General features: G+C 56.2%; 46 protein-coding genes, 3 tRNA genes and 1 pseudogene. 20 read left to right on the forward strand and 30 right to left on the reverse strand.

Translation table 11 applies throughout. The annotated features are described in order from the left end of the window. Positions 1 to 67: 67 nt before the first annotated feature. From AC2FIB_RS21405 to AC2FIB_RS21430, 6 genes are all read right to left on the reverse strand, one after another. Positions 68 to 142 (reverse strand) — tRNA-Phe (locus tag AC2FIB_RS21405). Positions 143 to 221: 79 nt separating this feature from the next. Next, positions 222 to 404, reverse strand: coding sequence for a DNA gyrase inhibitor YacG (locus tag AC2FIB_RS21410; protein WP_496735269.1), 183 nt, complete (start codon positions 402 to 404; stop codon positions 222 to 224). Further along, positions 401 to 1,423, reverse strand: a complete 1,023-nt coding sequence (locus tag AC2FIB_RS21415; RefSeq protein WP_496735267.1) for a ribonuclease E/G — start codon at positions 1,421 to 1,423, stop codon at positions 401 to 403. Before AC2FIB_RS21415 ends, AC2FIB_RS21410 begins: the two co-directional genes overlap by 4 nt. Then, positions 1,420 to 1,998, reverse strand: coding sequence for a Maf family protein (locus AC2FIB_RS21420; RefSeq protein ID WP_496735266.1), 579 nt, complete (start codon positions 1,996 to 1,998; stop codon positions 1,420 to 1,422). The genes AC2FIB_RS21415 and AC2FIB_RS21420 overlap by 4 nt, the downstream gene beginning before the upstream one ends. A gap of 11 nt (positions 1,999 to 2,009) precedes the next feature. After that, on the reverse strand, positions 2,010 to 2,228 hold the full coding sequence (gene infA / locus AC2FIB_RS21425; RefSeq protein ID WP_005978431.1) for a translation initiation factor IF-1: 219 nt from the start codon (positions 2,226 to 2,228) through the stop codon (positions 2,010 to 2,012). 91 nt (positions 2,229 to 2,319) lie between these two features. After that, the gene (locus AC2FIB_RS21430) at positions 2,320 to 3,195 is read right to left on the reverse strand and encodes a carbon-nitrogen hydrolase family protein (RefSeq protein ID WP_496842692.1); all 876 of its coding nucleotides are present in this window, start codon (positions 3,193 to 3,195) and stop codon (positions 2,320 to 2,322) included. Positions 3,196 to 3,638: 443 nt separating this feature from the next. On the opposite strand from AC2FIB_RS21430, the gene AC2FIB_RS21435 reads away from it, so the two are divergent. Further along, entirely contained in the window at positions 3,639 to 4,052 is a 414-nt protein-coding gene (locus tag AC2FIB_RS21435; RefSeq protein WP_496735263.1) for a CHAP domain-containing protein, read from the forward strand. Positions 4,053 to 4,190: 138 nt separating this feature from the next. Here the strand turns inward: AC2FIB_RS21435 and AC2FIB_RS21440 are convergent, their stop codons facing one another. The 10 genes from AC2FIB_RS21440 to AC2FIB_RS21485 all read right to left on the reverse strand — a co-directional run bounded on the left by AC2FIB_RS21440 (position 4,191) and on the right by AC2FIB_RS21485 (position 10,883). After that, the gene (locus AC2FIB_RS21440; RefSeq protein ID WP_496735262.1) at positions 4,191 to 4,784 is read right to left on the reverse strand and encodes a GNAT family N-acetyltransferase; all 594 of its coding nucleotides are present in this window, start codon (positions 4,782 to 4,784) and stop codon (positions 4,191 to 4,193) included. Beyond that, positions 4,777 to 5,175, reverse strand: a complete 399-nt coding sequence (locus AC2FIB_RS21445) for a ketosteroid isomerase-related protein (RefSeq protein WP_496735260.1) — start codon at positions 5,173 to 5,175, stop codon at positions 4,777 to 4,779. Before AC2FIB_RS21445 ends, AC2FIB_RS21440 begins: the two co-directional genes overlap by 8 nt. A gap of 2 nt (positions 5,176 to 5,177) precedes the next feature. Further along, positions 5,178 to 5,630 (reverse strand): arsenate-mycothiol transferase ArsC, encoded by a 453-nt coding sequence (locus AC2FIB_RS21450; RefSeq protein WP_058275393.1) that lies wholly within the window; start codon positions 5,628 to 5,630, stop codon positions 5,178 to 5,180. Positions 5,631 to 5,633: 3 nt separating this feature from the next. Further along, positions 5,634 to 6,113, reverse strand: coding sequence for a UPF0262 family protein (locus AC2FIB_RS21455; RefSeq protein WP_108862096.1), 480 nt, complete (start codon positions 6,111 to 6,113; stop codon positions 5,634 to 5,636). A 68-nt stretch (positions 6,114 to 6,181) separates the two neighbouring features. Then, a complete protein-coding gene (locus tag AC2FIB_RS21460; protein ID WP_496735258.1) occupies positions 6,182 to 6,982 on the reverse strand; it encodes a hypothetical protein in 801 nt (266 codons plus the stop codon). Between the two features lie 124 nt (positions 6,983 to 7,106). Continuing rightward, positions 7,107 to 8,408, reverse strand: a complete 1,302-nt coding sequence (gene hisD / locus AC2FIB_RS21465) for a histidinol dehydrogenase (RefSeq protein ID WP_496842693.1) — start codon at positions 8,406 to 8,408, stop codon at positions 7,107 to 7,109. Positions 8,409 to 8,468: 60 nt separating this feature from the next. Next, positions 8,469 to 8,936 carry a GNAT family N-acetyltransferase gene (locus AC2FIB_RS21470; RefSeq protein ID WP_496842694.1) on the reverse strand — a complete coding sequence of 156 codons (468 nt, stop codon included), beginning with the start codon at positions 8,934 to 8,936 and terminating at the stop codon, positions 8,469 to 8,471. Positions 8,937 to 8,979: 43 nt separating this feature from the next. Next, entirely contained in the window at positions 8,980 to 9,456 is a 477-nt protein-coding gene (locus AC2FIB_RS21475) for a DUF2948 family protein (RefSeq protein ID WP_496735253.1), read from the reverse strand. After that, entirely contained in the window at positions 9,453 to 10,721 is a 1,269-nt protein-coding gene (murA, locus tag AC2FIB_RS21480; protein ID WP_496735251.1) for a UDP-N-acetylglucosamine 1-carboxyvinyltransferase, read from the reverse strand. Before murA ends, AC2FIB_RS21475 begins: the two co-directional genes overlap by 4 nt. A gap of 6 nt (positions 10,722 to 10,727) precedes the next feature. Continuing rightward, positions 10,728 to 10,883, reverse strand: coding sequence for a hypothetical protein (locus AC2FIB_RS21485; protein ID WP_496725483.1), 156 nt, complete (start codon positions 10,881 to 10,883; stop codon positions 10,728 to 10,730). Positions 10,884 to 10,966: 83 nt separating this feature from the next. Here AC2FIB_RS21485 and AC2FIB_RS21490 point away from each other — a divergent pair. The 4 genes from AC2FIB_RS21490 to AC2FIB_RS21505 all read left to right on the forward strand — a co-directional run bounded on the left by AC2FIB_RS21490 (position 10,967) and on the right by AC2FIB_RS21505 (position 14,132). Then, positions 10,967 to 11,041, forward strand: a tRNA-Thr gene (locus tag AC2FIB_RS21490). 79 nt (positions 11,042 to 11,120) lie between these two features. Next, the gene (locus AC2FIB_RS21495; RefSeq protein ID WP_496842695.1) at positions 11,121 to 12,752 is read left to right on the forward strand and encodes a hypothetical protein; all 1,632 of its coding nucleotides are present in this window, start codon (positions 11,121 to 11,123) and stop codon (positions 12,750 to 12,752) included. Between the two features lie 447 nt (positions 12,753 to 13,199). Next, positions 13,200 to 13,337, forward strand: coding sequence for a recombinase family protein (locus tag AC2FIB_RS21500; protein ID WP_496842696.1), 138 nt, complete (start codon positions 13,200 to 13,202; stop codon positions 13,335 to 13,337). Positions 13,338 to 13,406: 69 nt separating this feature from the next. Further along, complete coding sequence (locus tag AC2FIB_RS21505; RefSeq protein ID WP_496842697.1) at positions 13,407 to 14,132, forward strand: DUF4145 domain-containing protein; 726 nt, start codon at positions 13,407 to 13,409, stop codon at positions 14,130 to 14,132. Positions 14,133 to 14,270: 138 nt separating this feature from the next. Here the strand turns inward: AC2FIB_RS21505 and AC2FIB_RS21510 are convergent, their stop codons facing one another. The 3 genes from AC2FIB_RS21510 to AC2FIB_RS21520 form a co-directional block, all read right to left on the reverse strand. Further along, complete coding sequence (locus AC2FIB_RS21510) at positions 14,271 to 14,840, reverse strand: hypothetical protein (RefSeq protein WP_496842698.1); 570 nt, start codon at positions 14,838 to 14,840, stop codon at positions 14,271 to 14,273. Between the two features lie 178 nt (positions 14,841 to 15,018). Further along, on the reverse strand, positions 15,019 to 15,522 hold the full coding sequence (locus tag AC2FIB_RS21515) for a hypothetical protein (RefSeq protein ID WP_496842699.1): 504 nt from the start codon (positions 15,520 to 15,522) through the stop codon (positions 15,019 to 15,021). 385 nt (positions 15,523 to 15,907) lie between these two features. Beyond that, positions 15,908 to 16,858 carry a GlxA family transcriptional regulator gene (locus AC2FIB_RS21520; RefSeq protein ID WP_496696420.1) on the reverse strand — a complete coding sequence of 317 codons (951 nt, stop codon included), beginning with the start codon at positions 16,856 to 16,858 and terminating at the stop codon, positions 15,908 to 15,910. Positions 16,859 to 16,995: 137 nt separating this feature from the next. Here AC2FIB_RS21520 and AC2FIB_RS21525 point away from each other — a divergent pair, with 137 nt between their 5' ends. The 4 genes from AC2FIB_RS21525 to AC2FIB_RS21540 are packed head-to-tail and all read left to right on the forward strand — an operon-like array spanning position 16,996 to position 21,468. Continuing rightward, positions 16,996 to 17,706, forward strand: coding sequence for a GntR family transcriptional regulator (locus AC2FIB_RS21525; protein ID WP_496842700.1), 711 nt, complete (start codon positions 16,996 to 16,998; stop codon positions 17,704 to 17,706). A 7-nt stretch (positions 17,707 to 17,713) separates the two neighbouring features. Further along, a complete protein-coding gene (locus AC2FIB_RS21530; RefSeq protein ID WP_496735248.1) occupies positions 17,714 to 18,631 on the forward strand; it encodes a dihydrodipicolinate synthase family protein in 918 nt (305 codons plus the stop codon). Positions 18,632 to 18,634: 3 nt separating this feature from the next. Further along, the gene (locus AC2FIB_RS21535; RefSeq protein WP_496842701.1) at positions 18,635 to 20,131 is read left to right on the forward strand and encodes an aldehyde dehydrogenase; all 1,497 of its coding nucleotides are present in this window, start codon (positions 18,635 to 18,637) and stop codon (positions 20,129 to 20,131) included. Continuing rightward, entirely contained in the window at positions 20,128 to 21,468 is a 1,341-nt protein-coding gene (locus AC2FIB_RS21540) for an NAD(P)/FAD-dependent oxidoreductase (protein WP_496735244.1), read from the forward strand. The genes AC2FIB_RS21535 and AC2FIB_RS21540 overlap by 4 nt, the downstream gene beginning before the upstream one ends. A gap of 4 nt (positions 21,469 to 21,472) precedes the next feature. Here AC2FIB_RS21540 and AC2FIB_RS21545 read toward each other — a convergent pair whose 3' ends face one another. From AC2FIB_RS21545 to AC2FIB_RS21565, 5 genes are all read right to left on the reverse strand, one after another. After that, entirely contained in the window at positions 21,473 to 22,207 is a 735-nt protein-coding gene (locus AC2FIB_RS21545; protein WP_496842702.1) for an SDR family NAD(P)-dependent oxidoreductase, read from the reverse strand. Next, positions 22,204 to 22,935, reverse strand: coding sequence for an SDR family NAD(P)-dependent oxidoreductase (locus AC2FIB_RS21550; protein WP_496735240.1), 732 nt, complete (start codon positions 22,933 to 22,935; stop codon positions 22,204 to 22,206). The genes AC2FIB_RS21545 and AC2FIB_RS21550 overlap by 4 nt, the downstream gene beginning before the upstream one ends. 11 nt (positions 22,936 to 22,946) lie before the next feature. Beyond that, complete coding sequence (locus tag AC2FIB_RS21555; RefSeq protein WP_496735238.1) at positions 22,947 to 24,050, reverse strand: mandelate racemase/muconate lactonizing enzyme family protein; 1,104 nt, start codon at positions 24,048 to 24,050, stop codon at positions 22,947 to 22,949. Between the two features lie 76 nt (positions 24,051 to 24,126). Then, positions 24,127 to 25,674: a trimethylamine methyltransferase family protein gene (locus tag AC2FIB_RS21560; protein WP_496735237.1), complete on the reverse strand. Its 1,548-nt coding sequence runs from the start codon at positions 25,672 to 25,674 to the stop codon at positions 24,127 to 24,129. A gap of 156 nt (positions 25,675 to 25,830) precedes the next feature. After that, positions 25,831 to 27,657, reverse strand: coding sequence for a BCCT family transporter (locus tag AC2FIB_RS21565; protein ID WP_496735235.1), 1,827 nt, complete (start codon positions 27,655 to 27,657; stop codon positions 25,831 to 25,833). A gap of 556 nt (positions 27,658 to 28,213) precedes the next feature. Between AC2FIB_RS21565 and AC2FIB_RS21570 the strand changes: the two genes are divergently transcribed. The 10 genes and pseudogenes from AC2FIB_RS21570 (at position 28,214) to rpe (ending at position 39,062) form a co-directional block, all read left to right on the forward strand. After that, positions 28,214 to 29,119, forward strand: a complete 906-nt coding sequence (locus tag AC2FIB_RS21570; protein ID WP_496735234.1) for a LysR substrate-binding domain-containing protein — start codon at positions 28,214 to 28,216, stop codon at positions 29,117 to 29,119. A 99-nt stretch (positions 29,120 to 29,218) separates the two neighbouring features. Beyond that, positions 29,219 to 30,373 carry an aromatic ring-hydroxylating oxygenase subunit alpha gene (locus AC2FIB_RS21575; protein ID WP_496842703.1) on the forward strand — a complete coding sequence of 385 codons (1,155 nt, stop codon included), beginning with the start codon at positions 29,219 to 29,221 and terminating at the stop codon, positions 30,371 to 30,373. 59 nt (positions 30,374 to 30,432) lie between these two features. Then, positions 30,433 to 30,672, forward strand: coding sequence for a hypothetical protein (locus tag AC2FIB_RS21580; protein ID WP_496735232.1), 240 nt, complete (start codon positions 30,433 to 30,435; stop codon positions 30,670 to 30,672). Between the two features lie 110 nt (positions 30,673 to 30,782). Beyond that, the gene (locus tag AC2FIB_RS21585; protein ID WP_496842704.1) at positions 30,783 to 33,203 is read left to right on the forward strand and encodes a GcvT family protein; all 2,421 of its coding nucleotides are present in this window, start codon (positions 30,783 to 30,785) and stop codon (positions 33,201 to 33,203) included. Positions 33,204 to 33,306: 103 nt separating this feature from the next. Beyond that, complete coding sequence (locus AC2FIB_RS21590) at positions 33,307 to 34,776, forward strand: flavin-containing monooxygenase (protein ID WP_496735229.1); 1,470 nt, start codon at positions 33,307 to 33,309, stop codon at positions 34,774 to 34,776. A gap of 4 nt (positions 34,777 to 34,780) precedes the next feature. Further along, positions 34,781 to 35,755 (forward strand): alpha/beta fold hydrolase, encoded by a 975-nt coding sequence (locus tag AC2FIB_RS21595; RefSeq protein WP_496735228.1) that lies wholly within the window; start codon positions 34,781 to 34,783, stop codon positions 35,753 to 35,755. Positions 35,756 to 35,836: 81 nt separating this feature from the next. Next, positions 35,837 to 35,913 (forward strand) — tRNA-Met (locus tag AC2FIB_RS21600). 815 nt (positions 35,914 to 36,728) lie between these two features. Next, on the forward strand, positions 36,729 to 37,562 hold the full coding sequence (locus AC2FIB_RS21605) for a hypothetical protein (RefSeq protein ID WP_496735226.1): 834 nt from the start codon (positions 36,729 to 36,731) through the stop codon (positions 37,560 to 37,562). Between the two features lie 148 nt (positions 37,563 to 37,710). Continuing rightward, a pseudogene (locus AC2FIB_RS21610) lies at positions 37,711 to 38,188 on the forward strand (integrase core domain-containing protein); the annotation flags it as partial. A gap of 184 nt (positions 38,189 to 38,372) precedes the next feature. Then, positions 38,373 to 39,062 (forward strand): ribulose-phosphate 3-epimerase, encoded by a 690-nt coding sequence (rpe, locus tag AC2FIB_RS21615; protein ID WP_496735224.1) that lies wholly within the window; start codon positions 38,373 to 38,375, stop codon positions 39,060 to 39,062. 25 nt (positions 39,063 to 39,087) lie between these two features. On the opposite strand, the gene AC2FIB_RS21620 is transcribed toward rpe, so the two are convergent. From AC2FIB_RS21620 to AC2FIB_RS21640, 5 genes are all read right to left on the reverse strand, one after another. Then, complete coding sequence (locus AC2FIB_RS21620; RefSeq protein ID WP_496735222.1) at positions 39,088 to 39,795, reverse strand: tetratricopeptide repeat protein; 708 nt, start codon at positions 39,793 to 39,795, stop codon at positions 39,088 to 39,090. An 81-nt stretch (positions 39,796 to 39,876) separates the two neighbouring features. Further along, entirely contained in the window at positions 39,877 to 40,149 is a 273-nt protein-coding gene (locus AC2FIB_RS21625) for a hypothetical protein (RefSeq protein WP_496735220.1), read from the reverse strand. A 218-nt stretch (positions 40,150 to 40,367) separates the two neighbouring features. Further along, entirely contained in the window at positions 40,368 to 42,209 is a 1,842-nt protein-coding gene (locus tag AC2FIB_RS21630; RefSeq protein ID WP_496842705.1) for an amidohydrolase, read from the reverse strand. A gap of 81 nt (positions 42,210 to 42,290) precedes the next feature. Continuing rightward, positions 42,291 to 43,304, reverse strand: coding sequence for a dipeptidase (locus tag AC2FIB_RS21635; RefSeq protein WP_496735217.1), 1,014 nt, complete (start codon positions 43,302 to 43,304; stop codon positions 42,291 to 42,293). Beyond that, on the reverse strand, positions 43,301 to 43,531 hold the full coding sequence (locus tag AC2FIB_RS21640) for a hypothetical protein (RefSeq protein WP_496735216.1): 231 nt from the start codon (positions 43,529 to 43,531) through the stop codon (positions 43,301 to 43,303). The genes AC2FIB_RS21635 and AC2FIB_RS21640 overlap by 4 nt, the downstream gene beginning before the upstream one ends. Positions 43,532 to 43,914: 383 nt before the next feature. On the opposite strand from AC2FIB_RS21640, the gene AC2FIB_RS21645 reads away from it, so the two are divergent. Next, positions 43,915 to 44,256, forward strand: coding sequence for a RidA family protein (locus AC2FIB_RS21645; protein WP_282120772.1), 342 nt, complete (start codon positions 43,915 to 43,917; stop codon positions 44,254 to 44,256). A 95-nt stretch (positions 44,257 to 44,351) separates the two neighbouring features. Here AC2FIB_RS21645 and AC2FIB_RS21650 read toward each other — a convergent pair. Further along, the coding region (locus tag AC2FIB_RS21650; protein WP_211198660.1) for an EF-Tu C-terminal domain-related protein at positions 44,352 to 44,428 on the reverse strand (77 nt) is incomplete at its 5' end.

The following is a 44,428-nucleotide window of genomic DNA, read 5'->3' on the forward strand; positions in this document are numbered from 1 at the left end:
CGCCATGTCCTACGATCTCGCAGCTTCTTCAAGAAACCGAGGTTAATCAATAGGTTGACTTTAGGAATGGTGCCCGGGGGCGGAATCGAACCACCGACACGAGGATTTTCAATCCACTGCTCTACCCCTGAGCTACCCGGGCACGGGAACGGCGTTTGCCGTTGGGTGGAGGCCTTCTATGACTTGCTACAGGCAGTGTCCAGAGGCTTTTTCACATTTTTTCAATGTGGAGGTTGTTGCTCTGCTTCGGGATTGGAAACTTCTGTTTCAACATCCTCTTCCCGCTGCGATGGAACCGCGTAGGACCCGTTCAGCCACTTGGCCAGATCAATATCTGCACACCGTTTCGAACAGAATGGTCGAAACTCGGTTACAGACTTTTCTGCGCAGATCGGGCAGCTCATTTCAGCACTTCCGACAAGGGGATACGGCCGCGTTTGCGCTGTAGCTCGTAGTGGCCAAGAGGGGTCCAGCCTGCCAGCGTGGTTTCGACCGAATCTGCCTTCAACGCAGCGCGCAGAGAGGCCTCGAACCCACGGCGATCCTTTTTAGGCATTGGTGCTAGGTCCAGAGTGATTTGCCCCCCAAGACCACGAACGCGCAAGGCACGGGCAAGCCCCTTGGCACAGGCGAAATTGACCTTGGTTCCGGCTGCCATCGACGTGTCGGACCCGGTGTTGACATCCACAGCGACCAAGGCCCGGGTGGGCTGAATATATAGATGCCCGCCTCCGGGCAGTGGCTCGGAAATACCACGCGCCACGTCCAATGCATCCAATACGCCATGCGTTTCGAAACTGCCCGGCTGTGTCACGACCTCAGCTGGGTCAGTCCAGTCGCGCCAGGCCAGAACATGGGGTCCGTCACCCTCCAGCAGCAGCTCGGGCTCAGTTCCCGGATCGTTCAAAACCTGATCCGCATGGGCCAGCATCGCACCGATATCTTCGGCGATTTCAGCCGCACCTTCGCCCTCACAACAGGAACGCAGGATCAAGCCATGGCTGCTGCCCTCCATGCTCTCATGAGCGATTTCAAGAAGGCGGTCACGCTCATCTTCGTCGTGGATGGAACGTGAGATATTCAAACCGGGCGCATCAGGCGTGACGATCGCATAGCGGCTTTTGAACAGAACCCGATCGGTCACTGGCAGCGCCTTACCGGGTTCGGCATAGCCCGTCACCTGAACCAACATCAGTGCACCGGGTGCGAGCCCTTTGACCTGTCGTAGAAAGGCCGGACCGTCAGGTGTGGTCAGGAACATGCCGCCCTGCCCTTTGACCGGTCGGTCGGCACGGGCACGGTAAATCGTACCCGGCGCGGGCGCGTCAGCTGCAATCAGGAAATCGTCCAGCTGACCGTCGACCATAAGGGCGGCAGCTTCGCGGTTTTCGATGTGATCCAGAACGATGGTTCGACCCTTCATGACACCTCACGATACAGGGGATAGCCGATGCCTTGCAAAAGCGCGGCAGTCTCGGACAGGGGGAGCCCCACAATGCCGGTAAACGAACCGGAAATCCACGGGATGAAAGCCCCGGCGGGGCCTTGAATGGCGTAAGCGCCTGCTTTGCCCTGCCAGTCTCCGGTCGCCAGGTAGGCGTTGATTTCAACGTCTGACAGACGTTTGACCTTGACCTGAGACACAACATCACGTTGCAGAACGCGGGCCCCGCACCGTACGGCGACCGAGGTGATTACGCGGTGCCGTCGACCGGACAAAGCATGCAGAAACTCAGCCGCCTGGCCCGCGTCTTCCGGTTTTCCCAGAATACGGCGCCCCAGTGCGACCGTGGTGTCCGCGCAAAGAGTTACATCGTCGCCATCGGCCTGTACCGCCTGTACTTTTGCCCGCGTAATGCGATTGCAATAGGGCACCGGCAGCTCACCTTTCAGCGGCGTTTCATCAATGTCGGGTGCACGGATGGCATCGGGCTGCACGCCAAGCTGGGCCAACAGGTCCAGCCGCCTTGGGCTGCCCGATCCTAAGATAAACGCCATTGCGGCAGGCGTTACTTGAAGCGGTAGTTGATCCGACCCTTGGTCAGATCATAGGGGGTCATCTCGACCTGAACTTTGTCGCCGGCCAGAACACGGATGCGGTTCTTGCGCATCTTGCCTGCCGTATGTGCGATGATCTCATGGCCGTTTTCCAGCTCGACCCGAAACGTCGCATTAGGCAGGAGTTCCTTCACGACACCGGGAAATTCGAGCGTATCTTCCTTGGCCATGTTGTCTCCACATTTAAGTTGCACCCGCAGAATCTGCGGGGATGTGCGCTTAAATGAGCCTATTTTGGCCCTATTTCAAGGGCGGAATCACCTATAGGGCGGATATTGTGACCGAATCGACTCGGGGTGATTGCTCATCCCAATGAGTTCGGTTGAGGACATGGCCATCGGAACGCACACAGGCGATGGCCGACATGTCGACCTCAGCATAAGTCCAGCCGGGTTGGTTCAGGGTGCCTTCGGCCAGCACACCGGTCGCGGGAAAGCCCTTGTCCGGTGGACCAAATATACCGCCAGTGCCGGTGTTCATATCAACAGCTTCGGACCATTCATAAGCGCCAACCAAAGACGACATTACCGTAACGCATTGATTTTCCAATGCCCTGGACATCGCGCCGATACGCACCCGCCAATAGCCTGACAACGCCTCGGTGCAGGATGGGACAAGGATTAGGTCTGCCTCGCTGAGAGCACGTCCCAACAGCGGGAACTCACTATCGTAACAGATCAGCACCCCGATTTTGCCCAGCGCAGTATCGAACAGTTTCAGCGGGCCGCCAGGGGCAATATCCCACGACTCGCGTTCGAACCGGGTCATGATCTGTTTGTCCTGATGGTCCTGTTTGCCATCTGGCGCATAGAATGCAGCCCGGTTCACAGGTCGACCAGAGCCATCCACAACCGGGGCCGATGCGCCCAAAATGTACGTCTTGTACTCCTGCGCGAGGCGCCGGTGCAGATTTCGCACATCCGCCATCCGATCCGAGACCGCGTGGATCGACCGCTCCAGATCACCCGCCACCTCGGCCCCGTCGAGCGTAGACAGCTCCATCGCGCCATATTCAGGAAAAACCAGCAGGTCCGCCCCCTGCCCCGCGGCGTCTGAGACCCAGCGGTCCAGCTTGTCTTCATACTGCGCCCAGCTGTCGAGCCAATCGAGGTTATAGGCGGCAGTGGCGACTTTCATGGGCTATCCTTGCGGTCCAAACTCGGGCGAATTTAAGTGTGAGTTCGCGGTCTGTATAGCCCCATCCTGTCAACATGTGTATTGAATGAACAACTCCACTGTGGGCTCAGTGCCGACTTCTTTTTCAAGCGCAACATCCATCACAACGAGTGCATATGCGTCTTCCAGTTCAGCCATTGGGTTAACAACGGCACAGGGAACTGGCAAAATCTTGCGGGAGAATTGGCAAGCCCCTTTTCATTTTCGGTCAAATCATCGTAGAACCCCGTTAGTCTTCGAACCGGCAATGAAGCGTCTTGGAATACAGCACCTACAAAACAAATACGATTTGGCCGCGCCTGTCCGGCACCGCCCGAACCGCGATTGCGGTGGGTGTTTTTTGTCTTGTCTCCGCCTGCTCCGAGCGTCCAACCGATGCAGACCTCAATCCGGAACGTCAGTCAATGGCTTTGCGGGAGGTCGCGCAAAAGCAAGCCCGGGGGCAAAGGGTGTGGTGCGTTCCCTACGCACGGAACCTCAGCGGCATCCAAATTCGTGGCAACGCCAAGGATTGGTGGGGAAGGGCGCGCAGTACATTTGAACGCGGCAATGAACCAGCTGTCGGTGCTGTGATGTCGTTTCGGGCAACCCGCGGAATGCCCCTGGGTCATGTGGCTGTCGTGTCGGATATTGTCACGGACCGGGAAGTTATTGTGAATCACGCCAACTGGCACCGAAACAAGGTATCGTTGAAAATGGGCGTCAGGGACGTATCCAAACACAATGATTGGACCTTGGTCCGTGTTGAAACCCAACCGGGCCGGTATGGCAATTTCTACCCAGTGAACGGGTTTATCTATCCGAAAGATGACGGGTAGCTCAGTTTCTCTTCGCGTCCACCGCGAGGCATCGGAATGCGCCAAGAGCGTTTCCTGCTTCGGCCGTGAATCGCGGGCACTTACCGTTTGCGCGGGGATGCAGAACGTCGATATCGTCCACAGAGAACAGAAAACTATCTATAAAGCCCGCATCCAAAACTGCAGTCGCTTTGCTGTTTCGCCCTCTTCGCCAACATCCTTCCAAGAAAACTGCGCGATCACACCACGCAGCGGTTCGTATCCACGCGCGTGCCAGAAGGCATCCAGGGGGCGATAGTTTTCCGGTCGCATCGGGTGATCAACAGGGCGCTGCACGCTGCAAAAGGCGCATTTTCTGAAGCCCAGCTTGCGTGCGTGTTCCTCGCGAAGGTCAAAGAACTTATGGCCAATTCCCTGCCCTCGATAATCCGATAAAAGGACAGACTCGGCGCAATAGAAGACTTCGTTCAGATCCAGACCAGAGCCATCAAAGGCGGCAGCGAAATCATCAGCGTGGTCGGTCAGTGGGGCACCGGTCGAAGCGCCTATCAGGCGGTCTCTATCAAATGCCCCGACCACGATAGCCTTATCGCTGTCCCGGTAGGACTGAAGGTACTTCCGCTCGTACTTTATGTCGCCGTCATACAGATATGGCCACGCCCGAAACACCTGGATCCGCAAACGCGCCACATCGTCCAAGGCATCCGTCAGCGCCGCCCCGGTCAGGGAACGAACAGACGTGACCTCAGCCATTTGAAACCTGCTTGGTCCAGTCGGCAAGGTTGTAAAAGGTGGTGACGCGGGTGATCTTGCCATCCTTCAGGTCAAAGAACGATCCGGCCGGCAGGCGATAGGTCTGGCCATGCGCATCGGGCAGACCTTCGTCGGTTTCCAGGTAGGTGCCGTTCACGGTGAACTCGGCTGCGGCGCGAGTGCCGTTTTCGGCTTCGAACACCACGATGTCAGTCAAGTTTTCCCGATAGCAGCGGTTCATATGGGCACAGAAGGCTGCAAATTTTTCCTTGCCGGTGCGGATCTGGCCTTCGTTCACGTGATGCGCCACATCATCGGACAGGCAGGCCAGCATGCCGTCGACGTCACCGGCGTTGAAAGCGTCGAAATAGGTTTTGACGGTCTGGTTCATGGTCACTCCGTAGGTTCGCCCCAGCGACCTTTCAGATGCTGAATGATCTGGTCGCGGGTCTGTCGGTAGTGAATTAACTTGTCTGCGCGGCTTTCGCCCAGTCCGGTAGGGTCCATTATTGGCCAATAATCGACATCCAGGTGAAAAATGCGCGTCAATTCCAGCGCCTGGCGCTGACTTGCCGGCGACAATGCAACAATCAGGTCGAACGAGCTGAGGTCGTCGCCCCATTCCTGCATTTCATCAAACGAGCGTGACCGATGACGGGACAGTTCAACGCCGACTTCTTGGCAGACCGCGATGCAGAACCCGTCAATCTCAAGGTCATTTCGCACACCGGCGGATTGTACGTAGGTGCCAGTGCCGTAGAACTTTTTCATGAGCCCTTCGGCCATAGGGGACCGAACCGCGTTATGGTCGCAACAAAACAGGACCGACTGCGGCAAAGGCTTCACGCGTCAGCCCCCGAAATGCAGCACGCAGATCAGCGTGAACAAACGGCGTGCGGTATCGGTGTCGATGTCAGCCTTACCTTCAAGACGTTCTTGCAAAACGCGGCTGCCTTCGTTGTGGATGCCGCGACGAGCCATGTCGATGGTCTCGATCTGGCTGGGCGGCAGGGTCTTTACCGCGTTGAAATAGCTTTCGCATATCTGAAAGTAATCTTTGACCACCTGGCGAAACGGCCCCAGTGACAGATGAAACTCTGCCGCCTTTTCCTCGGCCTCTGTGGCGATGTCGAAGACCAGCCGTTTGTCGCGGATCGATAGCTGCACACGGTACGGTCCGTCGGGCACGACACGGTCATCGCGTACAGGCAGCGCAAAGCTGTTTTCTTCCAGTAGATCATAGATCGCAACCTTACGCTCCTGCTCGATTTCGGGGGTCGGCGGAGGCAGGTTTCGGTCATCTAGTTCGATGTACGAGATACGAGTCATAATGCGTGGTCCGTTCAGGTCGGGACAGACTTATCGCAATTAAAAATGATGAACAACGCAAGAGCAGATCAAATCGGATGCTCCGCAGGGTCGATTTGATGGTTTTTCAGAAGCTGATCGATCAGAGAGCCTTCATTGAAGCTCTTTACGCCTGAAAACATCCGACGGAACCATGATCCATAAAAGTGGATCGACATCTTGTCCTGCCACTCGAGAAAATCCAGCTTTGAGATATCTGGGTCGTTCCACAAAGCACGGAAGCGCGGCGGAATTGAATACAATTCGGTTCTCGGCGTTGCCATCGAATTCTCGTTGCTTCGAGAGACATAGTAATACAGCATTGGAGGCCCCAGGCTAAACAGGGGCAAACTCCAGTACGTGGATTTTCCAAAGATACGCAGGTAGGCTTGTTGCTGATCTTCCGGCCACCAGGGCGGAACAAGATCGCTTTCGAATGCAAATTCGCACATCTGCTTTAACGCTAGGCTTCCAGATGGAAAGGCCAGAACGCCATTCATCAACCGTTGTTTGTTACGGTTCCCTTGCGGGAACAGGTAGCCCTGGTTCGTCTCGAACGGTCTGTTCGCATAGGCATCGGCATCCACCCAGATATAGTCCGTATCCTGCATAAGTTTCAGGCGGAACAGATCCGCATGAACGGCAACGGATCGGGTGATCGGGTCGCGGTAAATCTCGGACGTATCAAATACTTCACGTGCGTCACGCGCCTCGATGTAATCCGGAATATCCTCGAGGTCGCCATAGTGGTAGACGATCGGCTTCTGGTCCACATCCGCGAAGGATTTCAGGCACAAATGCTCTAGAAAACTAAACCGTTTGCCGATCCAGAGTGTTGCCACGCGTTCCAAGTCTGGCTCCTTTGTGCCGGGTCGTCTTGCGGCTAGGGCGCCGCTGAACACCCATATGTTTCAAGCCCAATCCATGAAAACCAATACAGGTTCACAGCAGGTGTGACCCCATAGCCATAAACCTTCAGCCATTCAGACGCTTCAGTCGCGCCGTGACAGACAGCCCATGCGCCTCAAGGCTTTCGGATTGCGCCAGTTGCTCAGCTGCGGGTCCAATCGCACGCAGGGCTTCTGGTGTCATTTGGCTGAGCGTCGTGCGCTTGAGGAAATCCATCACACTGAGACCAGAGGAGAAGCGGGCCGAACGCGCTGTTGGCAGCACGTGATTGGGGCCACCGACATAATCGCCAATGGCCTCCGGTGTGTACTGGCCCAAGAAGATGGCCCCGGCGTGGACAGTCTTAGCGCTCAGCGCCACGGGATCCGTCACGCACAGCTCAAGGTGCTCGGGTGCGATGCGGTTCGACAGTGCCGCCGCCTCGTCCAGATCACGCACGGTGATGATCGCGCCGAAATCACGCCAACTGGCCCCCGCGATGGCGCGGCGCTGCAGGGTTTCCAGGCGTTTGTCGACAGCTTTGGCGACAGCTTGCCCAAATCCTGCGTCATCTGTAATCAGAATCGATTGCGCGCTTGCGTCATGTTCTGCTTGGCTAAGAAGGTCCAGTGCAATCCAGTCAGGATCGTTGTCCTTGTCGGCGATGACCAAAATCTCGGACGGACCGGCAATCATGTCGATGCCAACCTTCCCGAATACGCGGCGCTTGGCGGCGGCTACAAATGCGTTGCCCGGACCCGTGATCTTGTCGACCGCTGCAATTGTGTCGGTGCCATAGGCCAGTGCGGCAATCGCCTGTGCCCCGCCAATACGATAGATCGTGTCCACACCGGAAAGCTGCGCCGCCAGCAGGACCAACGGGTTCACTTGCCCGTCCGGTGTCGGCACGGCAATGGCGAGACGCTCAACCCCAGCGACCTTCGCGGGGATTGCGTTCATCAGCACGGAAGACGGGTACGATGCCAGCCCACCGGGCACGTAGAGACCGGCAGCCGACACAGCAGACCAGCGCCAACCCAGCGTTGCGCCCGACGAATCTGTCCACTCGTGATCCTCTGGCAACTGCTTTTCGTGATAGGATCTGATGCGCTCAGCGGCCAAATCCAAAGCAGCCCGATCTTCGGATGAGACCTGATCAACAGCCTCGGTGATCTGTTCAGCGCTGAAGGCCATTGTTTCGGGCGTCAGCTGCAGCCGGTCAAACTTGGCGGTCAGCTCGATCACCGCCGCATCGCCACGTTTCCGCACGTCATCGATAATCCCGGCGACAACGGCGTCCACATCCGGGCTGTCCTCACGCTTGGCGGACAATAGTGTTTTGAAGGCGGTCTCGAATTCAGACGACGTCGTGTCGAGGAAAACAGGCATGTTCTGGCACTCCGGAGCGTTTGATCGGGACATACCGCCCAGATGGGCCGGCCTCAACCCTCAGTCCTGTAGGTGCAGCGATTTGCGCATACTCAAACAGGACATGTCATTGCGCTGACTGCATCCTCCGGTGGTTTCCCAGCCGTGCCGCGCATAGAAACCCTGTGCCGTTTGGGTGGCTTCAAGCTGTCCCTCGGTACAACCAAAGGCGATAAGTTCCTGCTCAAGTGCCTTCAACAAAGCGCCGCCAATACCCCAACCAATGTGATCTGGATCGATATACAAAAGCGTGATTTCTCCGGCTTCGGTCAGCCCACCGGCTGCCGCAGGCTGCCCGTTATTCTCGGCAAGCCAGATTTGTGCGCCGTTCCTGATCCAGCCCCTGATCGTCGCCGGATCCTTGTTTGCGGTCCATTGTGCGATCACCTCAGGATCATCCTGATGGTCCGCCGTGCAAAGCTCGGTAATTGACCGGACCAGAACACGGCTCAGATCAAACACGTCAAAAACGGTCGCACGGCGCAGCACCAGACCCTGGGGGGGGCCGGTGAATGCCTGCGCTATGCCGCGCTTATTCCGGATGGTGCGGTGCCTGACCGGATGGGGCCTGATACGGCCGGGTCACGTCCTTGAGGGTGACATCCAGCGCCTCGACCGACAAGCGGATCGTACCGTCTCCCGCCAGTGTTAGCATGATCTGCCCGGCGCCATCTTCTCCGGCTTCGAAATCGATCGACAGCAGAGACATCACCATGTCCTTTTCGCTGCGGTCGACACCCTGACTGGCCACTGACAGGACCGAGTCGACAACCAAAACCGCCTGCACCCGTTCGAATGGCCGATCCCGGCGCGCGGCAGCGTCCTTGTCTTCCCAGCGGAAGCGATTCAGCAGTAAACCGAAGCGGCGTTCAGAGGGTCGCCACGTCATCTCGGTAATCGGGAAAACCGCGTCCTGCGCCAGGGTCGAGATCACCTGCAGGTCATCAGCATCCTCGGCCCCCAGATTCAGTGGGGCCTCACGTCCGTCTTCGAAACTTGCATCTGTCATTGGCCTTTGATCCGTTCAATCTTTGCGCCCACGCCTTCCAGCTTACGCACCACATGTTCATATCCGCGGTCCAGATGATAGACCCGACTGACTGTCGTTTCCCCTTCAGCCGCCATTCCGGCCAGAATCAACGAGACTGAGGCCCGCAAATCCGTCGCCATCACGGGCGCTCCCTTCAGACGTTCAACCCCGGTCACGGTCGCCGTACCACCGTGCACTTCAATATTCGCGCCCATGCGCACCAATTCGGGGGCATGCATGAAGCGGTTCTCAAAGATACGTTCTTCCAGAACCGAAGTTCCCTCGGCCGTGCACATCAGTGCCATCATCTGCGCCTGCAGGTCGGTCGGAAAGCCGGGGAATGGCTCGGTCACCACATCCACGGCGCTGACACGACCGTTCTTGCGGACAACCTTCAGGCCATTTTGAGTTTCTTCGACATGCACGCCTGCCGCATCCAGCTTGGCCGCAAAGGATTCGACCAAAGCCATACGACCTCCCAACAGCTCAACCTCGCCGCCGCACATCGCAGGGGCCAGCATATAGGTGCCCAATTCAATCCGGTCGGTCACCACCTGATGTGTTGCACCATGCAGCCGATCTACGCCCTGAATCTCGATTGTCGAGGTCCCCTCACCCGAAATCTGTGCACCCATCTTGCGCAGACATTCTACCAGATCGACGATCTCAGGCTCTCGTGCAGCGTTCTTCAGAACGGTCGTGCCTTTGGCCAGCGTCGCAGCCATGACGATGTTCTCGGTCGCGCCCACCGAGGCAAAGCGCATTTCATGCACCGCGCCTTTCAACCCTCCGGGGGCTTTGGCGTGCAAGTAACCGTCTTTCAGTTCAATTTCCGCGCCCAGCGCTTCAAGTCCTTCGACGTGCAGATCCATCGGACGCGCGCCGATGGCACACCCACCGGGCAGCGACACGACGGCCTGCCCGAAACGCGCCAGCAACGGACCCAGCACCAGATTGGACGCCCGCATCTTGCGCACGATCTCATAATCCGCGGTCTGACTGGTCAGGTCATGGCTGGACATCGCCAGCACCTGCCCATCCTGCAGAGAGGACACTTCGGCCCCCAGCGATTGCAACAGCGCAGTCATTGTCTTGATGTCACTCAGCCGTGGCGCATTGGTCAACGTCAGCGGTTCTTCGCTGAGCAACGTTGCGGGCATCAGCGTCAGACATGCGTTCTTGGCCCCCGCAATCGGTATCTGACCGTTCAGCGGCCCGTTGCCCGTTACCAAAATCGAATCCATCTGCTCTTATCCCTCGTCCTTGCCGGCCTTGTCTCCGGAAGCCGCTCGCGCCTTGGCCTGCGCCTTGCGCCGCGCCATATTTGCCTTGAGCGCGGCCTTAAGCCGTTCTTCGCGCGCGTCCCCGGATTTACCGTCTTTTTTAGGTGAATTTTTGTCTGCCATTGTCTTTCTCTACAGGAGACGAAAAAAACCGTCCAGACACCCTTGCGCCGCGTTTCGTTTGAGTCTAATCACCCGCCCACAGCGCTGCTGTAGCTCAGAGGTAGAGCACTCCCTTGGTAAGGGAGAGGTCGAGAGTTCAATTCTCTCCAGCAGCACCATCCAATCACCCTTGTTTTTATGGTTGCCCTTGTATCTAAGGGTGCAACGCCGCCTTGTCTGGTACATGGAGGTGGTACATTGAAGCGAGTGAAGATGATGCCGAACCCTGTCTTGCGAGATAACGGGACCTATTACCTGTGGGTTGCGGCCCCAGCAGACGTAGCCACCGAAGCAAAAGGAACGAAGATAACAATCCCAATTGGTGAAACCATGACCACGACTAAGGTCAACACTCACGCCAAGGCTTCATTGAGGACAAAGGATTTGAAGGAGGCGCGGCGACGCTTCCCTGCCGCTTTAGCTGCCGTCGACGCTCACTGGGATAGCCTGAGAAATGGCCCGATTGAACTCAGCCACAAGCAAGCTCTGGCACTCGCTGGAGAAGTAAAAGACGACTTCATTCGCATACTGGACGAAAACCCCGGTGAAAATGAGATGTGGTCAAGCGTTCTAAAGCGAAACCAACTTGCACTTACCGGGAGAACGAACGAGCTACAGGTTGATGATCCTACGATGGAGCAAGCTACCTTGGAGGCTCGTTTCGGCGCTTTCGCAAATGCTATTCTGCGTAGACACCATTTACGAGTTACCGAGGTTTCTCGGCTCAAGCTGATCGGTCACCTGTTCACCGCAATGAACGAGGCCGCTCAGGTCAATAAAGCGAAAGCACTCGGCGACTATTCTGTCAACGAGAAGCCAAACAAGTACCCTAAATTCGTTGCTCCTCAGAAATCCTCAACTGAAATGAAGAGCGAGACCGGCCATAGGACCCTCACTGAAGTTCTCGACAAAAGGATAGAGGACAAAGCGAAGGGAAAGGATGCCGTGCCTGTCAAAAAAGGCATGGAAGACAAATTACGGGCTGTGATCCGAGAGTTCAGAGGGTTTAGGGGTACCGAAGATGTCGGCTCTATTACCACAGAAGAAGTTGAGCTTTGGAAACAAGCCATGCTTGGCGAAGCGAAGCTAAGCAACAATACAATCGCCCAGCGAATACAAAACCTAAGGACTTTGGTTCAATATGGACGCAAGCAGTCTTTCGGAAAGCTATTTCCCGATGGCAACCCTGTGGATTTAATAGAACGGCCAGAAGCGATTGCAGTTCCAAGTTCAGAGCGCACGTTCAGGCTCGATGAAGCTCGTAAGGTGCTACGTGCTACCCGCACCAAATCACTCAGTGATGAGACACGTTGGCTTCCATGGCTTTGCGCCTACAGCGGTGCAAGGATAAACGAGCCAGCACAGCTACTCGCAGAAGACATTTTTGAAGTTGGAGGGCGCTGGTTCATGCGACTAACCACGATGGGGGGAAGATCACTAAAGAACCAACACAGCGAGCGACAAGTCCCTCTGCATGACGATGTGTTGAGTGAGGGATTTTTGGAGTTTGTTGCTGCAAAGGTCGACGCTTCCAATGGCAACAGGACCTGCCGTCTATTCGCTCCCACAAGCCAGTCTAAAGTACGAGATTGGGTAAGGCGCACCCTTCAGATCACTCGTAAAGAGCTACGGCCAAACCACGGCTGGCGTCACTTGTTCGAAGACATGGCGATGGCAGCAAAGATGCAAGACAGCGCCCGCAATTATATCACAGGGCGAGCGAGAGGAACTTCAGACGAAGCCTATGGAAAGAGCGAAGCGATGCTGCCCGGCTTGGCTGAGCAGATGGCGCTGATCCCAAGCTATCTCGAAGCCGACAACGAAAGCTGAAAAAGTGTCCAGTATTTCAGGTCGCCGAGCGATAAGAATTATATTTAAAATCAGCACCTTAGAAATAGGTTCCACCATTGATAAATGCCGCCGCTACCCTATAGCTATGCTAACGCTTTGCCCGTAGCTGCCTAAGGCTTATCCCCGCCCCGGTATATCCCATAGCCATAGCCCTGTAGCTATAGCCGTAGTGGCGACCTTCTCCCAGTGTCTGGATCAAGACACTAAGCCCTAAGCCCTCCAGCGAATTGTCGTTGGGGGGCTTTTTTTTCAACTTGATGGGACCTGACAGGTTTGGTCTTTGCTTCAGCCGTCCGGAACTCCTTAACAAAAGTCAGGTACTATCATGGCGACATTCTCAGCCAAAAAAATCCGAGCATGTGGAAAACTGTGTCGAGGAGAGTTTTTCCCCCTTAGGCTTTGCGGGCAAGGGCATGAGGTAAGATATTGGATTGGACAAGAGCCGCTGGTATGAGCTTCAAATCAATCGCCGAAGAGTTGAACAAAGCTGGGATAGAAACTGCTCGCTCTTGTCGATGCTCTTCGACCCAAGTCAGCAGGACCATTTCTCGTCTATCATCTTGAAATCCATTGCTACTCTCAACTATCGATTGCTAAGAAACGATATTTATTGCCCCTTGCGAGGACCTAAGAATGGACAAACTACCACCCAGCTTGCGAGGACATTGCACAGCCTGTGGCACGTCGAATAGCTCGTTCGCCGTAGTTCGCTTTGCAACGTCATTAACAGAGGCCGACACCGGAAGCCGAAGGGACTATACGCATCAGGCTGTTGGTAGTTGCCACGGTTGCAACATGGCGACGCTATTTTATTTAGCGTGTAAAGATCGCCATCTGGGAGATGTACGCGCATTGTCGTTGGGGGGGTTAAATGGCCTGATAACGGACCTTCAACAAGACAGATACGAGATAACCATTCTGGCGCAACTTCCAAAGAGAAATGAACCAGTTGTTCCCGACCATCTTCCTGACAACGTGAGGCGTTCATTTATTGATGCGGAAAGAGCAATGCTCGATAAAAATTGGACACCTGCGGCTGGCTTCTACGGAAAGGCTGTCGACAGAGGCATCACTCCACTCATCGCTGACGAAGACGCATACCAGAAGTTGAAACGACCGACACTGGGACAGAAATTAAGGGTTTTGGAAAACCTCAATATCTTGCCGCCAGCTATGATCGAATGGATTGAAGAAGTCTTGAGTGATCGTAATTTCGCAATGCACGACGAAGACCTCGACTTTGAAAGAAAACAAGAAGTGGAACCGATAAGAGAATTTGCCACCACTCTACTGACCTACCTTTACACTCTGCCTGAGCAAATCAAAATCAGACGAGGACTTGAAGAAACTGAAGCGTAGCGTCAGCCATACAGCGCTCGCTGGTCCGCTCAGGAAAGCTAAGAAGAAAACAACTCTTGCAATCCTAAGTGTTTCGAAGACGTACAAATCGAAATGCGAGCTAAAACGAGCGCTGATAGGATGCGATTAATTGAGGGATTACCACATCACATCGATTACTCGACCGTCGCTGTGTTGACACACACCTACCCCTCCGAGTGAGGTGAAACCCGAACTGTCAGCGTAGTTCATATTGCAGCGCATCGACGAGCCTCTATCGCCAAATAGAACAGCAACGAGATTGCCCGTTGTTGTGGATGTAAAGACCGGCACAGTCGTGCCATCGACTAAACCAACGCCGCTACCGCTGGTGGCATTTGCTTGAACGGCTTGGCCCTTGAATGTTTCGCCATCCAGAACAGCCGTGTAAAAGTCGCGGTCCATGCCTTGCTCATACTGAAACTGAACACGAGTACCCTCCCCACGCACGACACCCTGCATCGTACCACCACACGCGGCTAAAGCGGCAAGTGAGCCAATGAGAGCGTATTTTATGAAGCGTTTCATGTAACTACCTTTTTGATGGGTGCTGCGCGTTGACGTCTCCATCTGATAGCAATCCAGCGCGACGTTGACTACTGGTTCATGCCAGTGGTACATCCAATGCAAATTGGCGGCACCAAAACACCCATAAAACAAGGCGCTCGGATCAAATCGGCTGGATTTCAATTCTCTCCAGCAGCACCATCCAATCTCCACTGCTAAACGCAAGCGCTGCTTTGTTATGAATGTGGAATCTGGTTGTCGCGCTGGTTGCGCCACAAATGCCCGAAACCAGGGCTGTGCGGTTCACGCCCGAAAGCCCGTTTTAGAAATCACCCAGTTTGCGACGGTACCGTTGAATGCGTCAAATGCGCCGTTCCGACGCCGACAATGCACCAGCTAGTGAGCTTTTGATCTCAGACGGGATGTTCCGGCCTTGCTGTTTCATCTTTGCGGCGATCCAGCCCGCGGAGTGTCCGCGGCATCCGATTTTGTTCGTGCGCGCAGCGGCCAGGGTTGTCGCCTTATCGCGAGCCAAGGCCATGGAAACCTCAACCTCGGACTCCGGCAGGGCCATTCGAACTGCGCTGAACACGTCCATCGAGACCTGTAAAGTCTGACGTTCTAGCCGATGGGCAGCGTTGGTCAGCAGTCGCGTGCAATAAGCCGACAAGAAATACCAACGGAACACCCGAAAAACCTGACCGTTGGACGCCGCCATATCCGGCGCGCGGTCCGCAACAGCGGTCAGTTCGGAAAAGGCAGCTTCGGCCAATTTGGCCGCATCGCAAATCTGACGCTCGCGACTGGCACGAGAAACCGCGCCGTTGGCGAAGCGGGAGTCAGATTTACCGATTTCCAAGTGCATTGATATCCTCCACCGTCAATTTGTGATGAAGATATAAAATCTGACGGCATCGCCGGCATGGGAATTGCGGTCAGAATTTCCCGATTTGTCGTCTTTTTTGGCCAACTTCAGAGTCTGTCTATACATTTCACCCTATAAGTTGGCCTGTTTTGAGCCATTTGGTCAACTGGTGAACACCGCAAACGTTAATGTTTTAAACAAAAAGCACACATATCTGACACGATCTTGTAATAGTTATGCCCACTTCGATATGTATGAATACTCAATCCTGCTGACCAGTTTACCAGTAAAGTTTTAACGAGGGGGTACGAAGCAGGATCAGGGGGTGAGCGCCTGTTCAGCCAGGCTCGCCTTAGGACAGAGACGCTCCCCCCGTCCTTATCACTTAGTCTATCTTGTTCTTTTGGGCATGTGGCGTCACACCAAAACTCGACCGGTATACGCGCGAAAAATGTCCCGGATTTTCGAACCCGCAGGCCATTGCCACTTCGGTCACGGATGCTTCGGTCTGCAATAGCAGCTTCTGCGCGCGCTCCAGCCGAAGCTCCATAAAGTACTTCTTGGGCGACGTGTTGAGGTATTTGCCGAACAACCGTTCCAACTGGCGCGTTGAAATCCCCAGATCCCCGGCAATATCAGATGGGGAAACCGGTGCCTCAATGCAGTCCTGCATGATATGAATTGCCTTGGCGAGATGCGCGTTACGCATCCCGTTGCGCGATTGAAGAGACACACGCTGTTTAGCCGTAGCATTGCGCACGGCGTTGTAGACCATCTGGTCAGCAACCGCGATGGACAACTCTTGGCCGTGGTCCCGTTCAATCAGGTGCAACATAAGGTCGGCGGTCGCCGTACCACCCGAGGCAGTGATGTGCTTTTCATCGGCGACAAAGACGCTGCGCACCAAGTTCACCTCGGGAAAGGCTTCCATAAAGGCATCGTGGTACTCCCAGTGAATGGCGGCCTGCATCCCATCCAGAAACCCTGCCTCGGCAAGCAACCACGCGCCCGAACACAAGGCGCCGATGGCGGTTCCCCGTGCCCGTTCGCGCCGCAGCGTTGCAAGCAGAGGGCGCGAGACATGGTTGCGCATATGAATACCCGACAGCACGAACAGCTGGTTTGTTTTTGGCAGCGCATCCAGTCCACCATGAACCAATGTCACCGACCCGTTGGAACAGACGGCCTGCTTGCTGTGTTCAGACACAAAAGACCACTCATACAGATTTTCACCACTGACGAGGTTGGCAATGCGCAGCGGCTCGACCGCGCAGGAAAAGGCGAGGTGTGAGAATTCCTCGATCAGGATGAAAGTGATGTGACGGGGTTGGCGCATAGACGTCCGATTCAGTTTGACGTGGTCGACGGCCTATGCTGCACGATTCTTTTCTGTATACAACTTGTATTTTATTGGAATACAGAGAATGAACGAAATGGCCGGCACGATTCGCGCAGCGACTGTTGGAGGAACGGATGAAAGACGACGCCAAGTCCCGCAAGGCAGAGTTGATGGAGCACCTGAAGGTGTCGATCCTGACGCTGCGCCTGCAACCAGGCACAGATCTGGACGAGGCGCATCTTTCCGACGCTTTCGGCTTGTCCCGGACACCGTTGCGCGAAGTGTTCCGGCAACTGGCGGGCGAAGGCTATCTGGACTTGCGCACCAACCGCAGTGCCCGGGTGTCCGAGATGTCTTATACCACCCTGCGTGACTTCTTTCTGGCGGCACCCATGGTCTATGGCGCAGTTTTGCGACTTGCCGCGCAGAACGCCACACGAACTCAGATCAACGACCTGAAAGACGCGCAACAGGCGTTCAAGGCTGCGTTGCAATCCGGATCCGCCGAAGATCGGGCGCTGGCCAATAACCGCTTTCATGATGTGACCGGAGAGATGTCAGGCAATGTCTACTTGCGGCCATCATTCAACCGGTTGCTGATCGACCATGCCCGGATCGGGATGACCTTCTATAGACCCCAATCCGCGCACAAGACCGAGAACCTGTCCGAGGCAAGTCGCCAGCATGACGCCATCATCGCCGCCATCGAGGCGGGCGATGAGGCGGTTGCTGCGCAGCTGGCCGAGGATCACTGGAACCTGTCACGCGACCAAATCGAACTGTTCGTGATGCCTGCTGCGCTGGATATCCCGATGGGTATCCCGCCCCTTTCGAAACCTGCATGAGGACGGAATGAACCCGATTTTTAGATTTGAGGGGATCTATACCCCGGTGGTCACGCCCTATCACCAAGATGGCGGCGTGAACTGGAATGCCCTGTCCCACGGGATCGAATACCTGATAGAGAATGGTGTGCACGGGCTGATATCGGGCGGGTCAACGGGTGAGAACTATGCCCAGACTGTCGAAGAACGACTGGAACTGGCGTCGTTCACGCATAAGCAGTTGAAAGGCCGGTTGCCTCTGGTTGTCGGAACCGGCGCGATGCTGACGCCGGATTCCATCGCGCTGGCCTCGGGCGCGCGTGAGATTGGCGCGGACGCGATCCTGCTGGCCAGCCCACCCTATTCGGTGCCGACCGATCGGGAAAACGCCCTGAACGCGCTGGCTATCGACAAGGCCGCTGACTTGCCGGTGATGTTGTACAACTACCCGCACCGCACCGGTACAATGATGGGGGAAGAATTCCTTGACCGCGTGGGGCGCAGCCGAAACTTCTGCGGCATCAAGGAAAGCTCAGGGGATATCAACCGGGTGCATTTGTTGGCGCGGGATTACCCGCATATCCAGCTTGGCTGCGGCATGGATGATCAGGCGCTGGAATTCTTCGCCTGGGGCGCACCGTTCTGGGTCTGCGGTGGGTCGAACTTCCTGCCAGCCGAACATGTAGCACTATATCAAGCCTGCATTGTCGAAGGGAACTTCGCAAAGGGCCGCCGCATCATGTCCGCCATGATGCCGTTGATGCGGGTGCTGGAACAGGGTGGAAAATTCATCCAGACGATCAAGCATGGCGTCACGATGAACGGGATCAACGCAGGCGCGATGCGGCCCCCGCTTAAGGGGCTGAACAAGGATGACAAACGCGCATTGGAACAGGTGACGCGCGTGCTGAAGAAAACAATCGCAGATATCGTGGCGGAGGGCTAAGGCATGGAATTGCTGACACAGGACGAATACAAATCCATCGCTGCGGGCCTGACCTTGCCCACCGGGGCCTTCATCGACGGCGCTTACCGCCCGGCTATCTCAGGCAAGACCTTTGCGACGGTGAACCCCGCTACAGGTGAGAATCTGGCCGATATTGCCGCTTGCGACGCGGCGGATGTGGATTTTGCCGTCGAAAAAGCGCGCGATGCGTTTGACGATGGACGCTGGTCCAGAATGCACCCCTCGGATCGCAAGGACATACTGATCCGACTGGCCAAGTTGATGACTCGCAATGCCCGTGAATTGGCAGTGATGGAGAGTATCGACAGCGGCAAGACCATCTATGACTGCGAAACCGTGGATATCCCCGAAACGATCCACTGCCTGAAATGGCATGCCGAGGCGATCGACAAAATCTATGATCAGGTCTCGCCCGCCAGCGACGACCACATCGCCATGGTGGTTCGCGAACCCATCGGAGTTGTGGGGTTGGTGCTGCCGTGGAACTTCCCGCTGCTGATGCTGGCGTGGAAGATCGGGCCTGCCTTGGCGGCGGGCTGCTCGGTTGTGGTGAAACCGGCAACCGAAACCACGCTGACCGCCCTGCGCCTCGCGGAACTGGCGATGGAGGCAGGTCTGCCGCGTGGCGTTCTGAACATCGTTCCGGGTGGCGGTGCTGATGTCGGTGAGCCGATTGGTCGACACATGGATATCGACATGGTCTCTTTCACCGGCTCGACCGTCACTGGCAAACGGTTCCTGATCTATTCGGCGGAAAGCAACGCCAAGGAGGTTGTGTTGGAGATGGGCGGCAAGAACCCGGCCATCGTGATGGATGACGCCGAGAACCTTGACCGCGTGGCGGCCCATGTCGTGAATGGCGCGTTCTGGAATATGGGTGAGAATTGTTCCGCCTCGTCCCGTCTGATCGTGCACAAGGACGTAAAGGCCGAGTTGCTGGAGCGGATCGCCCATCACGCGAAGCAGTGGAACATCGGTGATCCGCTGGACCCGGAAACCCGAATGGGTGCGTTGGTCAGCGAAGGCCACTACAACAAGGTCTGCGGCTACTTAGAACAAGCCGAAAACGTGGTGATTGGTGGCAATGCCAACAAGGGTTTTGTCGAAGCGACCGTGGTCGAAGTACCCGGCAATCACAGCACTCTGGCGCGCGAAGAGATCTTTGGTCCCGTTCTGTCGGTGATCGAAGTGTCTGGCTTTGACGAGGCCATCAAGATTGCCAATGACACCGACTATGGCCTGTGTGCTTCGATCTTTACGGCTAACGCCAAGCGAGCCATACGCGGCGCACGGGCGATCCGCGCCGGAACCGTGACGGTGAACAGCTTCGGAGAGGGTGACATCACCACCCCCTTCGGCGGCTACAAACAATCCGGTTTTGGTGGCCGCGACAACTCGGTCCATGCCCACGACCAGTACACCCAGTTGAAAACCATCTGGATTGATCTGGCCGATGACGCGGACGAGGCGATCGATTGACGGCCTACACTGCAAAACGGCTGCCACGACAGACCGGGCCGGCGGGGTGGAACGCCATCCTGCCGCCCCAAACATCGCTACCCCGACTTGAACAGAACATCTCAGCCGACGTCACAATTGTCGGTGGTGGGTTTGCCGGGCTGAGCGCTGCGCGCCGGCTGTATCAGATTGACCCGGCGCTCAAGGTTGTTCTGCTAGAGGCTGGTCGCTTTGCCGAAGGTTCCGCTGGCCGCAATTCGGGCTTCATGATCGATCTGCCCCATGATCTGGCCTCGGACAATTACGCCGGAGGCGGGCTGGAAGCGGACCGCGCAACCATAGCCCTAAACCGCCGCGCAATAAGATTTGCAACGAACGTGGCTGAAGAATGCGAGCTGCCGCAGGAAATGTTCGACACATGCGGTAAGTTCAACGCCGCCGCCACACGAGCCGGGGACAGGCACAACCGCGAATTCGCCGCACATCTGGATCGGTTGGGAGAGCCCTGCACGCTTTATGACCGCCGACAGATGCAAGAGATCACGGGCAGCCCGCACTACAGCTCGGGCCTCTATGCACCCGGCACAGTGATGATCCAGCCCGCCGGTTACATTCGGGCTCTGTCCTCTCACCTGTCGTCACAGGTTGATCTGTTCGAAAACTCTCCCGTTACCGGCTTTGAAAAACAAGGCGCGGGATGGCTGGTGAAAACACCTGAAGCGCAGGTTTCAGCGGGCCAGGTCATTTTGGCCAATAACGGCCATCTGGAGAGCTTTGGCTTTTACGAACGCCGGCTGATGCATATCTGCCTTTACGCGTCGATCACCGAGCGTTTGACGCCTGAACAGGTCACGACATTGGGCGGTCAATCCCGCTGGTCGGTCACTCCGGCCGATCCGATGGGCACCTCAGTCCGGCGGGTCTCAGGCAGCTATGGCGACCGGATCCTGATCCGGTCTTGTTCGACATTTCACCCGACGATCGAGACCAGCCCCATGCGCCTGCGCAATGCAGGCTGGGTGCATGACCGCAAGTTCCGTGAACGGTTTCCGCATTTGCCAGATGTGCGAATGGAGCATCGTTGGGCCGGAATGCTTTGCCTTAGCCGAAACGGATCAGCGGCGTTCGGAGCGTTGGATGAGGGCGTCTTCTCGGCCTGTTGTCAGAACGGTTTGGGAATTGCCCGAGGGACATTGCAGGGCATGGCAGTGGCGGAATTGGTCACGCAGGGCGGATCGGACATCGCGGATCATTTCCTGGCCCAACCGATGCCGCCGCGCCTACCACCCGAGCCGTTCGCCTCACTGGGTGCAAACAGCTATCTGATTTGGAAAGAGTGGCGTTCAGGAAAGGAATAACCTGTCAGGGCAGGCTGAGCTTGGTCGTGCGACCCCCATCCACCGTGTAAATCTGACCGGTGACAAAGCTGGCGTCCTCGGACGCAAGAAACGCCACCACTGCCGCGACCTCCTCTGGTCGGCCAGTCCGGGCGACGGGATGGATGCGGCCAATGTCGCGGCGAAATGCATCCGGGTCCGGCTGAGCGTCGATGAAACCCATGTTCAGTTCAGTGTCGATCCAGCCGGGCGCCACCGCGTTGCAGCGGACCCCCTCCGCCCCGTGATCCACGGCGACGGCACGGGTCAAGCCGTGCAACCCGGCTTTGGTCGCACAATAGGCCACGTGGCCAAGATTACTGCCCAACCCTTCGATTGAGCCGATATTAACGATGTTCCCTTGCGTCTGCCGCAGATGGGGCAGTGCCGCCTTGATCAGCAGAAAAGGGGCCGTCAGGTTGACTGTCAGGTTGCGCTGCCATTCCTCTAGGCTCATGTCTTCGACAAGGGCTTCCTGCATCATGCCCGCGTTGTTGACGAGGATATCCAGACGCCCTGCCCGCTCAACGACCTGATTTACCACAGATTGCGGGCTGCTCGGATCACCAAAATCTGCCTCGATCCCTTCGAACCTGGGATCTTGCCCGCGTTGCGCGGTAAATACTTGCACCCCGTCCTGACGCAACCGTTCAGCAATGGCCCGACCGATCCCGCTGCGCCCGCCGGTGACTAGGGCGGTTTTGCCTTCAAATCGGGTCATGATACTGGCTTGCCTCCGTTCACCTCAAGCACCGCGCCGCAGATATAGCGCGACGCATCCGAGGCCAGAAACAGGATCACATCAGCAATGTCTTCAGGTTCCGCGATTCGCCCCAAGGGAACAGTCTGTCCCAGCTCAGACACCGCGGTGTCCGGGTCGAACCCGCGCTTGGCGAACCCGGACCGCAGCATAGGCGTGTTCACCTCGTTCGGGCAAACCGCGTTGATGCGGATGCCCTGATGGGCGTGGTCCATCCCCATACATTGGGTCAGCGAAGCGATCGCGGCTTTGGTCATGCAGTAGACCGCATGGTTTGGGCCAGGACGCAGACCCCAACAGGATGCGGTGTTCACAATCGCACCGCCTCGGTTGGCAGCCATAATCGGGATCGCAGCGCGGCAAATGCGAAATGGGGCCTCGACATTCACGCCCAGAGACAGGGACCAATCCTGATCCGAGGTTTCGGTGACGGCCCCCCGCGTAATGACACCCGCATTGTTAACAACAATGTCCAACCCGCCCAGCGCATCTGCTGCCCATTGCGGAAGTGCATCGGCATAGGTCGGGTCCAGCAGATCACCAGGCAGATGGGCCTCGGCCTCGATCCCGTCGATCAGGCGGTCAGCAACGGCAACCTGCGCGCCGGCGGCACGTAGGCGGCGCACCAGAGAAGTTCCGATCCCCCCAGCAGCGCCCGTGACCAAAGCCGATTTTCCTGCAAACTCCATGATATGCTCCATCAGAAAGATGCGACGGGCGCGCCAAAGCGGGTTTCGTCGGGAACGACGCCCAACCCCGGCCCGGTTGGAACTTGGATTTGCCCGCCTTCAATGCGAATTCCATTCTGGGCATCGTAATTGCCTTCGATGTATGGCGCAGCCAGCCAAACGCCTTCCAGCAAATCGGGCCGAACAGTCGCGCCGATATGTGTGCATGCTGCGCCAATAATGTCCCCTCCCCAGCTGTCGTCGCAGGTATGGGGCAGATTCCGCGCCTCGCAGAGATCGCGGAACGCGCGCATTGGCTGCAGGCCACCGATCCGCGTGACCTTCATACCGAACCCATCCACCAGACCAGTGCCAGCTGCAGTGATAACCGTGTTCAGATTGGTGGCGTTTTCGTCCATGTAGATCGGGTGGCTCATTTGTGACCGTATCCTTTGCAGATCTTCGATCGTATCGCAGGGTTGTTCCATGACAAACGGAATGTCCGGGCATTCGCGGCTGACACGCAACGCATCACGGGTTGTCCAGCCGCGGTTTCCGTCCACGGCCAGCCGCATGCCTGACCCGCCGATTGCCTCCCACACTTTGCGGATGGTTTCGATATCGATTTCAACCGGCCGGCCACCAACTTTGATTTGCAGGCGCAGGTAACCTTCGGCCAATTTTTCCCTGGCCAGAACGGCTATATCGTCGGGTGCCCCAACCCCCGTCGCATAATATGACGGAACCTTGTCTACCTCGGCACCGCCAAGAAGTTCCGACACGCTGATCCCAGATTTCTTGCCCAGCAGATCATGTGCGGCGATGTCGATAGCCGCCTTGGCATAGTTATGTCCGTTCAGAAGCCTATCCATCCGTCGGTGCAGCCCTAGTGGAGAGACGTTAGCACCCAATAGACCTTCGGCCATCTGAGCCAACGCAGCCCGAGCGCCAGCGGCGTGGGCCTCAGCATAGGTGGGGCCAACCGGGCAAGTCTCGCCCCATCCGACCAACCCGTTGTCGGCCACCATTTTGACCAATGTGGTGTCCAGTGCCCAGACCTCGGCATTGGCCATTGTGTACGGGCCGTTTTTGACAGGCAGATCGTGGCTATAGATGTGAATTTCAGCGATTTTCACGACTTGTGTTCCGTACTGCTATTTAAGGGACAAACCCGCCCAACTGGCCGGGCGGGTGGAATACGGGGGAATTACTTCAGTAACTTTGGTTCAGTTCATCAGCGGCCGGGATTTCACGCTCACGTCGGGCGATGTAGTCCAGCAGGGCCTCGTTTTTCGCCTCATCCAGTTTGGGCTCTTCATACTCGGCCAGCAACGCACGTGCCCGGTTCAGGGCACGTGCAGTGACTTCGACGCTCCCTTCGGCCTGCCATTGTTCGATCGAATTGTTGTCGAACAACTCAGGCATAAAGAACGCACTCTGGAAATTGTCCTGTGTATGGGGGTGACCAAGATAGTGACCACCGGGCCCAACATCCGGAACCGCTGCGAGGGCCTGATCGAAATCGTGCCATTTCGGTCCCTCAGCCATGCGATAGGCCATCGCGCATTGTTCGGCGTCGACGATAAACTTGGCGACGGAACAGTGCATCCCGGCCTCATTCCATCCGGCTGAATGCCAGATGTAGTTGGCGCCCGCATGCATGACTGCCTGCAAGGTAGTGGCAGATTCATATCCGGCCTGGGCGTCAAAGGTTTTGGCACCACCCAGCGTGTTCGAAGTACGCCACGGCACCCCATAATGCCGTGCCATCTGACCAATCATGAAATTCATCAGGCTGATCTCGGGTGTACCCGCCATCGGCGCACCGGATTTCATCGACACGGTCGACAGGTAGTGGCCATAGATCGCCGGAGCGCCCTTGCGGATGACCTGCGTGTAGGCCAGTGCGCTCAACGCCTCGGCATTCAGCTGCGCCACAGTGGCCGGAACAGATGCGGGCGTGTTGGCTCCCCCCAGAACGAAGGGTGAGCAGAGCACTGGCTGATTGCGACGGCAAAAGGCCCGCAACGCACCCAGCATGGTTTCGTCCCACACCAGTGGTGAATTGCCGTTGCAGTTACCGGTAGTCACCGGGTGATCTTCAAGGAATTCCTCGCCAAACAGGATCGCGCACATGTCCATCACATCTTCGGCGTTCTTGGGTGAGGTGGTCATGCCCATGAACGTTTTGTCCGAGTGTCTCATCGACGAATAGGTGATGCGCAGGTGCCGTTGACTGATCGGATGGTCGTAGGGTTCCACGATGTGATGGGCCGAGGAATGCAGCGCGGGCATCATGTGACTGAGTTTGTGGAACATCGCCAGATCTTCCAACAACGGATTTCGGCGCACGTCGTCCAGATCGCGCAGAAATGGGGCGCCGGTCATAGGCACAAAGATCGAGTGCTTACCGCCCAGCCGCACATTCTTTTTCGGGTCCCGCGCGTGATAAGTGAAATCGCTGGGTATGGTGGCAATCAACTCGCGCACCAAACCACGGTCGAGGTAAACCAGCTCCCCTTCGACCTTGGCTCCGGCTTTTTTCCAGTCTTCCAGCGCAATCGGGTCGCGAAACTGAACGCCGACATTTTCCAGAATATCCATCGAAGCAGTGTCGATGCGTTCGACCTGAGCATCATCCATCACCTCACACAAGGGGATGCCTCTGGTCAGGCCGGGCAGCATTTCAAAATTCGGGGCAGTGCGCAGGGCGCGGCGGGCAGAGCGTCCGCCCGAGCGTGTCGCGGTACGAATGTTCACGGGGCAATCCTCCAATCTTACTTTTCAGATTGACGGATTCGGCGGCGGCGCACCTCACTGATTGCGATATCTGTTTGCAGGAAACGACACGGGAACTCGGAACGAAAAACGCCGCCCCAACTGGGGCGGCGTCTGTTTTGGCATTAAGACCTGTGCTTATTCAGCGGCCTGCGTGCTTGCATCAGCATGCTTGTCGCGCCGACCATCACGATAAAGCGCCTTGGTCAGCGAAACCATCATCAGGCCCATCACGATGGTAAAGGGCAGAGCACCGATGATCATCGCATTGCGCAACGCGTCCATCGGGTTGTTTTCACCAGCGGCCAAGATCAGCGCACCGATCACGGCGGTTAGGATAACACCCCAGATGATACGGTGCTTGACGCCGGTTTCCTGGCTGCCACCGGACATGATGGTGTTCATGACCAGAATGCCCGAGTCCGCAGAGGTCACCAAGAAGGTCATGATCAGGATCACGCACATGACGTTCAGCATGGACAGAAGCCCACCGTCGATCATGTAAGACAGCGTCACGAACAGCTTGTTGGTATTCGACGCACCAATGATCGCGCCTTCAGCTGCACCAGCCAATTCCAGATCAATCGCAGTACCACCCAGAACAGTCATCCAGGCAAAGCAAACCAGCGCCGGCGCCAGTACGCAGCCCAGAATGAACTCACGCACAGACCGACCCTTGGAGATGCGCGCCAGGAACAGGCCCACAAACGGCGAGAACGCAATCCACCAAGCCCAGTAGAAGGTGGTCCAGCCCGACTGCCAGCCAAACTGACGGCCTTGCTCACCTGCTGCATAAACAGCCGCCAGCGTGTCGTCACTCAACTCAGCCGCAGCACCTTCAAGACCGCTCTTAAAGCCGTCAAAGCTGCCCCATGCATTGGTTGCGCCACCCACCAGATCAGCAGCATGCGCCTGCGCTTCAGCAGGCAGAGCCGCTGCAAACGCTTCGGTCGACAACGGACCGTATGCACCAAAGCTCAGCGAGAGGAAGTGCAGCAGGTAGTCAAACAGTGCTGTGCCATAGGTTGTCATGGCGAAAACGAACGAGCCGAAGATCACAAAGGTGCCCAGCAGGATGATCGATAGAACAAGGTTCAGGTTCGACAGGTATTTAACACCGCGACCAACACCCGAGACCGCCGAAATAATCGACAGACCCATGATGACAACCAGACCCGCGATCAGACCAACTTTGCTTGGCGTGGGTACTTCACCGCCAAAATCCATGATCCATTCCATGCCGGTGATTGCATACAGACCGTCGATGAACTGGCTGACACCAAACCCGATCGTAACGGACACACCCAGGATCGTTGCAACAACGCCCAGAACGTCAACGACGTGGCCGAGAAAACCGTTCATCAGACGACCGAAAAGCGGGGTAAGAGCCGCACGAATGGTCAGAGGCATGTCACGAGTATAGGCGTAGTAGGCCAGCGACAGGCCGGTCACCACGTAAATTGCCCAGGCATGAAAGCCATAATGCAGGAAAGTATACCGATACGCGGATTGAACGGACTCTGGATCATTGCCCGCAACTGCACCGGCAACGACCTCGGGGTTCGATCCCCACAGACCCAACGGTTCAGCGGTGGCAAAAACCATCAGGCCGACACCCAGTCCCGCTCCGAACATCATCGAGAACCAGGAGAAGTTCGAAAACTCGGGTTTTTCGCCCGCTGTTCCCATAACCCGCTTTCCGGTCGTTGGAAGGATGGCAACAATGACGAGGAAGATGACAAACAGGCCGACAATGACCACGTAGAAGCTGTTGAATACTTCCAGCAACTTTCCGTTCCAGCTGCCAAGTGTGCTATTTGCATTGGCCGGAAAGACAAGTGCCCATAGCACAAGGGCAACCATGATGCCCTTACTGATTAGGGCGATTGGGACGCTGTAATTTTCATAGAATCCGGCATCGGCCGTTTCTATCTCTAGATCCGTAAAGGGTTCGGGTATCGACATGTTGCTCCTCCGTGGTGCTGTATCAATTGCGAAACTGCCTCTGCATTTCACGCAATTCGCCCAATCGCCTCGAACGATGGGGAAGGTGCTGCAGCAGACGTATCGGCTCTTTCTTGTTTCGTTTCTGTGTTTCAGAAATGCGGCACCGCCGCATGGTCTTACGCCTTCTGAGTTGCATTGAATTCAACACACCGTGCAATCAGGCGATACTCGGTCTTACCAACTGGGAATGGGTTCGCGCCTCCTTCACGTCCCCTTTCGACCTTTCCCGTTTGTCAGTTCGGGACATCATTGTGTCGCAGTACCGTCTTGCGACGCTCGGAAAATCCTCTCGAAAAGCCCGAAAAACACAACGTTTGTTGGTAGAACTGACTATAGTGGCGCTCCGTTCTAAATTCGGCCAGAACCGACGCATTGACGAAAAATGCGACATCCGCCTTTAACTTGAGCCAGAAAAACATCAAATCATCAAAAGCGCTATAGCTTTCACCTTCAAAAAAACTAAAACTGAGTTGATAAAAATTAAACTAAACCGAAAAACGATTCACCAGCTTCCATGTCCAGACGCCACTACAACCTACCGCCGCTGACAACCTTGTCAGCTTTTGAGGCCGCCGCCCGCCACCTGAGCTTTAAGAACGCCGCCGTTGAACTGTCTGTCACACCCGGCGCGGTCAGCCACCAGATCAAGGCGCTTGAAGGCGATCTGGACACACCGTTGTTTCAACGCAAGCATCGCGGCGTTGATCTGACCGAGGATGGCAAGGCGCTTTATGACGCGCTGTCCACGTCCTTCGGGCGCATCTCGAAAACGCTGAGCATGATCCGCGACCGGTCCACGGCCGGAAAGGTGACCGTGGGATCGACAACAGCAGTTGCCGCGTTGTGGTTGTCTCCCGCTGTCATTCGGTTCTGGCGGGACATGCCCGAAGTCAATGTTGATCAACTGTCACAGGATCGCCCCTTTCGCGATCGGCCTGACGTCGACTTTTTCATTCGCTATGGGCGGGACAGCGATCCTAACCTGTCACACACTCCGCTGTTTCGCGACCAGCTAGTCCCGGTCGGAAGCCCAGAAATGGCAGAAAGGCTTGCGGATGCCGGTCTTGAGGATCTGACCTCTAAACGGCTGATCCATTTGGAGTCAGAAGACCGCACCTGGACCACCTGGCCCGAATGGTTCCAGCAGTTGGGATATAATGGTACAGTGCCCATTGAATCCCGCGTCAACAGCTATTCCGTCGCGTTGCAGCTTGCACGCAAGGGCGCTGGACTGGCGCTGGGTTGGCAGCGGCTGATCCAACCCATGCTGCAATCAGGCAAACTGGTTCCTATCGGCGCACATCAAGTGCCCGCTCCGAACCAGTTTTACCTGGTCGGACGCCCGGACGGAGAACTCTCAGAAAGCGCCCGCGCCCTGAAGAACTGGATCGTTCAAGAGGTTCAGGAAGGTTCGGTTTAGGTGAAATCACTCTCTGATGAGCTTTTCTGATATTGAGGCAAGCAGGTTCGATCCGCCAATAGGGATTAATAGCATCCAGCAAAACCTCAGGAGAGCCCGATGAACAAGCATAGCGCGCTGTCTTCCGTTCTGGCCGATGTAAACGTCGCAAATGGCCTGCCGAACGAACATTACATCGATCCGACCGTTTTTGACGAAGAAAAGCGTTCTGTGCTGTATGCCAACTGGTCCGGGATCGGCTTCGGCAAGGATGTTCCGGAAGAAGGCGATGCAAAACCAGTCGATTTTCTGGGCATGCCGCTGCTGATTGTCCGGGACAAAGACGGCGAGGTTGGCGTTTTTCAAAACACCTGCCGCCACCGCGGGATGATTCTGGTAGACACGCCGCGCAAAATCGGCGGCGCAATCCGCTGCCCCTATCACAGCTGGTGCTACAGCCTGAAAGGTGAGCTGCGCGCAACCCCGCATGTGGGTGGTCCCGGCCAGAACAAGCACGAAGACGTCAATCGCGAAGGCCTGGGTCTGATCCGCGTGCGGTCCTACGTCTGGCGCGACGTGATCTTTGTGAATATTGACGGCACAGCGCCGGAGTTCGAAGAGGTGCACGGCCCCCTGCTGGAACGTTGGAAGGAATTTGAGAAGCCCGTCTTCCACGGCGGTGAAACGTCCTCATTCAAGCTTGAGGTCAAGACCAACTGGAAGCTGGCGGTCGAGAACTATTGCGAAAGCTATCACCTGCCGTGGGTGCATCCCGGTCTGAACAGTTATTCGCGGCTGGAGGATCACTACAACATCGAAGAGCGCGGTCAGTATTCGGGCCAAGGGACCCTGGTTTACCGCCAACTGACAGATCAGGACGGCGCAACCTTCCCGGATTTTGACGGGCTGAGCGACAAGTGGAGCGAAGGCGCAGAGTATATTGCGGTTTATCCAAACGTTCTGCTGGGCGTGCAGCGCGATCACGCATTTGCCATTGTGCTGGAGCCGGTCGATCAGGAAAACACCGTCGAACATATCGAGCTGTACTATGCCAAAAGCATTGATGACACTCCGCAGCAGGATGGACTGCGTGCTTCGAACGCGCAGCTGTGGAAGACGGTATTCGAAGAGGATGTCTTTGTGGTCGAAGGCATGCAAAAGGGCCGGCATGGAATGCTATTCGATGGCGGTCGGTTCTCGCCCGCGATGGATGGCCCGACGCATAACTTTCACCATTGGGTCGCGACGCAAGTTGAAAACGGCCGCGTGGAGTAACCCTTTAGGATTGGTCAGCCGCTGGGTGGCTGACCAGTTGCCCGTAGAAGGGGACGCCCATGGACAAAAAGGAGCTGGATCGCCTCTTGCTGGACGCGCATGATCGAAATGATCATGCCGATCTGATCCGATGCTATACGATAGCGGCGGATGAGCATGAAGCGATGCAAGACATCGACGCCGCCTGTTTCTACCTGACACATGCCTTCATTTTCGCGCTGGAATCCGGCGCGCCAGAAGCTGATGCGCTGAACCAGCGGCTGGTCGCATATGGCCGGGCGCATAAGCTGAATTTCTGAGTTTAACTTCAGATTAAACTCACTCAACCCAACTTGAAATTAATGTCCGTTGCCGGTGCCATTGCGATGATGACACATGGCGGCGGGACCAACTTTGATACGGCAGGCTCATGAAAACGAATGCACAGGCGGTGGTGATTGGCGGCGGGGTGATCGGGTGTTCGATCCTCTATCATTTGACCAAACTGGGATGGTCGGATGTGGTTCTGCTGGAACGGGATGAACTAACATCCGGGTCAACTTGGCACGCCGCGGCGAACATCCACGGGCTGCACGACAGCACCAATATCAGCCGCATTCAGCACTACACGATGAACCTGTACAAAGAGCTTGAAGCCGAAACCGGCCAAAGCTGTGGCGTGTTCCAGCCCGGTTCGCTGTATCTGGCGCAGACCGAAGAACGCGAACATCAGCTGAAGCTGCAGGCCGCTAAGGCCAAGCTTTACGGCATGAACTTTTATGAGATCAGCATCGAAGAGGCCCAACGACTGAACCCGCTGGTCAATTACGCTGGCATCCGCTGCGTGATGTACGAACCTGACGGCGGCAATGTGGACCCTTCGGGCGTCACAAATGCCTATGCGGTGGGCGCTCGTCAGCGCGGGGCCGAGATCCATCGCTTCACTCCGGTCACCGCGACCGACCAGCAAGAAGATGGCACCTGGATTGTGCGGACTCCCAAAGGCGATATCCGTACCCCTTGGGTCGTCAATGCCGCCGGTCTGTGGGGTCGCGAAGTCGCTAAATTGGCTGGCATCGAGCTTCCCCTGCAACCGACCGAGCATCAGTATTTCGTGACCGAAACCATGGCGGACGTGGCCGCGCACGGCACGCGCTTGCCTTCGGTCAGTGATCGCGACGGCGAATACTACCTGCGGCAGGAAGGTCAGGGCCTGCTGGTTGGCGCCTATGAAAACGACATGAAATTCTGGGCCGAGGACGGCACGCCACTAGACTTCGCGCATGATCTCTTCCCCGACGATCTGGAACGGATCGAAGAGAATATGATGAACGCCATCGAACGTCTGCCCGCCGTGGGTGAAGCCGGTATCAAACGGGTTATCAACGGGCCGATGATCTGGTCGCCCGACAGCAACGTGCTGATGGGACCAGTGCCCGAGGTCGACGGCTATTTCTGTTGCAACGGTATCATCCCCGGCTTCTCACAATCCGGCGGCATGGGCCTGATGGCGGCGCAATGGATCATCGAGGGTGAAACGCAGTACGATATGTTCGCCTGGGATATGGCTCGGTTCGATGACTGGGCGACGAAAGAGTTCACAATGGCCCGCGTTCAGGACCAGTACGCCCACCGGTTCGCAATTCACTTCCCCAACGAAGAGCGCAGCGCAGGTCGTCCGGCGCGTACGCGCCCTGTCTACGACACGCAGGCTCAAATGGGTGCCGTCTTCGGCCTGAATGCTGGCTGGGAACATCCGCTATGGTTCGCAGACACTCCGGGCGCCAAAGACACCAATGGTTTTACGCGTCAAAACTGGTGGGGACCGGTTGGCGAGGAATGCCGTATGCTGCGTGACCGCGCAGGGATCATCGATATCTCGAACTTTGCCAAATATGTCTGCAAAGGCCCCGGGGCCGAGGGTTGGCTCAACGCAGTTTTCGCCAACACTATGCCTAAGGCTGTAGGTCGGTCCTGCCTGACGCCGCTGATCTCGAAACGCGGAGGAATCGCTGGGGACTTCACCGTTACCCGCGTGGCCGAGGACGAATTCTGGATCATCGGTTCAGGCATGGCGGAACGCTATCACAAAAGGTTCTTCAAGCAGGTTCCTCTGCCCAAGGGCACCACTTTCGAAAGCAAGACCCAAGCTGTGTGCGGGTTCAACGTCGCGGGCCCAAAATCGCGCGAGATTTTGCAACGACTCACTAATACCTCACTCGCCACCGAGGATTTTCCGTTCATGCGGTCGGCGAAAATCGAACTGGACGGGATCAAGGTGCTGGCCCTGCGGGTCTCTTTCACGGGTGATCTGGGGTGGGAGGTGCACTGCGCCACCGAAGATCAGGCCAACCTGTACGACGCTCTGCTTCAAGCCGGTCAGGAATTTGGCGCGGGTCCAGTTGGCAGTCGGGCGTTGATGTCTTTGCGCGTCGAAAAGGGGCATGGATCGTGGAGCCGCGAATACAGCCCTGAATACTGGCCGCATGAAGTAGGTCTGGATCGGTTGTGCAAGTTCAGCAAAGACTTTCTGAACAAGAACGCAGCCGAGACCGTTTTAGCCAACCCTGCCCGCGAACAGCTTGTCCTTTTGCATCTGGATGAGGCCGACACCAGCGCGTCGAACGCCGACGCGACTGGCGGTGAGCCAATCTTCAAAAATGGTCAGGGTATCGGCCGCGTGACCTCAGGCGCTTATGGTTATTCCGTCGGCATGTCTCTGGCGCTTGGCTTTGTAACCGATGCCAAAGCAGGGGATGAGGTCGAGGTGATGGTATTGGGACGTCCGCACAAGGCGACCATTCTGTCCGAGCCGCCTTTTGATCCAAATGGCGAAATCCTACGCGGCTGAATAAACCGTGAACGGTGCCTGACCCTACGGGAAGCTGTTCTCACGCGTTCCAGCGCCTATAGTCTGACCCAACCATATCGGTCGTTTTGGGAGGGACGGGCGCATGGAATATCAAACCGATATGCTGATCGTCGGCGCCGGGTTTTCCGGCCTGACGATGGCGATTGAGGCCCGCAAACGCGGCATTAAGGACATTGCGATCCTTGAAAAAGCGAATGAGATTGGCGGGACGTGGCGTGAGAACACCTATCCCGGTGTCGCGTGTGATATCCCATCGCACCTCTATTCCATGGCAACGCATCTGAACCCGGACTGGAGTCGGGCCTACGCGGGCGGCGCTGAAATTCAGGCCTATCTGAAAAAGGTCTGCCTTGATGAGGAGATTTGCGAGCTATGCCATTTCGGGCAGCAGCTGAAATCTGCCCGCTGGGACGGCATGCGCTGGCAAGTGGAAACCGAAAGTGGGCAGCGCTGGTCGGCGCGGTTTCTGGTCTCGGCCATAGGGGCGCTGCATCTGCCCAGCATCCCCGATTTACCCGGTGCGGACAGCTTTCCCGGGCCTTGCTTTCACTCTGCCGAGTGGGATCACGACACGTCGCTTGAGGAAAAACGCGTCGCAGTTGTCGGAACCGGCGCATCCGCTGTACAGTTTGTTCCAGAGATTGCGAAAACTGCTGCACACGTCACAATCTTTCAACGCAGCGCGCCCTATGTCCTGCCCCGCCCGGATGGACCAATCGCGCCGTGGTTACGCCGCCTTTACCGCAGCATCCCGGTGTTACCTTGGGCACGCCGGAAACTGATTTACATGGTCTTCGAGTATCGCCATCGCGTGTTCCGCGGCGAAAAACGGATGGTAAATTTTGCCATGAAGATGTGGCGCAAATCGTTGGAAAGCGCGATCGCCGACCCTGGCTTGTGCAAACAGCTGACGCCGGACTATAGGATCGGTTGCAAACGCATCCTCAGCTCGAACGATTGGTACCCGGCACTGGCGCGTGAAAACGTGACGGTTCTCCCGCACGGTGTGGCATCAATTGAGGGCGATCAGATCATTTCATCTGACGGAAGCCGTACACAGGCCGACGTTCTGATCTGGGGCACCGGGTTTCATGTGACAGATGTTGTTGAGCGCCTCGACATAACGGGAACCGATGGCTTGACACTGCGCCAGGCGTGGTCGGACGGGATGAAAGCGCATCTGGGCACCGCCATCGCAGGTTTCCCCAATTTTTTCATCTTGCTCGGGCCACATACTGGCCTCGGTCACAACTCGGTTGTGCTGATGATCGAAGCACAGGTTCGCCACATCGGCCGAGTGCTGGACCAGATGAACCGCGACGGGTTGCAGATGATAACCCCGCGCCCGGACTACCAGGAAGCCTTCGAACAGGAGATGCGCGAGCGGCACGAAGACAGCGTATGGCAGGTGGGTGGCTGCGCCTCATGGTATCAGGATGCACAGGGCCGGAACACGACGCTTTGGCCCGGGACCGTTTCAGAGTATGAAAAGCGCATGGCGCAATCCGGGCTGGAACAATACCAACCTGCCCCTTCCTCAGGCGGAAAGTGATGAGATGACCACAATTCTAGTTATCGCCCTTCTGGTCGGCGGCTTCTTTGTCGGCATGAACCTGTGGACCCGGCGACTGACCCGGCAGGGGTTGCAGCGCGTCCCGCAACTTGGACAGATTGTCCCGGTGCGCGGCGGCAGCATTCATTACGTGGAAAAGGGCGACCCCACTAAACAGACAGTCATCATGATCCACGGGCTTGCGGGGCAACTGCAGCATTTCACCTATTCTCTGATGGACCTGTTGGCGGATGACTATCACGTTATCGCAGTCGACCGCCCTGGCTGCGGATACTCAACCCGCGATAGCGCCGATCTTGGGCGCTTGCCCGAACAGGCCCGCATGATTCAAGAGTTTCTGGACACCAAAGGCATTTCCAACGCCGTTCTGGTCGGGCACTCATTGGGCGGGGCCGTATCGCTGGCCATGGCTTTGGAACACCCGGAGAAAACCAAAGCGCTCGCTTTGCTCGCCCCGTTGACGCAAAAGCTGTCGAACACGCCGCAAGTTTTCAAACCGCTGGAAATACGTACCGAGTGGTTGCGCAACTTTATCGGCAACACGATCGCTGTCCCCATATCGGCTAAGACCGCCCCGCATACATTGGGAGCCGTTTTCTATCCGGAACCCGCGCCAGATGACTTTCTGGACCGCGCCGGCGGTGCGCTGGGGTTGCGCCCTTCGGCCTTCATTACCGCGTCGCAGGATGTTGTAGGGGTGGATGAAAGTATCGGAGCCCAGGTAGACCGCTATACCGACTTGTCCGTACCCGGCGGCATTCTGTACGGCGCGCAAGACACCATACTTTCACCCACCGCCAACGGTGCCCCCATGACCCGGTTCGGATTGAGCGACGAACAGATCGAAGGGTTGGGCCATATGATCCCGATCACCGCACCCGACGCCTGCGCGGCCTTCATTCGTAGAATTGCTGATACTCCTGGGGTCGCCGCACAACAGGCAACCAAAGCAGATTGATCGGGGCAAAAATAATCTCCGTAAGTCGGTGTTTCCCCCTTGACCCTTTCCGGCCCCTCGCTTAAATCGCCTCTCACTCATGGCGGAGTAGCTCAGTTGGTTAGAGCAGCGGAATCATAATCCGCGTGTCGGGGGTTCAAGTCCCTCCTCCGCTACCAAAATCCCCCTTTGAAACCAGACTGATGAGCGTAGCGGCCAAATCTCTCCCTGCTATTGGTTTAGGCGGGACTGCGTACGGATTGCAGAGTCCCAAGCCCAAAAATACACGATGAAAGACTAAACGTCCCGCAAAGCTTCAACCTGAGAGACATTTTTGGGAAATTCGCTCCGCCCCCAAAAGTTGAACGAAATCCGCAGATTTCAATTCGCGTGACATGCTTGCTATAGATCCGTCAAACTTTTGGTCAAAACGAGCAGACGATGAAAACAATTGAAGACGTAGCAATCTGTTTTATTGGCATTGCGACCCGTATCGAAAAAACTTGGGTTTCTCATGTTCCGCCGGAAACGACTCTTCGACAAAAGAGCTGGCCTGAGCCCGCGCTTGCCCCGGAAGACGCGGTTTTTCTTGCCAATGAGATTGCCGACAGGCTGCGAGAATCGGCTAAGGGTCATGGAAAACCTGAAACTGTCGAAGCAGATGCGTTCTGGACAGCATTGGCCCGACAGGCGGACCAGGTAGACTTCCAAAACTTGGCAAACGACTTTTACAAGGTAGCAAAATCCACTTTCGATTTCTTGCTGTATTGCACTGTCCACCTTCCAACCCGGCCCGCAGACGTTGATTGGGTCAACGTGAAAGCCAAAGGGTTCATCCCCCGCGATCTTTCAAGAAAGATTGGTAGTATAGAGAAGCGCCTTGAGGATTTGAGCCCTCGATCAGAAGCCCTTCAGGAGAAGATCACTACCATTGAAGCGGCCCATGATGCCGCAGAGCAGCTTCCGACCGACATGGAGGAGTTGCGCCGAAACAATGAAGAACTTCGGAAGCTCTTATCTGAATCGCAAAAAAACTGCGGCTCTCATCGAAAACAAATTGGAAATAACAAAAGGCATTCACGCCGAAGTCGAAGGCCTCCACAAAGAAACCACTTCTCTGACCGGTCAATCCCAGCAATTGGTCGACGAGTGCAACGAAAACTACCGTATCACCACCTCAGCAGGTCTTGCTGGTGCTTTCGAGGCGCGATCCAAATCGCTGACCAAGACTGGATGGTTCTGGGTGTTTTTACTGGCACTCGCCCTTGGATGCGCTGTAGGGATCGGTTACTTCAGGCTCGAAGCATATGAAGACCTTTTGAGAATCGAAGCATCGACTTCCGTCATCCTGCTCAATCTCTTGGTGACCGCATTGGGAGTTGGAGGGCCAATTTGGCTGGCTTGGCTATCCACCAAGAACATTGGTCAAAGCTTCAAATTGGCTGAAGACTATGCCTTCAAGGCTTCAATCTCAAAAGCCTACGAAGGATACAGAAAGGAAACAGTTAATCTGGACCAAGAGTTTACCAAGCAGCTCTTTGGGTCGGCCTTGACGCGCCTTGATGAATTGCCGAGTCGTTTTATTTCACCGCTGGATCATAGTTCCCCCCTGCAGGAAATGCTCGACAATCCAACAATTAAGGTATTTTTGTCAAAGTTCCCTGAGTTGAAAGAGGACCTTGTAAGGTTCGTGGTCGATCAAAAGAGTGCGGCCGCAGCGACCGCAGGAGCAGCCGTGGCCGCTGTGGGAGGCAAGTCTCGCTTAAACGGAATGCCCACATCCTACGGCGATGCTGAAGTCGAGCCCAAGGATAATCAAACTGGCTAAAGGAGCGTTGCTCTTTCTCATGCAGAGAGGGCAAAGCACTGGGCGATTACGCTCATACAATTGACAACCAAGCGGTGTCTATAGGGCAGCCTTAGACACCCTCAAGGCCCGAGAGTAGTGCGGCAATGTCCTCAACGAATTCGACAGGTGTGCAGTCACCCAACTCGTGGACAAGGCAGATCGCAAAACCGCTCGGGAATTCCCCAAACATTTACTCAAGGCGGTCCCTTGTCGCATCCATACGACCCTGACCGATAACGGCATCCAGTTTGCCAAGCAGCCCCCGCAACCGGAACAAAGCGTACTCCCGGCAGATGTGCTTCAACATGATCTGTGAGGCCAACGGGATCGAGCATCGCCTGACCAAGCCAAACCATCCGTGGAACACTGGCCAGCTTGAGCGGATGAACCGCAAGATCAAAGAAGCGACAGAGAAGCGATACCACTTCGAAAGCCACAATCAGTTACGAACACATCTCGGCGACTTCATGGCTGCCTATAACTTTGCCCGCAAACACAAAACACTCGGCGGCGACACGCCCCACGAATACATCAGCAAAACCTAGACTTCAGAACTAGATCGATTCATCATCGAACTAATCCACCAAATGCCGGGACTGAACGCCTGGGTTGGAATCCGAAGCACGCGCCGCCCCCAATTCGTGTTGGCGACCAGCTACAGGCGGGATTTAACGGCTTTGTGTCGGCACAGTGAAAGTTTCGTAAACACCCCTGCGCACCGAGGGCCTACCCATTGGCGCATATCGCCGCTATACGCTGTGCCAACACGCTATCCATATGAGGCCATTCATGAGCTTTGACCGCAGCATCAAGATCGCCCCGTCGATCCTGTCCGCAGATTTCGCCAATTTCGGTGCCGAGATTCAGGCCATCGAAGCCCAGGGAGCGGATTGGGTCCATATCGACGTCATGGACGGCCATTTCGTGCCCAACCTGACCTTTGGCCCGCCCGCCGTCAAAGCGTTCCGCCCGCATGTCAAAACGGTCATGGACGTGCATCTGATGATCACGCCCGTTGATCCGTACATTCAGGCCTACGCAGACGCAGGGGCCGATATCCTGACTGCACATGTCGAAGCCGGGGCCCATACCCACCGTACTTTGCAGGCGATTCGCGCCGCTGGCATGAAGGCGGGCGTTGCGTTGAACCCGGGCACCCCGGCCGACGCGGTTGAACATCTGCTGGACCTGACCGATCTGGTTTGCGTCATGACAGTGAACCCCGGCTTTGGTGGCCAGAAATTCATCGACATGACCAGCAAGATTCGCAAACTCCGGTCGATGATCGGAGATCGTCCGATCCATATCGAGATTGACGGCGGCGTCGACCCCAAGACCGCCCCGCTGGTGGCCGCAGCTGGTGCGGATGTGCTGGTCGCAGGGTCAGCCGTTTTCAAGGGCGGCTCGGTCGATAACCCGGACGTCTACGGCGCAAACATCCAAGCGGTGCGTAGCGCGGCGGAATCGGCGACCTCGTAAACATCAATGCATTAGAAGTGACGCGCTAGTTCGAACGTTGCGCGTCACTTGTCGCATCCGATTGGCGGTTTTTGTACCGAGCACGAATCTTGATCGCTTGCATGAACCGCCCCTCGGCCACCAAAGCGGCCAGAAAGCCGCCAACGTAGTCCTGGTGCAGGCCTGCGGCGGTGGCAGAATCGAACATGCTTTCTGCTGCATCGAACCTGTCCTCGGCCAGCAGCACCAGCGCATTCGTATACTGCTCAAACTCTCCATCGGGATAGAGACCAAGCGCCTGATCAATGGCATCACGGGCTTCATCCGTGTACCCTAGCCCTAACGCGATATCCGCATGCAGGCGGTGGTCAAAGCGGTCGGCACCCTCAAGCGCGACACTGCGTCGAATGTGGAAAAGAGCGGCTTCATACTCGAGGTCGTCCGCCAACAGACTGGCCCGCCAATAAAGCAGATAGCTGCCCGGCCCCACCCGGCTTTCCGCCAGCTCCAACACCTCATGCGCCTGTGATCTTTGGCCTAAGTCTGACAGCGCCCGCGCCTTTCGCACGTAGCCGTCCGTGTCATCAGGTTCGGCCTCAATCACCGTTTCGGCATCTTTCAATGCCTGTTTGGGCCGATCCAGCATCAGCAGGATAAGGGACCGGCGCGACAATGCGGTTACGAAATCCGGCTTCAGTTCCAATGCCCGACTTACATGGTCAAACGCAGCTTCCCAATCGTTCTGCTCGGACAACAGAAAGGCAACACCGTATTCCGCATATGGATCATATGGATCCAGTTCGCTGGCGGTTCTGAACAGGCTCAGCGCTTCGTCCTACCGGTTACGATCCACCAATTTCCAGGCCGGCTCCCGCATCGCCCAAGTATATTCCGGGTTCAGGGCCAGAACGGTTTGCATCATCTCTTCGAAATCGGCAAAATCCATCTCTCCGGCCCGGCGCGCGCTGGCGGCCAAACCAGCCATGTTGCTTGCATTGGGCTTGCGCAATACGGCTTGCCTAAACAATGCGGTCGCAGCCGCATAATCATCGTGATTGTAGTGCACCCACGCGCGCGCCTGCAGCCCAAGCTCGGCATCGGGATTCAAGGCCGGAATTTAGGCAAAATGCGTCATCAACCAGATTCAGATCATCAAGATCAAAATAGGCCCAAGCAAGCTTATCCAACATCTCAATGCGCCGCCGCCAGAATACTGGCAATTGTGAAAAGAGAAAGACTGCCTCAATTAAAGCGGCGAAACAATTCACCTAGGTGCTGAAGGAAGCCCTGCCGCAGTCCTTCCAGAACGCTTACGAAAGGGCTGTGTTATGGCAAAGTATTTGATCCTACCGTTAACCAGGGCTCTTCGATCTGCATCCCCTGATAGATCGCATGCAAAAAAAGATGCGCTAAGACCGGGTCATTCGAGAAAGGTGATGCGTCCAGATTGCCCTCCTCGATCCCTTCCTTGGCCTCATACACGACAACATCATCTTTGATCGTCGAAAGCACTCGCAATTGGGCAAGCACCTCGGGGTCAACGGCCGTCGGGTCATCGGACAGGATCACAAAGTCCCCAACCTTGCCGACCTCGATTGAGCCTTTGGTATCCTCTTCGAAATGCTGCCACGCTGGCCAAATGGTCATGGCCTTCAACGCGGTCATGACATCCACCCGCTGATGCGGTCCCAGAATGTCTCCTGACCGGGTTCTACGCGTCACTGTCGCCGCAAGAACGCGCATGCTGTCGGGCAGCGCTACTGGCGCATCATGGTGTGTGCCAAACATCATATCTCTTTGACGGATCCAGCCCGAGGGCGAGATGTTTTCGGCATTCACCGGACCCACAGTATGATCACGGTGCCAATCACCCCAATAGAACGTGTGCATCGGAAAAATTGAGGGGAACACACCCAACCGCTTATAGCTTTGGACCTGATCCTCTCTCAGAAACTGGCCATGGATCAGAACGGGCCTGTTACCGGGGTCGCCATACTTCATCTGCGCGACCTCAAGGGCGGCGATCAGCATATCCGACGCGCCCTCTCCGTTCGAATGGACCAATATCTGAAAGCCGTTTTCGTAGCACCAGTTCACAGCATCCTGAAGCTGATCCATCGTAATCGCAGAATAGCCGGCATATCCCGCCGGATAAGACCCAACCGGGTCGTAATAAGGACGATCTCTGAGCGCCGTGAAACCTTGCGGCGATCCGTCGATTGTCAACTTGCAACCGCCCACACGAACACGATCCTCATAGGCTCGCGAGACATTAGCGCCGATGAATTCGCGCGCCTCCAAAACATCCGGAAATGCAACAACGTCGATAGGTAACCCACCGTCGGCCCCCACCTTTTTCAGGGCCTGCACGATCTCACCGGATGACCGCCCCTCTTGCCCAGTAGTGTAGCCATACTTGGCCCACAGATTGCTTCCTGCGCGGGCAAAGGCGATCATCCCTTCTTCGCCCAGATTGCTGAGCATGGGCACTAACACTGCAAAGAAGGCGTACTCCTCCAGAACCCCATTGGGTTTCCCGGTGTCGTCACGCTGGATCACACCACCAGGAGGCGCTTCGGAACTAGCGGTGATTCCTGCAATTTCCAAAGCTTTGGAATTTGCTACGCCCAAATGGCCGGATTGATGAACGATGACGATAGGCAGGTCCGTGGAAACTGCATCCAGCTCGTCCCGTGTTGGATGACGCAATTCCTGCAATTGTGCGTTGTCGTATCCGAATCCGATAATCAGTTTCACCTGATCAACAACTTCGGCGTTGTCCTCAACCCATTCTGAAAGCGTGGCCTGCAAACTGGCTATATCAGTTATCCCCCCATCCGGGGGAGCCAGTAGATTGACCGAAAGGGCTTGAAGGCCACCCATCACCACGTGTCCGTGGCTGTCTACGAACCCCGGCAACATGGCACGTCCGGCCAAATCAAATGCCACGGTTTCTTCGCCCTGCAAGCTGGCGACATCAGCCAAGCTACCCACAGCTAGTATGCGACCGTCCTTGACCGCGACGGCCTGAGCCGTGGGTTGATCGTCGTTTATCGTTAGAATCGGACCACCCGAATAAATCGTATCTGCGGGTTGCTGAGGAAACGCGGGGCTGACCGAGCAAACCGCCACTGCTGTAACAGATAATGAGAGCGACAAATTATTCATTCCACGACCTCTTTGCTGCTGAAATGTCAATTACCCAATCTTAAAATCGTTTTTCCTGACTAAGAAAAATCATCTCACGTCTCAACGGGTCGGAAAGCGCTGCATGACTTCTTGGCGCATGCGCAAACGTTCCGGGTATTCCTCCAGAAACTGCTGCGGCGGTTTTCCTTCCCAGACCTGAGCGTAAACGCGCATCTTGTTACCTCCATAGATCTTGGCCAGGTCTTCATTGGTGTATCCACGCGCCCATAGGTTATCCGTGATCGCGGCCAGGATCTTAGCCAGCTCTCCATTGCCTGTGGCACCTTTGTTGAACGCATTAATCATGTAGCCGCCATCGTCATACATGCTTGCATTTGCCGTCGCGAACTCAACAACAAGTTCAGTCGAGAACATGTCGTCGGTCGCAATACCCACATGATCAACCCCGACCAGCTCTACGTAATAATCGATCATATCGGCCGCCTGTTTTGGCGAAATATCGTCTGGCCAAACACCGTCCATCATCCACTCGGTGAACGTCGGAGAGACATAACCACCCGCCTCGGCGGCCCTGACGGCTTCATCGTCGGGAATGGCTCGATAACAACCACGCGGAGTCGCATTCGGTTCGCTCTTGTACAAACCCGCTGGCACGGAATGCGTGTAAACGAAAGGAACACCGGGATAAGTGCTTTCCATATAGTCCATCGCGTCATTGGCCGTCCGAGAGCCTGTGTGGCTTAGGTCCAAAAGAATTCCGAAACGGACCATCTCGTCGATGACTGATTTACCCCAAGAAGTCAGCCCGATGTCATTGCCGTTATAGGCTGCCAACTGGCCGGACCCTGTCCGAAAAACGTCGTTATAAGCCAAGATCATGCCTTTGATTCCCATGTCCTTGAGCAACGCCATCTTCTTTAGATCACCATTCAGGATCGTGGCGGTCTGACTGTTCCAAATGACGGCAGTCTTACCCTGCACGTGAGCAGCCTCGATATCCCGCGTCTCGTTCACGATCAGAAAATTTTCTGGTTGCTCGGCCATAGCCGCACGAAAATGATAGTGCTGCTCTAGCAACGTCTCAAATGACATATCCGCTGCGGCAAGGGTCATCTCGTGACCTGTAATGCCGCTTTCGCGCGCACGATCGAAATAGAGGTGAATTGCTCGTATTCCGTCCATCCCGTGCCGTAAGGGCTGGCGAGCATTCCCAGAACGATTGTATCTTGAACAAATTGCTTCGCCTCGTCTGAGGCGTCCCACGTTTTACCATCTTCGCTGGCCCACACCGGAGCGGCGCTACCCACAAAAAGGCCAAATAGAACGGCTACTGTTTTCATGGCGAAACTCCCTAATCACGCTGCGATTGGTTGCATTCTGCACGCCGGATGGTTTTTAGGACAGAACGAAATGAATTTTAGGAATTTGTGTACGACAATTAAGGGCACCCCGGGGCGGAACGATTTTTATTGTTTCCCAACAAGTGATTTCTCATCCCAGTTACAGAGTGTTCGCCCCCCCAGCAGCCGGCAACAGCGATTTACTGGATGATTTTGAGGTGACGCCAACAGCACGTTCGGTTTCATAAACCGCGCTTTCGGATCACGTCTATTCCCACGTATTAAGTTTGTCTGAAACGCAATCCAACGAATTGCGTTTGCCAAGCCTGACGTCTTGTGACCATGAACGACCGTACAAAACACCAAAAAACGAGAATACCCCCATGATTGAACGCATAGATACCGGCGAACGGTCCTCAAAAATTGTAAAACACAACGGCGTGGCCTATCTGACCGGGCAAGTCGCCGAGGGCGAGACAATTCAGGAACAGGTCCGGATTTGCCTCGAGAAGATTGACGCCCTTCTCGAACAGGCTGGCTCATCGCGCGAAAAGATGCTTCGCGTGACGATCTGGCTGGCCGACATGAAGGATTTTGCAGGTTTGAACGAGGTCTGGAATGCCTGGGTTCCAAAGGGCCATGCCCCAGCGCGGGCTTGCGGCGAAGCCAAATTGGCGCGCGCCGAGCTGAAGGTAGAGTTCATCGTCGACGCGGCCTACGACTAATTCCTGTCCGCAAAATGCGTGCTGACCATAGCAGGAATGCAAACAAAAAAGGGCGTCCCGAGGGACGCCCTTTTCGTTTGATATCTCGAGAGCGATTACTCGACGATTTTCGACACGACGCCGGCGCCGACGGTGCGGCCGCCTTCGCGGATGGCGAAACGCAGGCCGTTTT

It is taken from the genome of Ruegeria sp. YTSA072, assembly GCF_059610285.1.

Bases quoted from the DNA above. Each gene is read 5' to 3' on its own strand.
- AC2FIB_RS21410 (WP_496735269.1), bottom strand. From the start codon at position 404: ATGAGCTGCCCGATCTGCGCAGAAAAGTCTGTAACCGAGTTTCGACCA.
- AC2FIB_RS21415 (WP_496735267.1), bottom strand. From the start codon at position 1,423: ATGAAGGGTCGAACCATCGTTCTGGATCACATCGAAAACCGCGAAGCT.
- AC2FIB_RS21420 (WP_496735266.1), bottom strand. From the start codon at position 1,998: ATGGCGTTTATCTTAGGATCGGGCAGCCCAAGGCGGCTGGACCTGTTG.
- infA (WP_005978431.1), bottom strand. From the start codon at position 2,228: ATGGCCAAGGAAGATACGCTCGAATTTCCCGGTGTCGTGAAGGAACTC.
- AC2FIB_RS21430 (WP_496842692.1), bottom strand. From the start codon at position 3,195: ATGAAAGTCGCCACTGCCGCCTATAACCTCGATTGGCTCGACAGCTGG.
- AC2FIB_RS21435 (WP_496735263.1), top strand. From the start codon at position 3,639: ATGGCTTTGCGGGAGGTCGCGCAAAAGCAAGCCCGGGGGCAAAGGGTG.
- AC2FIB_RS21440 (WP_496735262.1), bottom strand. From the start codon at position 4,784: ATGGCTGAGGTCACGTCTGTTCGTTCCCTGACCGGGGCGGCGCTGACG.
- AC2FIB_RS21445 (WP_496735260.1), bottom strand. From the start codon at position 5,175: ATGAACCAGACCGTCAAAACCTATTTCGACGCTTTCAACGCCGGTGAC.
- AC2FIB_RS21455 (WP_108862096.1), bottom strand. From the start codon at position 6,113: ATGACTCGTATCTCGTACATCGAACTAGATGACCGAAACCTGCCTCCG.
- hisD (WP_496842693.1), bottom strand. From the start codon at position 8,408: ATGCCTGTTTTCCTCGACACGACGTCGTCTGAATTCGAGACCGCCTTC.
- AC2FIB_RS21475 (WP_496735253.1), bottom strand. From the start codon at position 9,456: ATGACAGATGCAAGTTTCGAAGACGGACGTGAGGCCCCACTGAATCTG.
- murA (WP_496735251.1), bottom strand. From the start codon at position 10,721: ATGGATTCGATTTTGGTAACGGGCAACGGGCCGCTGAACGGTCAGATA.
- AC2FIB_RS21485 (WP_496725483.1), bottom strand. From the start codon at position 10,883: ATGGCAGACAAAAATTCACCTAAAAAAGACGGTAAATCCGGGGACGCG.
- AC2FIB_RS21505 (WP_496842697.1), top strand. From the start codon at position 13,407: ATGGACAAACTACCACCCAGCTTGCGAGGACATTGCACAGCCTGTGGC.
- AC2FIB_RS21515 (WP_496842699.1), bottom strand. From the start codon at position 15,522: ATGCACTTGGAAATCGGTAAATCTGACTCCCGCTTCGCCAACGGCGCG.
- AC2FIB_RS21520 (WP_496696420.1), bottom strand. From the start codon at position 16,858: ATGCGCCAACCCCGTCACATCACTTTCATCCTGATCGAGGAATTCTCA.
- AC2FIB_RS21525 (WP_496842700.1), top strand. From the start codon at position 16,996: ATGAAAGACGACGCCAAGTCCCGCAAGGCAGAGTTGATGGAGCACCTG.
- AC2FIB_RS21530 (WP_496735248.1), top strand. From the start codon at position 17,714: ATGAACCCGATTTTTAGATTTGAGGGGATCTATACCCCGGTGGTCACG.
- AC2FIB_RS21535 (WP_496842701.1), top strand. From the start codon at position 18,635: ATGGAATTGCTGACACAGGACGAATACAAATCCATCGCTGCGGGCCTG.
- AC2FIB_RS21545 (WP_496842702.1), bottom strand. From the start codon at position 22,207: ATGACCCGATTTGAAGGCAAAACCGCCCTAGTCACCGGCGGGCGCAGC.
- AC2FIB_RS21550 (WP_496735240.1), bottom strand. From the start codon at position 22,935: ATGGAGTTTGCAGGAAAATCGGCTTTGGTCACGGGCGCTGCTGGGGGG.
- AC2FIB_RS21565 (WP_496735235.1), bottom strand. From the start codon at position 27,657: ATGTCGATACCCGAACCCTTTACGGATCTAGAGATAGAAACGGCCGAT.
- AC2FIB_RS21570 (WP_496735234.1), top strand. From the start codon at position 28,214: ATGTCCAGACGCCACTACAACCTACCGCCGCTGACAACCTTGTCAGCT.
- AC2FIB_RS21575 (WP_496842703.1), top strand. From the start codon at position 29,219: ATGAACAAGCATAGCGCGCTGTCTTCCGTTCTGGCCGATGTAAACGTC.
- AC2FIB_RS21580 (WP_496735232.1), top strand. From the start codon at position 30,433: ATGGACAAAAAGGAGCTGGATCGCCTCTTGCTGGACGCGCATGATCGA.
- AC2FIB_RS21585 (WP_496842704.1), top strand. From the start codon at position 30,783: ATGAAAACGAATGCACAGGCGGTGGTGATTGGCGGCGGGGTGATCGGG.
- AC2FIB_RS21590 (WP_496735229.1), top strand. From the start codon at position 33,307: ATGGAATATCAAACCGATATGCTGATCGTCGGCGCCGGGTTTTCCGGC.
- AC2FIB_RS21595 (WP_496735228.1), top strand. From the start codon at position 34,781: ATGACCACAATTCTAGTTATCGCCCTTCTGGTCGGCGGCTTCTTTGTC.
- AC2FIB_RS21605 (WP_496735226.1), top strand. From the start codon at position 36,729: ATGAAGAACTTCGGAAGCTCTTATCTGAATCGCAAAAAAACTGCGGCT.
- rpe (WP_496735224.1), top strand. From the start codon at position 38,373: ATGAGCTTTGACCGCAGCATCAAGATCGCCCCGTCGATCCTGTCCGCA.
- AC2FIB_RS21630 (WP_496842705.1), bottom strand. From the start codon at position 42,209: ATGAATAATTTGTCGCTCTCATTATCTGTTACAGCAGTGGCGGTTTGC.
- AC2FIB_RS21635 (WP_496735217.1), bottom strand. From the start codon at position 43,304: ATGACCCTTGCCGCAGCGGATATGTCATTTGAGACGTTGCTAGAGCAG.
- AC2FIB_RS21640 (WP_496735216.1), bottom strand. From the start codon at position 43,531: ATGAAAACAGTAGCCGTTCTATTTGGCCTTTTTGTGGGTAGCGCCGCT.
- AC2FIB_RS21645 (WP_282120772.1), top strand. From the start codon at position 43,915: ATGATTGAACGCATAGATACCGGCGAACGGTCCTCAAAAATTGTAAAA.